Raw genomic sequence first — 55,424 nt, 5'->3', positions numbered from 1 at the left:
GGGAGTACAGGTTCAGCGCGGCCCGGGTCTCGCCCTCAAGCACAAACGGAATGGCGAGAATTGACCGGACCCCTTGCCCCAGCACCTTTTCGGCGTAGCTGTCCCAACGGTCATGCTTCCGGAGGTCCGTGATATGGATGGTGACCTGATCGCGCGAGGCCGTCATGCAGGGACCGTCGCCAAAGTCGTACTGAATCTCGTCCATGGCCTGCGCCTCGGGGCTGCTGCTCGCCACGGTTGCTGCCTTGCGGTGCCGCAGCAGGGTTACGCCGCAGAGGACTTCGTCCCCGCGTTCGGAGAGGCTGCGTGCAGAGATTCGGGCGAGCTCGTGGAGGAACTCGCCCACGTCGGAGCTGGTGAGCACAAGCTCGTTGAGGTGCTCCGTGATTGAGGTTTCAGGTTTTGCGGTCGACTCGCTGGCCACGATCTTTCGGTACCGTTTCGCTCGGGTCAAGACGAACCGGCGGGCGCAGCGCAGGGACCCCATGGCCGGGGCGGATAGCGGCGAGCAAGGTGCCGGATCGAACAACAATCCAACGGCCTTCTGCTAAACCGTACCGAGAAAATATACACCAGTTCGGCACGCACCATGGCCGCCGTTACAGCCGTGGGCCCTAGGCTGGGGGAAGGTGCCGGGCGGCGGAAGCCACTGCGGCGAACCGAGCACAGCCGTCCTGGCCAGGGCGGCAAACCAACAGGAGGAGGCCGCGGTGAGAATTGCCGTAACGGGAGGCAGCGGAAAGCTGGGACGTAATGTGGTCCGCAGGCTTGTGGCGGACGGGCATTCGGTCCTCAACCTGGACCGGACAGGTGACCGGAGCCCACATTTCGCCGCCGTGGATCTGCGCAACTACGGGCAGGTGGTCGACGTCATCCTCGGTCTGGATGACCGGCACCAGGGCTTCGACGCGATCGTCCATCTGGGCGCCATCCCCGCTCCCGGCCTGGTGCCCGACGCCGCCACGTTCGAAAACAACATGCTGTCCACCTACAACGTGTTCCAGGCCGCACGCCGGGCCGGCATCAAGAAAATCGTGTACGCATCCAGTGAGACGGTGCTGGGACTGCCGTTCGACGTCGATCCTCCCTACATCCCGGTGGACGAGGAATATCCGGCCCGCCCCGAGAGCACCTACTCGCTGGTGAAGCATCTGGAGGAGCAGATGGCCATCCAGATGACGCGCTGGGACCCGGAGCTGAGCATCGTGGGACTCCGTTTCTCCAACGTCATGGATCCGGAGGACTACGAGGACTTTCCGTCCTTTGACTCGGACGCCGCCCTTCGCAAGTGGAACCTCTGGGGCTACATCGATGCGCGCGACGGTGCCCAGGCGGTGGCGCGCGCGCTGGAATACAGCACGCCGGGGTTCGAGGCCTTCATCGTCGCCAACGAGGACACCGTCATGAGCCGCTCCAGCGCCAGCCTGGCGGCGGACGTGTTCCCGCGGGTGAAGGTCACGAAGGAATTGGGCGAGCACGAGACTCTGCTCTCCATCGACAAGGCGAAGCGGCTCCTTGGCTACGCGCCCGAGCACAGTTGGCGGAACTACCACTCGAACCGCACGACGCCCACCGAGGACTGAGCGCCACAAACGACTGAGCGCCAGAAACGACTGAGCGCGAACGAACACTTGAGCCCCCCACGGGTGGGGCTTAAATGTCCGTTCGCGCTGTTTCCTGGGGCGGTGCCGGCTAGGCGGTGCCGGGCAGGGCGATAACGAGGCCGGCTCCGAGGCTGCTGGTGATGAGTGTTCTGCGTGTGATGTCCATGGTCCCGAACCTAGCGAGGCAGCTTGGACAGGCGAGGACGCGCGTGTGAATCGCCGGTGAACGGCAACGCCCCGTCCCGCGAAGAGCTGCTATTTGGACGGCTGTGCTACTCGGACGGCCGTGCTACTTGGACGGTTGGGGCACTTCGCAGCTCAGCTTGGGGTTGGCACCCATGTAGTTCAGCGGTCCTGCGGCGATGGTGATCGCCACGGTTCCGGCCTCCGTGCAGGAGTCCGGGGAGCCACCGAAGTAGCCCCGCTGAAACGCGGCGAAAACACCGACGATGAGCCAGATGACCACAAGTGTTCCGATGATCCTCACGGCAGCCTCCGTAGCCCCGTTGCCACTTCAATGTGTGACTAATTATCCACCCGGTCAGCTGGGTTCGGTCGTATCCACCGGTGTTTCTTCGACGTCCGGGGTGTCCTCCGCCGTGGCGATCTGCTCGTCGCTTGGCGCTCCGGTCCGGGTGCTGTCCGTGCCCTCCTCCGGTTCGAACGTGTTCGGCTCGCCGGCTCCCACCGCGACGCCGGCGCCGGAGTCGGGGACGCCGTCCCCCTGGGTCTGCGGCGCAGTTCCGCTGTTCTGTTCTTCCTGGCCGGTTCCTTCAGTGCTCATGTCGTCTCCTGAGACCTTGTGGGGCTGGAAGTCTTACCGTAACAGCGGGGGAAGACATCCGTAAGGGCGCTTAGGATTTCTGCCGCCCGGCGCGGAACAGGGATAACCTTCACTTCTAGACAATATTCCTCAGCACACAGGCGGTCTTTCGGGTGGCAGAAGAATCAGCGGGCAGGCAGGGCCGGTGGCGCGCCTTCCATGACAAGTTTGTGGTCGAGGAGCGGTACATGGAACCGGGCGCGAGGAAAGGGCTTTACGCCACGGCGATCATCCTTGCCCTCGTGGGGGCAACGGTCTTCTTCTTTACGCTCGCCGGTGTCTGGCAAAAGGACGGGCTGGCCAGCGCTGACGGTGAGGCGCAGAGGTGGCTGCTGACGACGCGATCCGAAGCTCTGACCGTGGTGATGATCATCCTTGCCATCATCTTCGGACCCGTGGGGCTGCCCATCATCGTCCTGATCGTCACGGTGGCGTGGGGCATTCTGGCCAAGCACGCCTGGCGGCCCATCCTGCTGGCAGCGGCCATGCTCACCGGCGTGGGGCTCGCCCAGCTCATCGGCAGGTCCGTCGAAAGGGAACGCCCACCAGTGGACCAGATGCTGTTCGGCGCAGACCAAACATTTTCCTTCCCGTCCGGCCACGTCCTGGGTGCATCTGACTTCCTGCTGGTGACCACGTTCCTGGTCTTTTCCCGGCACCGGAACCCGAAGGCCGCCGTCGTCAGCTTTATTGTGGCCATCATCGGCGTTTTCGCGGCCTCCGTCAGCAGGCTCTATCTGGGCTACCACTGGGTGAGCGACGCCGTGGCGTCGGTGTCGCTGTCGCTGGTGGTGCTCGGCGCGGTGATTGCCGTGGACACCTGGCGCACCGCCCGGGTGCCGGGCGAGGAAGTTACCGGCGAGCTCTCCAAAGCCGACGCCCCGGACTGACGGCATGGCCACCGAAGCCGATGTCCGCCGGATCTGCCTTGCACTGCCGGGCGTGACCGAACGCGCCAGCTGGAACCAGCCGGCCTGGTTCGCCAAAACCCTGATGGCCCGCATCTGGGAAACGGGCGTGCTCACGGTCAAGACCGCCGAGCGTGAGGCTCTCGCCGGAACGGATCCGGGGACGTACTTCTGGACGCCGCACCATGAGCGGTCGCCCCAGTTGGTCCTTGTTCGGCTTTCAAGGGTCGACGGCGACCAGCTCGCCGAACTGCTTGAGGACTCCTTCCTGCTCGCCGGGGGACGGCTGTAGTCCTCAGGTACCGACGTCCTCGCTTGATGGCTCTGCCGGCCGGTCGCCGTCGTCGTGCCGGGCGCGGGCGCTGTCCTGCGGGCTGCCGCCGGCCCCGGGGCTGGCGCCGCGGCCGCGGGCCCGCTGCAGCTGGCGGCGCAGCCGGGCGTTGTCCATTTCCAGTTCCAGCACCTTGGCCACACCGGCCAGGTTGAGCCCTTCGTCCAGGAGTTCAGCGATGCGGCGCAGGACCGCCAGATCAGATTCGCTGTACTGGCGGGTGCCGCCGTCGGTCCTTTCGGGGGTCAGCAGGCCGCGGCGCTCATAGAGCCGGATGTTTTGCTGGCCCGTCCCCACGAGCTCCGCCACGACAGAAATGGCGTACAGCCGGCGCCCGGCGCCGTCCCGGTTGGCCATGTGATTCCCCGTCCAGATTTTCTCGTTTTTCCTCTTGCACCAGTTTGTCAGCGGTGCTATAAAAAATCTATATCCACCACCATAGATAAATGGGTGATGGGTAGCCATACAACCTACATGCTGAAGGGAGTGGGAAATGATGCTAATCCGTACTGACCCGTTCCGTGAGCTGGACCGGCTCACCCAGCAGGTCTTCGGAACAGCAGCCCGTCCGGCCGCCATGCCGATGGACGCGTGGCAGGAAGACGGGGAATTCGTGGTGGCGTTTGACTTACCCGGGATTTCTCCCGACGACGTGGATCTGAACGTTGAACGGAACGTCCTTACCGTCCGGGCAGAGCGCCGTGATGCCACCCAGCCCAACGTCGAACTGGTGGTCTCCGAGCGGCCGCGCGGCGTCTTCAGCCGCCAGGTCATTCTCGGCGACACCCTGGACGCGGACAAGATCAAGGCCAGCTACGATCTTGGCGTGCTGACACTGCGCATCCCCGTTGCCGAGCAGGCAAAGCCGCGGAAGATCGAGATCGAAAGCAAGGGCCAGCTGCACCAGATCGAGACGTAGCCGCCGCGCTGGCAGGGGCGGCCTGCGGTTTCCAGTCGGAAACCCTGGGCCGCCCCAGCCGCGATCCTCAGCAATCCTTCCAACGGCAGGCTTGTGTAATGACCAGCCCCTCACCGGATTACTATGCGGTGCTGCAGATTCCGCACGGAGCGTCGCAGCAGGAAATCGCCCGCGCCTACCGCGCCCTGATGCGCCGCCACCACCCGGATGTTGCCAGCGGTGAAGCGGTACCAGCCGAACTGCAACTCGTCATGCAGGCCTTCGCCACGCTCCGGGACCCCAAACGCCGTGCAGCCTACGACCGCAATCTCCTTGCCGTGACTGCCGGCGAACACCAACCCGCCAGCAAACCACAAAACATTCCCGTCCACGTGGTCCGGCACCGGGAACCGCCGCTCCGCGTCACGCCTGTCCGGTGGGAGAGCGGACCGTGGACCTGAAACCGACATGAGCGTCATAGGAGAACCACAGCCATGAGCGACTGGCGCCGCTACGACTCGCACCTGATTCCGGCCTTCCATGAGCGCTTTGAGCAGCGCTGGGGCAAGGGCACAGCGCCGTTCCTGGACCCCGAGGCCCATGAGGAGCCCCTGCCCCGCGCACAGTGGATCAATCCCACGACCGGTGCCGCGCTGGCCGTGGTGCCCATCTGGTCCGACGACGACCACCGGCACCGTACGTTCGGGGTGTTCTACCTGCCGCCTGCCGGGGACATTTGGGTGCTTCGCCCGGGCCTGACCCAGTTCCTGGAGCCCGACGCCGGCAGCTCCGCGAACCTGGTCGCCTTGCGGAACGATGCCTTCCGCAAGGCCGTGTCCCACGCCAACGAATTCCTCTTCGGGCCACCGCCGCTGGTTGATTAGCCCGCTGGTTGATTAGCCCGCCGGACTAGCCCGGCCCGGAGAAGCCCACGCTGCCAAAGCCCGGCCCGGGGACACCCGGCCCGGGTATCCCCGGACCCCCGAAGCCGGGGCCTGGGAAGCCGGGACCGCCGAAGCCTCCCTGCCCGTCCCCGCCGCCGGCGGGGCCGCTGCCCAGCAGGCTCCTGGTGAGGGTCTCGCCGTCGGCCATCAGTTCGTCCACCGCCTCGAGCAGGTGGCTGTCCGAGACGGGAGTGCCGTCCAGTGCGGCACGCACGACGGCGCGGCGGACCAGCTCGCGAGCAAACGAGGCTGTGGTGCCTTCGGTGCGGGCCGCCGCATCGCGGACGGCGTCCGGGCTGAACGGGATGCCGCGCGCATACAGCGTCACCAGTCCGATGCGCTCGTCCAGGGCCGGCAGCGGAACGTCCACGGCCAGGTCAACGCGGCCGGGGCGCTGGGCGAGGGCCCGCTCGAGCATGTCCACGCGGTTTGTGGTGAGGACGAAGGCGACGTCGGCGTCGTGGTCCAAGCCGTCCATGGCATCCAGAACCTCGAACAGCAGCGGCTGCGGCCCGTGCCCGAAGCTCCGGTCCTCAGCGATCAGGTCGCAGTCCTCGAGCACAACGATGGAAGGCTGCAGGGCCCGGGCCATGGCGGCCGCCTCGGAAATCCTGGCCAGTGACCCTCCGGACAGCAGGACCGCGGTGATGCCGTCGCTCTGGCTCAGCAGGTACCGCACCGTGTGGGTCTTGCCCGTACCCGGCCGGCCGTGCAGCAGGATGCCCCTCTTGAGGTGCTGGCCGTACGCGTTCAGCGACTCCCGGTGCGCGGCGATGCCCAGGGCGTGATCGGCCACTTTTTGGAGCAGCCCCTCGGGAAGGATGACGTCGGAGGCGGTGAGCTCCGGCCGGGCGTGGAACGTCACGCCACCGCTGCTGGGCCCGTACTCGCCCATGACCAGCGAAATGACCTGGCCCTTCAGGATGCTGCCGCGCTGCATGCGCCTGCGGAACTCGGCCAGGAAGTCTGCCGCGTTTTTCGCATCAGCGGCCAGGACCTCAAGGCACGCCGTCTGCCGCCCGTACCGCGGCGCCGCGTCCCGCTGCAGGACGGCAACAGGGCTGCCCGCGTGCCGGAACAGCCACAGCCCCAGTGCCACGGCTTGCCGCTGTTCATCCGGTCCCACAGCAAGGTTGATGTAATCGGGCTGGGACAACGGAAACTGTGGAAAGAACTGCGACTGTTGCAGCATGTCGCTCAGGGACTGGTGGTGGCGCTGGTCGCCGCCGCCGATCCCCACCAGCCGGAATTGCCCGTCCTCGGCGGCGAGTTCGGCCATCCGGATGTCCGCGTCCACGAACCGGTGGGCCGGCACCTCCTCCACCACCACCGCGAGTGATTCGGCCGGCACCGCCAGATGCTCGGTGATTGTTGTCAGCAGCTGGGTGCCGGCCTGTACGCGGTGCTGCCCGGACTGGGCGATCTGAACCAGCTGCGCGAAATCGTCGATGAACTTCCCCAATTTTTCATCCATGTCGCAGACCCTACCAGCGGCCTGTCGTCAGCGGCCCGGGGCCTGTGCCATTCTGGGAGGTACCGCAGTTCGGAGGTACCGCAGTCCTCCTGAGCTGCCGAAGCACTGGAGCCATCGAAGGAGAAGGCCATGTTTGCGCCCAAGGGTTCATTTTCCAGCTTCAGCGTCGACTACGTGGCGCGCGCCAGGGAGTTTTACGCGCAGACGCTGGGCCTGGCCGTGTCCGACGGCGCGATGGGCACGCTGGAGCTGTCCATGCCCGAGGGGCACCGGATATTTGTTTACCCCAAGGACACCCATGAGCCGGCCACCTTCACCGTCCTGAACCTTGTGGTCGACGACGTCGAGGCAGCCGTTGATGAGCTCAACGCGGCGGGCGTCCAGACCAAGATCTATGACGATCCCAACCTGCCCACGGACGAAAAAGGAATAGCCCGGGGGATGGGACCGGACATCGCCTGGTTCAAGGATCCGGCCGGCAACGTGATTTCCGTGATCAACCCGGGCAGTGCGGCGCCCTGAGCGGTAGACTCCGGAAATCTGAAGTTTTGGCCTACCGGCCGTCCACAACGTCACAGAGGTCCAGCGATGCATACTTCCGCCAAAGAATTGGCCGCTATGGTTCCGACCGGATTCACCCTTGGGGTGGCTACAGCAGCGTTCCAGATTGAAGGGGCCCTGGACGAGGACGGCCGTGGTCCCGCCGGCTGGGACGTCTTCGCAGCAAAACCGGGAACGATCGTGGACGGCCACAGCCCGGCCGTGGCGTGCGACCACTACCACCGCATGCCGCAGGACGTGGCCCTCATGAAGGAGCTGGGGGTCGATTCCTACCGGTTCTCACTGGCGTGGCCGCGGATCCAGCCGGACGGCCGCGGAGCGGTCAACCGGGCCGGGCTCGACTTCTATGACCGGCTGCTGGACGAGCTGCTGGCCAACGAAATTTCACCGATGGTCACCCTCTACCACTGGGACACGCCGCTGGCCCTCGACGAGGACGGCGGCTGGCTCAACCGGGACACGGCCTACCGGCTGGGCGATTTCGCCGCCATTGCTGCGGCGGCGTACGGGGACCGGGTGGCGCGTTGGGTGACCATCAACGAGCCCGCCACCGTGACCACCAACGGCTATGCCCTGGGGCTGCACTCCCCGGGGAAGGCCGACTTCGCAAATGGCCTGCCCACCGTGCACCACCAGCTGCTGGGCCACGGCCTGGCGCTGCAGGCTCTGCGGGCAGCGAAGGTGCCCGGCGAAATCGGCATGACCAACGTGTACTCGCCCGTTGTGCCCAACTCCGGCAACCCCCTCGATTGGATCAGTGCGGGAGCCATGGATGTGGCACAGAACCGGCTTTACGCGGACCCGGTGCTCACCGGAAAGTATCCGGACCTCATCCGGGCGGCGAAGCTCTTCTCGTCCTTCGAGCATCCTGACGAGGACATGGCCGTCATCTCCCAGCCGCTGGACTTCTACGGCCTGAACTACTACATGCCCACCCGGGTGGCGGCCGGCGGCGGCGACAGCCCCGTTCCGGCGGCCATGGCCGAGGCGATGGGGGATGACCTCAGGGACGCCACGCCCGGTGCCCCGCTGCACATCGAGCCGTGGCCGGACACCGAAACCACTGCCTACGGGTGGCCCGTGAAACCGGAATACATGGCCGTGGCGCTCAAGGAGATGGCCGAACGGTACCCGAAACTTCCGCCGGTGATCATCACCGAGGGCGGGGCGAGCTTTGTTGACGTCAAGGTCCGCGACAAGTCCGCCAACCGGACCTTCATCCCCGACGAGCGGCGGCTCCGCTACCTCTCCGACCACCTCGGCACCGCCCTCCGTGCCACGGCCCCCGGCGGTGAGGCAGAGGCGATCGACCTGCGCGGCTATTACGTCTGGTCATTCATGGACAACTTCGAATGGTCAGGCGGCTACAAACAGCCGTTCGGCCTGGTGCACGTGGATTTCGAGACGCAGGTGCGCACGCCCAAGGCCTCGTTCTACTGGTTCCAGGAACTCCAGGAGGAACGGAAGCTGGCAGCGTCCGCGGATGCCGCCGTCGCGGCTGCGGCAGCAGGGACGGACGGCGCGCTGACAGACGCAGGGATCTCCGACGGCGGAATGTCCGACGGCGGTCCGGTCACCTAGCGCAACACGGTCACCTAGAGCCGTCCGGGCACCTGGCGCAACACGGGCACCTAGAGGAGTTCGAGCTCCCGGAGCTGGCGGGCTATGCCGGCCCCGTCGGGGGAGTAGATCCACGGCACCGTCGAGGCGCTGTGGTCGCCGTCCTCGGAATGGCCGCCGGCGAAGACGGCTTCGCTCACGGACAGCTGCCGGATGGCGATGGCCGCCACCTTGTCCGCGTTGTGCTGCGTGAACTGCGAGTAGATCTGCTCGTCGTGCTGGCCGTTGTCGCCAATCAGGAGCCAGCGCATATGCGGGAACTCGGCCGCCAGCCGCTCAAGGTTGCGGCGCTTGTGCTCCTGGCCGCTGCGGAACCAGCGGTCCTGCGTCAGCCCCCAGTCCGTCAGGAGCAGCGGGCCGGCCGGGTACATGTTCCGGGTCAGGAACCGCGCGAGGGTGGGCGCAGCGTTCCAGGGGCCCGTCGAGAGATAGATGACCGGCGCGTCGGGATGCTCAACGGTGAGCCGGTCCAGCAGCACCGCCATCCCCGGGGTGGCCATCCTGGCCCGCTCGCTCAGCACAAAGGTGTTCCAGAGTGCCAGGAACGGCCGGGGCAAGGCCGTCACCATGACGGTGTCGTCAATATCGGAGACGATGCCAAATTTCGTGTCCGGGGCAATGACAAGAATGCTTGCCTCCGCCGGTTCGGCATCCCGGGAGCGGAGTATGGCGGTGTGCCAGCCCGGTGCGAGGGACACCGGTATGTCGATGTCCACCAGCCCGCCCCGGTCGGCCTTGACCTTCGTGACCGTTCCGCCCACCTCGATCTCCACCTCGGAACGGGGGATGGGAACGCTGGTGAAGGCGCGCCAGCCACGTACATTCTCGGTGCCGTTCCGCGCGGCATGGTCAGCGCGGCTGCCGGGCACGGGCTTGCTGGCCAGCACCACCCTGCCCAGGACACGGACCCACTCGGTGGAGCCGTAGCCCTGGTAGGCGATCGTCTTGGGCTCAAACTTCCAGCGGCGCGCCAGTTTCAGGCGCGCCGTATTGATCGAGTCGGATAGCCAGTGGGCCAGGCGGAAGACGCGCGTCCCTGACAAACTCGTCCCTGACAACGGTGATTCCTGCGACGCCATGTCCATCCCTTCACTCTGCCACAGGGCAGCCGTCCATGGGCTGCCCGCCCGCGCTCTGTTACTCGCCGCCGTCTCCCAACATGCCGCGCAGGGTGGCCGCATTGCGCACGGCGTTGCCGCCGCCGTCGTTGTTGAAATAGGCGAAGACTTCCTTTCCGGAGCTGCGCCACTCCCGGATCCTGTCCGCCCACCAGCCCAGTTCCTCATCCGAGTAGGAACCGCCGTACAGGTGCTGGTGGTCGGGCCCGTGCAGCCTGACGTAGACGAACGGTGCGGTCGCCTGGAGGTTGCAGGGTAGATTGGCGCCGCTCATGACGGTGTACGCAGCCTGGTGCCGTTTCAGCAGTCCGTACACGTCCGGATGCTCCCAGCTGGGATGCCGGAACTCCACGGCCACCCGGATCCACTCGGGCATGGCGCCGAGGAAGTAGTCCAGCCGGGCGTCATCCCTGGCCATGCCGGGAGGCAGCTGCACCAGCAGCACCGCGCGCTTGTCGCCGAGCTCGTGCCAGCACCGCGAGATGCGTTCGATCCAGACTTCCGGGCCGTACAGCTTCTTGCCGTGGGTGAGCCCGCGGGGGGCTTTGACGGACAGCGAAAAACCGGCCGGAAGCCGGGTCCGCCAGCCGGCGAACGTGGTGTCCCGCGGCCAGCGGTAGAAGCTGGCATTGAGCTCCACCGTGCTGAATCTTGCCACGTAGTATTGCAGCCGCTCCCGGGTGGGGAGCCCCGGCGGGTACAGCACATTTTCCCAGTGGTCGTAGCTCCAGCCCGACGTGCCGATGTGGATGTTCACCTGTCGGGCGTCACTCGAAGTGCGTTGTCAGTGGGCCGCCGCCGGCAGAGTCAACGATGGCCGCAGCGACGTCGCGCAGCTTCAGGTTGCGCGTACTGGACGCCGACTTGATCAGGTTGATGGCGTCCTCCTGGCTGCAGCGGTTCTGCGCAATGATGATCCCGACAGCGGTGTCGATGATGGTCCGTGACTCCATCGCCCGCCTGAGGTTGGCGGCGTGGTCGTTGCGTTGGGCGAGCATGACCGCGAGCCGGAGACCCTTGGAGGCCTGCCGGACATAGCTGATCGCGCTCTCCACGGCGGCCGCGTCAAAGACGTTCGGCTTCTCGGAGTACAGGTTGAGTCCGGCCCGTGCATCGGCGCCCGGCAGTTCGAAGGGGACCGCCAGAACCGAACGGATGCCTTTTTTCAGGACGGTGTCGTTGTAATCCGGGAATTCGGTGTCGAGCTCGAAGTCCGGAACGTGGACCAGGACACCCTCGCGGCAGGAGCGAAGGCAGGGGCCGTCGCCAAACTGGTACTGGATTTCGTCCAGTGCCTGGGCGTGCTCACCGCTGCTGGCCACGGTGGCGGCCGAACGGTGCCGCAGGAGGGTAATGCCGGAATAGATCTGGCCGTGCGGTCCCGACATGCTCTCGGCCGAGAACCGTGCCAGCTCTTCGAGGAAATCCTGGACATCCTGGGTGTCCAGCAACATGTCCTGGACGCGCCCCACCACGTCGGCTTCGCTCAGGCGACTATCCACTCAAGGCTCCACTTCCGCCCTGCAAACGGGCTGGGCCGGGTGACCGGGCAAGACTCCGGCGGCCGCTCCGCCTCACTTCAGGCTACACCCGGTACCCCCTCGTGCCGCGGGGCCTGCTGTGGCACTGTAAGGGCATGGTAGGCATCGAGGATTATGCGGTGGTCGGCGACCTGCACACGGCGGCCCTGGTCAGCACTGAAGGGTCGATTGACTGGCTGTGCCTGCCCCGGTTCGATTCGCCGGCATGCTTCAATGCACTCCTGGACACCCCCGAAGCCGGCCGCTGGCTCCTCGCCCCGGCAGGTGGCGGCGGCTGCACACGGCGCCGCTACCGGCGGCACACCCTCATCCTGGAAACCGAGTGGGAAACTGATGACGGCGCCGTCCGGGTCATCGACTTCATGCCTCCCCGCGACGAGGTGGCGGACATCGTGCGGATCGTGGTTGGGCTGCACGGACACGTCCGGATGAGAAGCGAGCTGGCCCTGCGCTTCGACTACGGCCACATCATGCCCTGGGTGCGCCGGGACAGCCACGGCCTCCACGCCATCGCGGGACCCGATTCTGCCTACCTGGTGACCACCGCCCCGCTGCGCGGCGAACGCATGCACACCGTCAGCGACTTCATCGTGAAAGCCGGCGAACGGGTGCCGTTCGTGCTGACCTGGGCGCCCAGCCATGTCCGGCGGCCCCGGTCCGTGGACGCCGAGGAAGTCCTGGACTCCACCGAACGGTTCTGGCGGGAGTGGACGGATAAGTGCAAGGTAACCGGGCCGTACAAGGATGCCGTGCAACGCTCGCTGATCACGCTCAAGGCCCTGACCTATGCGCCCACCGGAGGCATCGTTGCAGCCGTGACCACGTCGCTGCCGGAGCAGCTGGGCGGGCCTCGGAACTGGGACTACCGCTTCTGCTGGCTCCGAGATGCCACCTTGACCCTCCAGGCGCTGCTGGCCGCCGGCTATACCTCCGAGGCGGCGGCGTGGCGCGACTGGCTGCTTCGGGCCGTGGCGGGGGACCCGGCCGACCTGCAGATCATGTACGGGATCCACGGGGAACGCAGGCTGCCCGAAATGGAGCTGCCCTGGCTGGCCGGCTACGAGAACTCGACGCCGGTCAGGGTGGGCAACGCGGCCGCCGGCCAGCTGCAGCTGGACGTGTGGGGTGAGGTCCTGGACTGCCTTGCCCTGACCCGCAACTCGCTGCTGAAGCACACGGACGAAGCCTGGGACGTCCAGGTGGCGCTGATGGAATACCTCGAAGGGGCCTGGGACCAGCCGGACAACGGGCTGTGGGAGATGCGCGGCCCGCGGCGCCATTTCACCCATTCCAAGGTGATGGCATGGGTAGCAGCGGACCGGATGGTCAAGGGGGTGCGGGATTCAAGGCTTCCCGGTCCGGCGGACCGCTGGGAGGCGCTGCGTGACACCATCCAGGCCGAGGTCATGGCTAAGGGCTTCGACGCCGAGCGGAACACCTTCACCCAGAGCTATGGCCGGCCGGAACTCGATGCCAGTCTGCTCCTCATTCCCCGCGTGGGATTCCTCCCGCCCGACGACCCCCGGGTGATCGGCACTATCGAGGCCATCCAGCGCGAACTGACGGAGGACGGGTTCGTGCTCCGGTACCGGCCCCAGGTGAGCGACGACGGACTGCCAGGCGGTGAGGGGGTGTTCCTTGCTTGTTCCTTCTGGCTCGTGGAGGCGCTGCTGGGGGCAGGCCGGCACAGGGAGGCCACGGAACTGTTCGAACGGCTGCTGTCGCTGCGCAACGACGTCGGACTGCTGAGCGAGGAATGGGGCGTCCAGAGTAGGCGGCACCTCGGGAACACCCCGCAGGCGTTCAGCCATTTCGCGCTGGTGACCAGTGCACTGGAACTCAGTCAACACCGGCCCCGCCGGAGCGACAAGCCGCTCCCGTCAAAGGCTGGCACCGGCTGAGGGCTTGGCGCCGACAGCCTTGTTCGAAGCCGAATTTGGGTGGCACCTCTCACCTTCGGTTTGTAAGTAAGTATACTTACTAAACACCTTGGCGAAGGGTGAAGAAGGAGGAAGGCAAATTGGCTGGATATTTCGAGTTGGTGGACGCCCCCGACGGCGGTTACAGGATCCGGCTGCTGGACGGGACGGGGGCGCTGATGGCGGTGTCCGTTACCTTCCCGACGAAGCGCGCGGCGGTTGCCGGAGTTGCCCAGGCCAGGGAGATCGCCGGCACCGGCCTGATACGTGACTGCTCCAAGGACGCAGTCAAGCGGCCCGCGCAAAAGCGCCACGCCAAGCCCGCGCGTCAGGCAGTGAAGTCCACAGTTGGCGCCGGCTATGGCTCCCCGAAGAGCGTCCGGCAGCGGGTGCCTGCGCCGCACCTGGCCGAGGTTGGCGCGGGTGTCGGTGGATAAGCCGGTGGATAGGGAGTCGGGAGGTCCGTCGCCGGCAGGGCGCCGCCGGGAGAAGGCTGTCCTGTTCGATGTTGACGGAACGCTGATCGACTCCGCCTACATCCACACTCTCGCCTGGTGGCAGGCGTTCCGCCAGTCCGGTTTCGACGTGCCTATGGCCCGGATCCACCGCTGTGTGGGGATGGGCGGGGCGCGTCTGGTGGACAATTTGCTGCCGGACTCCCGGAACAGGGAAGTGGATGAGGCCATCCTGTCCGCCCATTCAGGGGTTTTCGGCACGTTCTGGCCATCGCTCCGCGCCTTTGACGGGGCCCGGGACCTGCTGGCCGAGTGCAGCCAGGGCGGCCTGGCGGTGGCCCTGGCCTCGTCCGCGAGGGAGCAGGATCTCAACGCGTTGCGGTCGGCGTTGTCGGCGGATGACTTCATTGATGCCGCCACGAGCTCCAATGATGCGGAAAACAGCAAGCCTGAGCCGGACATCCTGGTGGCGGCGCTGGAGGCTGTTGGGGTTCAGGCCTCCGGCGCGGTTTACGTGGGGGATGCGGTGTGGGACGTCATGGCGGCCAGCAGGCTCGGCATGCCCACCATCGCCCTGACCTGCGGCGGCACCAGCGAGGCGGAATTGCGCGACGTGGGGGCCGCCGAGGTCTACGCGGGTCCGCGGGAGCTGCTGGACAACCTGGGCCGCAGTGCGATCGGAAAGCTGCTCGCAGGCTAGGTGTCCGGCGGCGTCAGGCGCCGGCCGTGTCCACCTTGGATTCGGTGTTCGTGAACCCGCCGCCCTCGGGTTCGTCCGCGTACGCCCCTTTGTTCCACGACACCGAAACCGACACGGAGCCGTCGTCGTTCCTGACCACCTCGGTGAGCACTTCCGAAACCGCCGCCCCCATGGCGAGGATCTTTGCGCGGTAGGTGGTCACCAGTTCCTCGAGGCTGGACTCCGTCCATTCGCCTGGGCGCATGCGCGTGGAAATTTCCACTGGTTCGGGCTGGTACAGCGACATTATGGGCGCCTTTCCTAGGGGGCAAGAACAGTTCCTACGCTAAGAGCGTTCCCCGGCCGAAACAAGAGAACAGCAAGGATGCTTACTTTCCAATCCTGGATCACGAAAAATTGATAAGCATGCTGATCTTCACATCCGGGCCCGGGCGCGTTACGGTCGAAAGGACGCGACGTGCAGCTACAGGAAGGCGCTCCATTGAAGGCACTGACTTGGCAAGGCAAACGCTCGGTGACCGTGAAGGAAGTACCGGACCCCGTCATCCAGGAGCCCATGGATGCGATCGTGAGGATCACGTCCTCTGCGATCTGCGGTTCGGACCTCCACCTGTACGAGGTGCTTGGCCCCTACATGCACAAGGACGACGTACTGGGCCACGAACCCATGGGCATCGTGGAAGAGGTGGGAAGCGCCGTCACCAACCTGGCCAAGGGCGACCGCGTGGTCATTCCCTTCAACATTTCCTGCGGCCACTGCTACATGTGTTCACAGGGCCTCCAGTCGCAGTGCGAAACCAGCCAGGTCCGCGCGAAGAACTCCGGGGCCGCGCTCTACGGCTATTCGGAGCTCTACGGCTCCATTCCCGGCGGGCAGGCGGAGTTCCTGCGGGTGCCGTTCGCGGACTACGGCCCGGTGAAGGTGGGGCAGGAGCTGCCGGACGAGCGGTATCTGTTCCTTTCGGACATTCTTCCCACTGCGTGGCAGGCCGTGAAATACGCCGACGCTCCAGCCGGCGGAACGCTGGCCGTCTTCGGGCTGGGGCCGGTGGGACAGTTCGCCTCCCGGGTAGGCGCGTACCTCGGCCAGCGGGTGATCGGTGTTGATCCCGTCCCGGAGCGCCGCGGGATGGCGGCGCGCCACGGCGTCGAGGTCCTGGACTATGCCAAGGGCATCGCGGACGAACTGCGGGAGATGACCGAAGGCCGGGGCCCGGACGCCGTAGTCGACGCCGTCGGGATGGAAGCGCACGGATCACCGGTGGCGGGATTCGCCCACCAGGCACTCGGCCTCCTTCCGGACAAGGTGGCACAGAAGGCCATGGAAACCGCCGGCGTGGACAGGCTGGCCGTGCTCCACACGGCCATCGACTCGGTCCGGCGCGGGGGCACGGTTTCCCTGAGCGGTGTCTACGGCGGCATGGCCAGCCCCATGCCCCTGCTCACCATGTTCGACAAGCAGATCCAGTTGCGCATGGGCCAATGCAACGTCCGCCGGTGGACGGACGAGCTGCTTCCGCTGGTGGAGGACGACGCCGATCCGCTGGGTGTGATGGATCTTGTCACCCATACTGCCGGGCTGGCCGAGGCGCCCGAGCTTTATGACAAGTTCCAGAAGAAAGCGGACGGCTGCATCAAGGTGGTCCTTAAACCCTGACGGGTAGGTGGACGGTGAAGTGTAGAGACGCCGGGCTTTAGCAGCGAGGTCCGGGACGGTGGCTGGCGGGCGACTAACCCGTCAGCCGCTTTCCGTTAAGGGCTCCGCCGGGCTGCCGCCTGGATGCAGAGGAAGGCGCCGTTAAGGTTGGTGTCCAGTGTTTTCGCCCAGGTCTCATAGTTCAGTTCGAGGAACTTGGTGCCGCCGCCCGTGCCTGGGCCAGGGCCACCGCAGTGGCGCGGCCGATGCCGGAATCGCTGCCGGTGACAATGGCGGCGCGGGGCGAGAAATCGGGCGAGAATCACATGGTGCGTCCTTTCAGTGTCAGGCCGCGGCATCCACAACGCAGAAGCGGTTTCCGTCCGGGTCTTCGAGCACGATGAAGTCCGGGTCATCCGGATAGGAGTCCCAGTCCACCCTGGCTGCGCCGAGCCCGACGAGGCGTTCCACCTCGGCGGCCTGGTCATCGGCGTAGAGATCAAGGTGGAGGCGCGGGTGGGGCTGGACAGCGGTCTCGCTGAGCATGAGGGCGAGGCGGGCGCCGTCGCCTTTTTGCGGGACGAGCACCACCCACGTTTCGTCGCCGTCTTCCCGCGGGACGTAGCCGAGGGCGTCACACCAGAAAGCGGTGGCGCGGGCGACGTCGTTGACACCGAGGACAGTCGTTCCGATCGTCAGCATGCCCCCATGCTTCCGCGCGGCCAGTTGCGACGCAAGGGCTGGGAAAACCGGAGACGCCGGAAACGTGCGAAATCGCCGGAAGCCTAGCGGCGAACTGGCAGGCTTCCGGCGATCTCGGCGATTCGGGGAGGAGGGGGCTCTACGTCAGGCGGATCTGGCGGTTCATGTCCTTGTACAGCAGGTAACGGAACTCGCCCGGGCCGCCGGCGTAGCAGGCCTGCGGGCAGAAGGCGCGCAGCCACATGAAGTCGCCGGCCTCCACCTCAACCCAGTCGTTGTTGAGCAGGTACATGGCCTTGCCCTCCAGGACGTACAGGCCGTGCTCCATGACATGCGTCTCCGGGAACGGGATGACCCCGCCCGGCTGGAACGTCACGATGTTGACCTGCATGTCGTGGGCCAGGTCGCCGGAATCCGTGAAGCGGGTGGTCTTCCAGGCGCCGTTGGTATCCGGCATCGCGGTGGGTTCCACCTCGGCATCACTGGTGACGAAGGACTTTGCCTCGTAACCCTCGAGCCGCTCGTACGCCTTGCGGATCCATTGGAAGGAGACAATGTCATCCGAGACGTTCTCCAGGCCCCAGGTGGCACCGGCGGCCAGGTAAGCGTAGCCGCCTTCCTCCAGCTGGTGAAGTTCGCCGTCGAGGGTCAGGTTGACCTTGCCCTTGGTGACAAAGACGACGCCTTCGACGCCGGGTTCAAACTCGGCCTTGGGGGCGCCGCCGCCCGGGCCGATCTCCACGATCAGCTGCGAAAATGTGGTGGCAAACCCGGCGATCGGGCGGGCCAGGATCCAGGAGCGGGTGTTGGAGAAACCCGGCAGGGTGCTGGTCACGATGTCGGTCATGACGCCCTTGGGGATGACCGTGTAGGCTTCGGTGACGATGGCCCGCTCCGTGGTGAGGTGGGTCTGCGGCGGCAGGCCGCCCTGGGGGTAGTAGTACTTGCCCATCTGTGGATCCTTACTTCGAAGTGGTGTGGGCCAGCCGCGGGTGGGCCAGGCCGGTGAGTTGGGGGAGTCCGACGCCGGCCAGCGCCTGGACGTCGTCGGCGCCCACGGCGCCGCACTGGACGCCGCGCAGCACGAACGCCGCGAGCGCGCGGGCGGTGGCGGGCTCGTCCATGACCCCGCCTTCGGTGCGTTCAACATAGTTGCGGAGCCGGGCCGCGGCGGCCGGCAGACCCTGGCGGTAGAACGCGTACGTCGCCGCGAAACGGCTGGGCAGCTGGGCCGGATGCAGGTCCCAGCCCTGGTAGTAGCCGCGCTCCAGGGAACGCCGCACCAGGCGGCCGTGCAGCTGCCAGGCGTTTTCCACGTTGTCGCCCACCGGGATGATGTTGGTGGATCCGTCGGACAGCCGGATGCCGGTGCCTGCCACCGCCAGCTGCATGACCTCCTTGGCGAAGTCCGCCACCGGGTGCTCCATCGACTGGTACTCCGCGGAGATCTGCAGGGAGGCCGAGTAGTCGTATGTGCCGTAGTGCAGGCCGCTGATCCGGCCCGGGACGGCGTGCGGCAGCTGTGCCACCGGGGACGTCCCCTCCGGGCCGAGAATGAGCTGCGGCGTCTCCACCTGCACCTCGAACCGGAGCCGGCCGGCCGGGAGCGAGTGGATCTCCTCAAGGCGGGAGACCGCGTAGTCCATCGCCTGCACCTGCGCCACGGTGGTGACCTTGGGCAGGGTCAGAACCAGGCCCTCGGGGAGCTCGCCCGCCGCGGCCAGGCCGGAGACAAACAGGTCCAGGGTGCGCAGCCCGCGGGCCCGGGTGGCGGCCTCGAAGCACTTGAACCGGATCCCGATGAACGGCGGCGCGGAACCGGCCGAAACTGCGGTTGCCACGGCGGATGCCGCGGCAACCGCGGCGGCGTCCTCGGCGTCGTCGCCCCGGTCCCCGAACCCGTCCTCGAAGTCGAGCCGGAGGTCCTCGACCGGTTCAGTCTCCAGCTTCGCCTGGACGCGTGACGCCACAGCCTCGGCGAGGTCGGCGTCCTGGCCCAGCAGCGAGCCGATCCGGGCCAGCCCGCCGTGGGCGGCCGCCGTCGCCAGCGCCTGGGTTCCCCAGTCGGCGGCGAGCGACGGCGTGAACCGGTCCGCGGGGACGTAGACGGTGTGGACGGGCTGGCGGGAGCCGTCGTCACCCGGGTAGTTCCGCTCCAGCAGCCGGTCAGTGTCCGCCAGCTGCCCGTCGATCCGGGCCAGGTCCGCCGGGGTGAGCGATGTTTCGGGTACCGCCATGCCTCAGCCCACCAGTTCGTAGGCGGGGGTGGTCAGGAAGTCCGTGTAGTCCTCGGAGAGGCAGATGTCGCCGATCAGGGCGCTGGCGGGCTGGTAGTAGCGGGCGAACGCTTCCTCGCCCACCTCGCCGCGCAGCTTTTCAGTTTCCTCGGCCAGGATCCGGGTGACCAGTTCGCGGGTGACCTTGTTGCCGGTGTCCGCGAGGACCACCTCGTTGCGGATCTGCTGCCAGACCTGCGAACGGGAGATTTCCGCGGTGGCGGCATCCTCCATCAGGTTGTGGATGGCCACCGCGCCGTTGCCGGAGATCCAGACGGCGGTGTAGGCCACCGCAACGTAGAGGTTCAGGCGCAGGCCGGCTTCCGTGACCTGGCCTTCCGCGGAGGCGATGTCCAGCAGCTGGCCGGCCGTGACCGAGACCTCCGGGCGCTGCTTGTCCAGCTGGTTGGGCCGGTCGCCGAGCACCGAATCGAAGACCTCCTGGCACACGGGCACGAGGTCCGGGTGGGCCACCCACGAGCCGTCGAAGCCGTCGTTAGCCTCGCGGGTCTTGTCCGCGCGGACCTTCTCGAAGGCCTGGGCGGTGACCTCGGGTTCGCGCCGGTTGGGGATGACCGCGGCCATGCCGCCCATCGCGAACGCGCCACGGTGGTGGCAGGTCTTCACCAGCAGTTCCGTGTAGGCGCGCATGAACGGTGCCGTCATGGCCACGGTGGCTCGGTCCGGCAGCACGAAGCTGGCACCGGCGTCGCGGAAGTACTTGATGATGCTGAACAGGTAGTCCCAGCGGCCGGCGTTCAGGCCCGAGGCGTGGTCCCGCAGCTCGTAGAGGATCTCGTCCATCTCGAACGCGGCCGGGATGGTCTCGATCAGGACGGTGGCGCGGATGGTGCCCTGGCCAAGGCCGAGGAAGTCCTGGGCGAAGACGAACACGTCGTTCCACAGCCGTGCCTCGAGGTGGCTCTCCATCTTCGGCAGGTAGTAGTACGGGCCGTGGCCGTTGAGCACCAGCTGCTTGGCGATGTGGAAGAAGTGCAGGCCAAAGTCCACCAGCGCGCCGACGGCGGGTTCGCCGTTGAGCAGCAGGTGCCGCTCCTCCATGTGCCAGCCGCGGGGGCGGGCCACGACGACGGCCAGCGGGGCGTCGGTGCGGAGCCGGTATTCCTTGCCCTCGGGAGAGGTGTAGCTCAGCGTTCCGGTGGCGGCGTCGCGGAGGTTGAGGATGGCGTCGATGACGTTGCCCCACGTGGGTGTGCTGGCGTCCTCAAGGTCTGCGAGCCACACCTTGGCGCCGGAGTTCAGGGCGTTGATGGCCATCTTGGCCGGCGAAGCCGGCCCGGTCATCTCAACCCGGCGGTCCAGCAGTGCCGCCGGTGCGGGAGCAACCTTCCAGTCGCCGTCGCGCACGTTTTTCGTCTCCGGCAGGAAATCCAGACTGCCGGTCTGGGCCACCTGCTCACGCTTGGCCTTGCGGGCCGCGAGCAGCTCGCCGCGCCGGCCGGCGAAGCGCTTGTGGAGCTCCTCCACGAACGCCAGGGCCTTCGGGGTGAGAATTTCCTCCGCACGCTCGATCGGCCGGGGGTCTGTGACTGTGATAGCCATTGTGGGTCCTTTCCAGGGCTGATTCAGGCGTTGGCGAGGGCTGCGTCCGCAGGCGCAGCCTCAGTTGCGGGTGCTGCTTCATTTCCGGTCGCTGCCGGTGCGGTCCGAACACCGGCGGCTGCATGTGCTGCGTTCGCTACCGCGGTGGCAACGTCGGCGGCCACGTGGGGATCGAACACGCTGGGGATAATGTAGCTCGCATTCAGTTCATCGTCAGCAACCCGGTTGGCGATCGCCTCGGCGGCGGCCACCAGCATTTCCGGCGTGATGTCCGATGCCCCGGCGTCCAGCAGTCCGCGGAAGAATCCCGGGAAGGCCAGGACGTTGTTGATCTGGTTCGGGAAGTCGCTGCGGCCGGTGGCGACGACAGCCGCGTGCTTCGACGCCACTGTCGGGTCGATTTCCGGCGTCGGGTTGGCCATGGCGAAGACGATGGCGTCCTTGGCCATCGAGGCGACCTGTTCCTCGCCGATGACGTGCGGCGCGCTGACGCCGATGAAGACGTCGGCACCCTTGAGGGCCTCGTGCAGCGTGCCGGAGAAGCCCTCGTCGTTGGTGTTGGCGGCAATCCAGGTGCGGTGTTCGTCGTCGTACTTCTCACCCGAGTGGATGGCGCCGGAGCGGCCGGCGGCGATAATGTGCTGCGCGCCCTGGGCCTTGAGGAGCTGGATGATCGCGGAGCCTGCGGCGCCGACGCCGGAGACCACGATGCGGACGTCCGCGAGCTTCTTGCCCACGACGCGGAGGGCGTTGACCAGGGCGGCCAGAGTGACGATCGCGGTGCCGTGCTGGTCATCGTGGAAGACCGGGATGTCCAGTTCCTCGCGGAGCCGGTTCTCGATCTCGAAGCAGCGCGGTGCGGCGATGTCCTCGAGGTTCACGCCGCCGTAGACCGGGGCGAGGGCCTTGACGATTTTGATGATTTCCTCGGTGTCCTGGGTGTCCAGGCACACCGGCCACGCATCAACGTTGGCGAACTGCTTGAACAGCGCAGCCTTGCCTTCCATGACGGGAAGCGCCGCTGCGGGGCCGATGTTGCCGAGACCCAGGACGGCAGAACCGTCGGTGACCACGGCGATCGTGTTCCGCTTGACCGTCAGGTTGCGTGCGGCGTCGGGGTTTTCGGCGATGGCCAGGCAGACGCGGGCGACGCCGGGGGTGTAGGCGCGGGAGAGGTCGTCGCGGTTGCGGAGCGCCACCTTCGGGACGACTTCCAGCTTTCCGCCGAGGTGCATCAGGAAGGTGCGGTCCGAGACGTTGCGGACGGTGACGCCGTCGAGCGCGTTGAGCGCATCCTTGACCCGGTCCGCGTGGTCCTGGTCGGTGGTGTTGCAGGTGACGTCGACAACCAGGGTCTCGTGGTGGGACTCGGTGACGTCCAGCGCGGTGATCGCTGCTCCGGCTGCACCGACGGCGGCCGCGAGCTCGCTGGTGGCGGAGAAGCTCGAGGGGGCCTCCACGCGCAGGGTGATTGAGTTTCCGGGGCTGGGGTTCGCCATTGAATGTCCTCCTGGTCGGGCCCATCGCTGGGATGGGCTCTTCAGCTGAATGTTTTCGTATTATGGATATTATTATCTACTTTATGGAAACACAAGCCCTTGATGCTTCCATCGACGCGGCCCCGGCCCGTGCTGTATCTTTGGCTGTCTAAGCAACTTTTTTCACGATGCGGATAAGAGTTGTCGTATTCGAGGCAACAGGAGAGTGCTACATGGCTGAGAAGGCCACCGGAGGCGTGCAGTCCGTTGAGCGCGTCTTTGAACTTTTGGAACTGATCACCGACGCCGGCGGTGACGTGACGCTCAGCGAGCTCTCCTCTTCCACGGACCTGCCCCTGCCGACGATCCACCGGCTGCTGCGCACGCTCGTGGCACTCGGGTACATCCGGCAGCTGCCCAACCGCCGCTACGCCCTCGGGCCGCGGCTCATCCGGCTCGGCGAAGGCGCCAACAAGCAGCTCGGTGCCCTGGCGCGGCCGCAGCTGAAGTCCCTCGTGGACCGGCTGGGGGAGACGTCCAACATGGCCGTGCTGGACTCGGACATGGTGATTTACGTGGCGCAGGTGCCGTCGCTGCACTCGATGCGCATGTTCACCGAGGTGGGCCGCCGCGCCCACACCCACGACACCGGGGTGGGCAAGGCTATTCTGGCGCAGCTGGACGATGACGTGGTGCGCGGCATCGTGACCCGTACCGGCATGCCCACGCCCACGGCCAAGAGCATCGGCGACTTCGATTCGCTGATTGCGGATCTGAACCGGATCCGCGAACGCGGCTACTCGATCGACGAGGAGGAACAGGAGCTCGGCGTGCGCTGCTTTGCCATGGCCGTGCCCAACGCCCCCACGCCCACCGCCATCTCCGTCTCCGGGCCGGTTTCCCGCGTGGACCAGGCCTTCGCTGACCGCGCCGTGCCGCTCCTGCGCGAAGCAGCCCAGGCCATCTCGGACGAACTCAACCAAAACTGACCTCCCGCCGTCGTACTTTCACAGCGCGAGCTGGCAGCTAATGCCCCCAAATCTCGGATTTGGGGGCATTAGCTGCCTATTCGCGCTTAAGTGGGGCGCTAGTGCTCGGAGCTGGATGACGCCTGGATGGGGACTTCCTTGCCGTCGCAGTCGATCAGCTTTCCGCCTTCGAAGCGGTCGCCGTCGGCCAGGCACTGCAGGTCCTCCTCCTTGACGATGCGCTCGGTGCCCGCCACGAACACGGACTGGTTCTCCGAATTGCCCGCCTTCAGGTGGTTGAACAGCAGGTTCAGCAGGATGGCCATGACCGCCGCCGAGCTGATGCCGGAGTGGAAGATGGTGCTGAACCAGGACGGGAACTGGTCGTAGAAGGCCGGCGCTGCGATGGGGATCATGCCGAAGCCGATGGACGCGGCCACGATGATCAGGTTCATGTTGTTCCGGTACTCCACCTTGGAGAGCGTCCGGATGCCGCTGGCGGCAACCGTTCCAAAGAGTACGACGCCGGCACCGCCCAGGACGGGCGTCGGCACCGCCGCAACCACCCGGCCAAGGACCGGAAGCAGGCCGAGGATGACCAGGATGAGGCCGCCGGCGCTGACGACGAACCGGCTCTTGACGCCGGTGATCGCCACGAGGCCCACGTTCTGTGCGAAGGCGCTCTGGGTGAAGGAGTTGAACAGCGGGGAGATGGCGCTGGAGAGCATGTCAGCCCGCAGGCCGTCGCCGATCCGCTTCGAATCGACCTTGGTGCCCACGATCTCGCCGACGGCGATGATGTCCGCGGAGGTCTCGGTGAGCGTCACCAGGATGACGATCAGCATGGAGATGATAGCTGCGATCTCGAACGTGGGCGGCCCGAAGGCGAACGGGGTGGGGAACGCGACGATCTCGCCCTGGCCCACCTTGGAGAAGTCGGCCATGCCGAAGGCAAAGGCGATGGCCGTGCCCAGAACCATGGCAAGCAGGATGGACAGTCGGGAGATGGCGGCGTTGCCCACCTTGCTCAGCAGCAGGACGATCGCCATGGTGGCGGCGGCCAGGCCGATGTTGGCCATGCTGCCGTAGTTGGGGGCCGCCTTGTTGCCGCCCATGGCCCAGTTGGCGGCCACCGGCATGAGCGTGAGGCCGATGGTGGTGATGACCGTGCCCGTGACAACAGGCGGGAAGAACTTGATGATCCTGGAGAACAGGGGCGTGATGAGCAGCCCGATCAGCGAGGCCGCGATCACCGAACCGAAGACCGCCTGGATTCCGCCGCCGCCGTGGACAATCGCAACCATTGTGGAGACGCCGGCGAAGGAGACGCCCTGGACGAGCGGGAGCTGGGAGCCGAAGAAACGGATGCCGACGGTCTGGAGGATGGTGGCCAGGCCGCCGACGAAGAGGCAGGCGGCGATCAGCAGGCCGATGTCCTGAGAGGACATTCCTGCCGCGGCGCCTATGATCAGGGGCGGCGCGATGATGCCGCCGTACATGGTGAGGACGTGCTGGAACCCGTAGGCGAAAGTGCTGCCGATCGAGAGGCGCTGATCTTCCGGGCGGGTTGCCGCTGGGCGGCTTTTCTTGGTGATGTTCATGGCAGACTTTCTTGGTTCATGGCAGACGCCTTCGTCTGGCTAACAATGTCTGGCTAACAATTTGAAACTTGTGGCGTGGCCGGGTCCGCTGGCGGGAACCGTGGCCCGGTTTATGCGGCCGGGGGGAGTTTGTGTCCACTTATTGGGGGTTTAGGGGTGCTTAAGCCGCATGGACGAAAACTCGGAACCGGTGGTGGTGTGCCGGCGGGCCCGCGGACTTTCGGTCCGCGGGCCGGCCGGGGTCTAGCAGAAGCCGGCGATGCCTGACCAGGCGGCGTCGGCTGCTTCGGCGTCGTCGCGCAGGACGGTGGCTTCGATGAGTCCGTAAGGGCGGTCGGCCGCGAAGAAGACCTCGTTGGGGTTGTCGAGCCCGAACGGCGAGAGGTCCACGAGGAAGTGGTGCTTGTTGGGCATCGAGAACTTGATTTCCTCGATCTCGCTGTGGGCTTCCAGGACCTTCGCGCCCATGTCGAACAGGGTCTGCTGGAGGGCGTGGGAGTACTTCTCGGTGAAGCCCTCAAGCAGGAGGCTCTTGACGTCCTCGTAGCTCTTGTTGAAGTCCAGCGAACTGAAATCCGTGCCGGACTTGAAGCGCCAGCGGGCCGAGACGTCGGTGGCCAGGATGCGGTCGGTGGTCTCCGGCAGGGTGGTGTACTTGTCCTTCGGGTATCCGACGAAGCCGGACTGTGTGGACTTCAGGACGGTCAGGTCCTTGAGTCCGGAGATCAGGTGGGTGGCTGCGCCATCGCGGACCAGAACGGCGGTGCGGACTTCCTGGCCCTTGCGGACGAAGGAGTGGTCGTGCGCGCTGCCGTGTGCCTGGATGCGTTCCCAGGCGTAGGACTCGGCTTCCCAGCGGCCGCCTGTGACCCAGTCGAAGCTGGAGGTGAAATGCTCGCCAAGGCGCAGCAGGAAAGCCTCGGGGGAGCCGACGCCTTCCCGGGCGAAGGCGTAGATGGTGTTCTTCTGGGTGTCGGTGGCGACCACGTGGGCGTTGTCGCCTTCGAGGTGGGCGGCTTCGAAGTCGCCGCGGAGCTGCGAGGTGACGTTCAGGTCCTCGATCTCGTGGCGGTCGGTGTCGCGGGTGATCTTGACGACGCGGACTTCGGCCTTGCCGTACTGGTTGTGGCCGAGGACGATCTTGTTGCTCATGGTCTGTTCCCAACTTCCGGTATGTGGAACGAAAGTCCCACATAGAAATTAAGTGCGTGTTTCCCACGCATTTCCTGTGGCGTCGACCCAAACAAAAAATGAGCCGACATCAGTTGATGCCAGCTCATTACGACCCTGCCTGCTGCTCCCAGGTTACGTGACGTGCGCCACGAATTGACTTCAAGAGTAGCGCAGCATCCCGGTGGTGTACATCACCAATTTAGAAAACCGATTGTGACCGGGGCGGTGCGAAACGGGTTGGCTGGCGGGTCTTGACGTGCCGCGAGGCGTGTCCGTAAGATTTCACATATCAAAAACTTATTTCCGCTCTACGAAATACCTTGAGCGGAGCAAGGCAAGAAACGAGGAGGAACAGATGGACTCGCAGGATCAGAACAACGTCGCGGAATTCCCGGCCCCCGGCCAGGAGCTGTACCTGCCGTTCGGTGCCACGGACCCCGACTTTTACATCCCGGCCGACTGCGACCGGCGCTCAGGCAGCCTGTCGCGGTGGCTGCGGGCGCTTCCGGTCTTCGGCAGGCGGCCGTAGCAGCTGCCAGAGACGCAGTTTTCGCCGCGCGACGCGCAAATGGTCCGGCGACACCCGCATTCGGGTGTCGCCGGACCTTTTCTGCGTCGCCGGACCCTTTCTGTGTCCTCAGGCCGTGGGCGGAGAATCCGGGCGCCCCGGCCACTCCTTGCCGGCCCACGGGTCATAGTCGGCGATGAGCTCCTCCTGTGGGGGGCGCTCCGCCTCGGGGACGTGTTGCAGGTTCACCCGTACCCGGTACCAGAGCGAACTCGACCCGCGCATTCCGTCGACCAGCACATCGGCCGGGTGCAGGGCGGGGACCACGTCCGCATGCCGGGACTTCCACTCGTCGAGCGCAGCGAGTGCTTCCGGCTTGGTTTTGGTGCGGGCCACTTCAATGAGCGGCATCACCGACTGGCGGCGGCCGGAGCCGTTGCCCCCGCGCGGCGCCTTCTCGGCGGGGCCGAGTTCCGCAGCCAGGGCGAGAAGCCCGTCAAGTGCTCCCACGGCGTCGTCGATGCCGGTGTGGGGGTCGCCCACCTCGGCGAAGCGCTCCAGCACTGTGGGCACCGTAAACTGCTCCGGCCGGGCGGAGCGGACCTCGTCCCAGGTGAGCGGCGTCGAGACCCGGGCGTCAGGCAAGGGCCGGACTGAGTAAGCCGACGCCACGGTGCGGTCCTTCGCATTCTGGTTGAAGTCGACGAACACACTCTCCCCGCGTTCCTCCTTCCACCACCGCGCGGTGGCAAGGCCCGGAGCGCGGTTTTCGACCTCCCGGGCGAGGGTCTCGGCAGCGAGCCGCACGTCGCGGTACGACCACTGCGGCGCGATCCGGACCAGGATGTGGAGTCCCCGCGACCCGCTCGTCTTTGGCCACCCCACGAGCCCGGCGTCGTCGAGCACCTCCCGCGCGACATACGCGACGTCAACGATCTGCGACCAGTCGACTCCCGGCATCGGGTCCAGGTCCACCCGGAGCTCGTCCGGGTGCTCGAGGTCCTCGGCACGGACCGGATGCGGGTTGAGGTCGAGGCAGCCAAGATTCACCACCCACGCCAGGCCCGCGGCATCCCGGATGACGGCTTCCTCCGCGGACGTCCCCGACGCGTAATGCAGCGTCGTCGTGTCGATGAAGTCGGGGTGGTTGTCGGGCACGCGCTTTTGGAAGAAGGCCTCCGCGTCGATGCCCTTCGGGAAGCGCTTGAGCACCATCGGCCGGCCGCCTGCACCCCGGAGTGCGCCATCCGCGACGGCCAGGTAGTACCGCACCAGGTCGAGCTTCGTCAGTCCGGGCTCCGGGAACACCACCTTGTCCGGGCTTGAGATGCGGACCTCGGAGCCGGCAATGTCCAGGATCTCGGCCGGCGTCTTCGACGGAGTCATGCCGCCACGCTAGCAGCTGGCTAACCTCATCGGAATGACGCTCCGTCAGCCGTTCACGAGCCGCCGCGCCGCCGCCGAATGCTCCGCAACCAGCCCGGCCACGTCGAGTCCCGGAATCTGGCCGTCCACCACGCGCCACTCGCCGCCCACCATCACGCGGTCCGCGCGGTCGGCGGCGCACAGCAGGAGGGCGGCGAGGGGATCGTGGCTGCCCGAGAACCGCAGCTCGTCGAGCCGGAACAGGGCCAGGTCCGCCTGCATGCCGGGTGCCAGCTGGCCCAGGTCCGGCCGCCCCAGTACCGCCGCCGATCCGCGGGTGGCCCAGCCCAGCGCCCGCTCCACCGGAACGTGCGCACCGTAGCGGAGCCGCTGCAGGTACAGCGCCTGCCTAGCCTCGAGAATCATGTTGGAGGCATCGTTCGACGCCGATCCGTCCACGCCCAGCCCCACGGGCACGCCCGCTTCCTCCAGTTCGAGGACCCGGGCGGTGCCGGACGCGAGGCGCATGTTCGACGTCGGGCAGTGGGCGACGGCGGTTCCCGCCGCTCCCAGCCGGGCGATTTCAGCGTCGCTGAAATGGATGCCGTGGCCCAGCCAGGTCCTGTCCGTCAGCCAGCCCACGCTGTCCAAATAGTCCACGGTGCGCAGCCCGAACGTCTCGAGGCAGAATTGCTCCTCGTCGAGGGTCTCCGCGAGGTGCGTGTGCAGCCGGACGTCGTGCCGGTCCGCCAGCGCCGCGCTCTCGGCCATGATCTCCTTGGTGACGGAAAACGGGGAGCAGGGCGCCAGCGCAATCTGGATCACCGCACCGTCGCCTCGCTGGTGGTACTCGCGGATCAGCCGTTCGCTGTCTGCCAGCACCGCCTCAGGGGTCTGCACCGTCGACTGCGGCGGCAGCCCGCCGTCGTCCTCCCCCAGCGTCATGGAGCCGCGGGTCAGGGTGGCCCGCATGCCGAGGCGCCGGACGGCGCCGATTTCGACGTCGATCGCGTCCTCCATCCCCGCGGGGAAGAGGTAGTGGTGGTCGGCAGCGGTGGTGCAGCCGGAGAGCAGCAGTTCGGCGAGGGCCACGGTGGCTGCGAGTTCAAGGTCCCGTGGGGTCAGCCTGGCCCAAACAGGGTAGAGGTTCTGCAGCCAGGGAAACAGGGGAGCGTTGGCCACCGGACCCCAGGCGCGGGTGAGCGTCTGGTAGAAGTGGTGGTGGGTGTTGATCAGCCCGGGGAGCACAACGTGGCTGCCGGCGTCGAAGGTCTGCCCGCAGGGTGCGGAGGGCGCCTGTCCGGCGCCGAGCACCTCCACAATCTTGCCGCCGCTGACCACCAGGCCGGCTGAGGCGTCGAGGCCGTTGGCGGTGAAGGCAGCCAGCGGGTTCCGGATCCAGAGCCGGGATTCGGCGGCCGGCGCCGGTGACTGAAGGTTCGGCGACGGAACCTTCGTCGACTGAGAGTCAAAGAGCTGGGTCATGGGGGTCCTTGTCTGAGCGTGCTGATACTTTCCAGCTCAGTGGTCCTGTCTGCTGATCCAGGGGACCCGCTGCCCGACGGCGGCAGGTCGGCACCAGCGTAGGGCGGGTGCGGGAGGGCGGTCAATGGCCGCGCTTTGTGACAGGCATGCTTGGCGGCGGAGGAAGTACCAGCCCGTGAGGCGGCGGAACACGCATTTCACATTGCGAAATTAAATTTCCAGAAAACTATGGCGCGGACCACACTCCGGTGCTAATCTCGAGTTGCCAAAGGCGGGCACCCGGACTCCGGGAAGCTATCTACCAGGCGCAACTTAACCTTCAAAAGCACATGCTGAAGCCTGGTAACCGTCGCACTTGGTCCTTTCCGTTCCGTCGCGGGGTACCGGCTTCCACAGCAAAGGGAGTCGCATCATGAGTACCACCGTCACGGCCGAGGCATTCCTGGCCAGGTCCATCCGGTTGGCAACCGCCAACGTCCTGAACAGCGGCGGCCCGTTCGGCGCCGTGATCGTCACCGCCGACGGTCAGGCGTTCGACGGCGTCAACCGGGTCACCGCCGACAACGATCCCACCGCCCACGCCGAGGTCACCGCCATCCGCCGCGCCTGCAGCGGGCTGGGCACCTTCGACCTCCGCGGGGCAACCCTCTACAGCAGTTGCGAGCCGTGCCCCATGTGCCTCGCCTCGGCGCTCTGGGCCCGCATCGACCGGGTTGTCTTCGGCGCCGACCGGCACGACGCCGCCTCCGTTGGCTTCGACGACGCCGTTTTCTACGAGTACTTCGACAACGAGGACCGCCACGCACTGATGCCGGTCTCCAAGCTGGAGCTCGGCCACCCCGAAGCCCCCGCCATCCTGGAACCGTTCAACACCTGGAACACGCTCGACTCCAGGATTGACTACTAGGGCCCGGTGGCTGAAATGACAATCCTGGACAATACCGCTGAACAGCAGGCTGCGCTTCTTGACGCAGGGCAGACGGCGGCACCCGAAAAGAACCCGGCAACCGGCAAAACGCAGCGGGGCAACGGCCCCAAGCCCCCGGCGTCGAACTCGTTCCTTGACCGCTTCTTCCACATCACCCGGCGCGGTTCCACCGTTGCCCGGGAGGTGCGGGGCGGGCTGGTCACCTTCTTCACGATGGCTTACATCGTCATCCTTAATCCGCTGATCCTGGGCGGCTTCAGCGCGGACAACGCCCCGACGGACGTCGCCGGCGGCTGGCTTTCCGCGGCGCAGGTGGGCGCAGTCACCGGCCTGACAGCCGGCGTCATGACCATCGCGTTCGGCCTGATCGCCAACCTGCCGTTCGGCCTGGCCGCGGGACTGGGCATCAACTCCTTCCTCGCGGTGGCGGTGATCCAGGAGGTCACCTGGGCCGAGGCCATGGGCCTGGTGGTCATCAACGGCATCCTGATCGTCCTGTTTGGTGTCACCGGCGCGCGGACCGCGATTTTCCGGGCCGTGCCCAAGGAACTCAAGGCCGCCATCACTGTGGGCATCGGCTTGTTCATCGCCTTCATCGGCTTCGTGGACTCGGGCTTCGTCAAGGCCACCGCCGGCGGACCGCCCGTCCAGCTCGGCGACAACGGCTCCATCACCTCCATCCCCACCATGGTGTTCATCGTGGGCCTGCTGGTCATGGGCATCCTGGTGGCACGGAAGGTCCAGGGCGGCCTGCTCATCGGCATCGTGGCCACCACGGTTCTGGCCGCCGTCGTGGAGGCATTCCTGCACATCGGTCCCGCCAGCGAAACCAACCCTGGCGGCTGGCACCTGAACACGCCGGTGCTCTCGGGTCATCTGGTCTCCGCGCCGGACCTTGGGCTGGTGGGCCAGTTCGACCTGTTCGGCGCCTTTGGCCGGATCGGCGGCCTGGCCGCGACGATGCTGGTGTTCACGCTCGTCTTCACCAACTTCTTCGACGCCATGGGCACCATGACCGGGCTGGCGAAGAGCGCGGGAGTGGCGCACAAGGACGGCACGTTCCCCCGGCTCAAGTCCGCCTTCATCGTCGAAGGCGTGGGCGCGGTGGTGGGCGGCGGGACGTCGGGTTCCTCCAACACCGTGTACATCGACTCCGCTGCGGGGATTGGTGAGGGGGCGCGCACCGGGTTGGCCTCGGTGGTCACCGGAGCACTGTTCCTCGGGTCCATGTTCCTCACCCCGCTCACCAGCGTGGTGCCGCTCGAGGTGGCTGCCGCCGCCCTGGTGGTGGTCGGCGCGATGATGATGGCCCAGATCCGCGAGATCAAGTTCACCAAGTTCGCCGTGGCACTGCCGGCCTTCCTGACCATCGTCACCATGCCGCTGAGCTACTCGATCGCCAACGGGATCGGCGTGGGCTTCGTGAGCTGGGCGGTCATCGGCGCGGCCTCCGGCAAGGCGAAGAAGATCCACCCGCTGATGTGGGTGGTGACCGTGGGCTTTGTGGTCTACTTCGCGCGGGGTCCGGTCAGCGCGCTGCTCGGGGCGTAAAAATGCCCTGCGACGCGCAAACGGCCGGAGGACACGGGAATCCGCGCATCCCCGGACCGTTTGCGCGTCGCTGGGCCGGACCGGCGTCGTACGCTTTCCACTACCAAGGATAGGAACGAGAATATGGGCACCATCGCACGGGAAGAGGGAGTGCTGCCATGCTGGATCTGATGCCTTCTCTGGCCGGCTGGCGCCCGGCGGCCTCCGGGCAACGGTGCGCCGTGGCCACCATCATCACCGCCAGCGGCTCCGTGCCGCGGCCGCCCGGGACGTCCATGCTGGTATCTGAATCCGGCGAGATACTCGGCAGCCTCTCCGGCGGCTGTGTGGAAGGGGCCGTGGTTGCCTCGGCGCTGGAAGTGATGGCCGACGGCGGCACCCGCCTTGAGGCGTTCGGCTTCAGCAGGGAGGATGCATTTGCCGTCGGGCTCACCTGCGGCGGTGAGCTGGAGGTCCATATCCAGACCCTGGACGGCAGCGCCGCCGGGCTCGGGGACCTCCACAGGTTTGCCGCCGGGGACCCCGAACGGCCGCTGGCCCTGATCCGGCGCATCGACGGCGTGTCCGGCAGGACCGTGTCCGGCAGGAGCGTGCCCGACGGGACCGTGTCCGGCAGGACCCTGTCCGGCAGTCCATTGGGGGCTGCCGGAACCCAGGACGCCGGAACTCAAGCTGCCGGCACTCAGGGATCCGGAACAACGGGGGCGGCGGGCACACAGCCGCCGTCCGTCGTCGTGGTTCCGGATCCCGGCACCTTTGAGGTTGCGGGATCGGCTGAGTTTGCAGCCCTGCTGGGGCTGGACGGCTTGCATCTGGACGGCTTGCATCTGGACGCCGGGGCCAGGCGGGAAGCACTCCTGGCGGCAGCGGCCCAGCTCGAACCGCTGCTGCGCGGCGGCCGGACGGGGCTGGTCCGGCTGGCACCACCGCAGGGCTGCGGCGTTTCCGGCAGGGGCGCCCACGGTATTGATGGCGGCGTGGTGTCGCCCGAGCCCGTGACGCTGCTGGTGGAGAGCCGCCTGCCGCAGGCCCGGCTGCTGGTGTTTGGCGCCAATGACTTCGGCGCGGCGCTGGTGCCGGCCGCGAAGCTGCTCGGCTACCGTGTCACACTGTGCGACGCCCGGCCGGCGTTCGCGGCGCAGGAGCGTTTCGCCGCTGCGGACGAGGTGGCCACCGACTGGCCGCACCGGTATCTCGCCGCGGAAGCCGCCGCAGGCCGGATCGACCGCCGCACGGTCATCTGCGTCCTCACCCACGACCCCAAGTTCGACATTCCCCTGCTGCAGGAAGCCTTGGAGCTTGATGTTGCCTTCGTCGGCGCCCTGGGCTCGCGACGCAGCCACCGGCAGCGCATCGACGGGCTGCTCGAGGCCGGGGTGGCACCGGAGCGGCTGGCACGGCTGCATTCGCCCATCGGTCTGGATCTCGGTGCCGTCACACCGGCGGAAGTGGCCGTCTCCATCACCGCGGAGCTGATCGCGGCGCGCAGCGGTTCCGTCGCCTGCACACCATTGCGGAACGGCACCGGACCCATCCATTCCCTTTCCGCAGCCGGGAGCCCCAGCGCAGAACCGGCATTCAATAAAGAACAGGCATCCCAGGAGATCGCATGGACATGAACACCATCGAGGCGGTGGTCCGCACCACCGACCCCGCCGACTGGCGCGACGGCGACGCCTGGCTGGCCGGAGGCACAGTCCTCTTTTCCTACGGCAGCACAGCCTTTGGGCCCGAGCCGCTGCGGCGACTGCTGGACCTCGGCTCCGCCGGCTGGCAGCCCGTCACGGTGACTGCGGACGGCATCGAGCTCGCCGCCACGTGCACCGTCGCCGAACTGTACGCGCTCCCCGGGACGCTCTTCCGCGCGGGCCCGGCCGGCCACGCGGTAGAAACAGAACAGCATGCGCAGGCCTGGCCTGGCCTGGATCTGATCCGGCCCTGCTGCGACTCCTTCGTGGCGTCCTTCAAGGTCTGGAACATGTCCACCGTGGGCGGCAACCTGTGCACATCCCTGCCGGCCGGCCCCATGATCTCGCTGTCCGCAGGACTGGACGGCACGGCCACGGTCCTCGGCCCGGGAGACTCCCGACGGGAGCTGCCGGTGGCCGACTTCATCACCGGGGACGGGCAAAACGCCCTGGCACCCGGCGAGCTGCTCCGCAGCGTCAGCCTGCCGGCGTCGGCACTGTCCTCCCGGGTGGCGTTCCGCCGGCTCTCGCTGAGCAACCTCGGCAGGTCGGGGGTGCTGCTGATCGGAAGGCTCGACGGCGGCGGCCGGTTCACGCTCACCGTCACCGCCGCCACCAAACGGCCCGTGCAGCTCCGGTTCGGTTCCCTGCCGGACGCGCCGGAGCTGGGCGACGGACTCGAGGCCGCCATCCCGGCAGGCCTGTACCACGACGATATCCACGGGCTGCCCGCGTGGCGCCGCGACGTGACGCACCGCCTGGCAGAGGAAATCCGGGTAGAACTCGGCCTCCCGGCCGGAGCCCCGGCAGCCGTGTCCGGCGACTTCTGGCCGCCCCAGCAGACACAGCAGCAGACACAGCAGCAGACCCGGCAGATGAAGAGAGGGGCCTGAGCATGGCCATGGAAATCAACGGCGCGCCGGTGGAGGCGCAGCCGCGTCCCGGCCAGTGCCTGCGCACGTTCCTTCGGGAGCAGGGCAACTTCGGCGTGAAGAAGGGCTGCGACGGCGGCGACTGCGGTGCCTGCACCGTCCACGTGGACGGCACCCCGGTGCACAGCTGCATCTACCCGGCCGTGCGCGCGGAGGGCCACGCCGTCACCACGATCGAAGGCCTCGCAGCCACGAACCGGACTTCCGCCAGTGAAGGAGCTGACCTGCACCCCATGCAGCAGCAGTTCCTGGACCGCCAGGGCTTCCAGTGCGGCTTCTGCACCGCGGGCATGATCATGACGGCCGCCACGTTCGACGACGCGCAGAAGGAAAACCTGCCGCGCAACCTCAAGGGCAACCTGTGCCGGTGCACCGGATACCGGGCCATCGCGGACGCCGTCTGCGGCCACGAAGGACACCCGGCCCCGGAAGGCCCAGGCTCGGGGATCGCGGGCGAGGGGCAGCCCGCCCCGGAGCCCGGCCGGCTCGGGGACGACGTCCCGGCCCCCGCCAGCCGCGCGGTGGTTACGGGGCAGGCGCGCTACACGCTGGACGTCCCGGCCGAGGCGCTGCCCGGCCTGCTGCACATGAAGCTCGTGCGTTCACCGCACGCGCACGCGCGCGTCGTGTCCATCGACACCGCGGCGGCCATGGAGGTGCCGGGAGTGGTGGCCGTGCTCACCGCCGAGGACGCCCCGGACCAGCTGTACTCGAGCGCCCAGCACGAGCTCTACACCGACGACCCTGACGACACCCGGCTGCTGGACACCGTGGTGAGGTTCCGCGGGCAGCGGGTGGCCGCCGTCGTCGCGGAATCGGTGGGCGCCGCGGAAGCCGGCGTCCGCGCTGTCCGCGTGACGTATGAGGAACTGCCCGCGGTGTTCACCCCGCAGGACGCCATCCGGCCCGGCGCGCCCGCCCTGCATGGGGACAAGGACGCCGGCACGGCGCGGATCGCCCAGCCGGGGCGGAACATCGTGGCCGAGCTGCACTCCGAGCTTGGCACCGTCAGCGACGGCTTCGCGGCCGCCGACTTCATCCACGAGCAGACCTACCGCACCCAGCGGGTCCAGCACGTCGCGCTGGAAACCCATGCCGCCATCGCCTCGGTGGACGACGACGGCAGGCTGCAGGTGCGCACGTCCAGCCAGGTTCCGTTCCTGGTCCGCCGCACGCTCTGCCGCGTGTTCGGGCTGCCGGAGGACCAGGTCCACGTGGTGGCGGGCCGGGTGGGCGGCGGTTTCGGCGGCAAGCAGGAGGTGCTGACGGAGGACATCGCCGCGCTCGCGGCCCTGAAACTGCGGCGCCCCGTGCAGCTGGAATTCACCCGGACCGAGCAGTTCACCGCCAGCACCACGCGGCACCCGTTCACCATCAAGGTCAAGGCAGGCGCCAGCAGTGACGGCAGGCTCACGGCGCTGCAGCTGGACGTCCTTACGAACACGGGCGCCTATGGCAACCACGCCCCTGGGGTCATGTTCCACGGCTGCGGCGAATCCCTGGCCGTCTACAAATGCGCCAACAAGAAGGTCGACGCGCACGCCGTCTATACGAACACCGTGCCGTCCGGTGCCTTCCGCGGTTACGGGCTCAGCCAGATGATCTTCGCCATCGAATCGGCCATCGACGAACTGGCTGCAGGCATCGGCATGGACCCGCTGGAGTTCCGCCGCCGCAACATGGTCCGCGAGGGCGACGACATGCTCTCCACCCATTCCGAACCCGAAGAGGACGTCCACTACGGCAGCTACGGGCTGGACCAGTGCACGCGCCTGGTGCAGGACGCGCTGGAACGCGGCCGCGAACGCTACCGGTCCGCCGGCCTTGACGACCTCGGCCCGGACTGGGTCACGGGGGAGGGTACGGCCCTGTCCATGATCGACACCGTTCCGCCGCGGGGCCACTTCGCCCACTCGAAGCTCCGGCTCCTGGCCGACGGAACGTACGCCGCCGACGTCGGAACCGCCGAATTCGGCAACGGCACCACCACGGTGCACGCACAGCTGGCGGCCACGGCACTGTCCACGACTGCCGCGCGGGTCGCCGTCCGGCAGTCCGACACGGACCTGATCGAGCACGACACCGGTGCCTTCGGCTCGGCCGGCACGGTCGTGGCCGGCAAGGCCACACTGGCCGCCGCCGAGGAACTGGCCGTCCGGATCCGGGCGTTCGCCGCCGGCATCCGGCAGATCCAGGCCTCCGGATGCGTGCTCGACGGCGACGCCGTCGTCTGCGAGGGAACCCGGGTGCCGCTTACTGAACTGTTCGACGCCGCCCGGCAGGCCGGCGTCGAACTCGAGGCAGAGGGGCGCTGGGGCGGCACACCGCGCTCGGTGGCCTTCAACGTCCACGGTTTCCGCGTGGCCGTGAACACCGGGACCGGCGAGCTGCGGATCCTGCAGAGCGTGCAGGCGGCGGACGCCGGCGTCGTGGTGAACCCGCGGCAGTGCCGGGGCCAGATCGAGGGCGGGATTGCCCAAGCCCTGGGCGCCGCCCTCTACGAGGAGGTCCGGGTGGACGACGCCGGCCGGGTCACCACGGACATCCTCCGGCAGTACCACATCCCGTCCTTCGCCGACGTGCCGCGCAGCGAGGTGTACTTCGCCGATACGAACGACGCGATGGGACCGCTCGGGGCCAAGTCGATGAGCGAAAGCCCCTTCAACCCTGTGGCACCGGCGCTGGCCAACGCCATCCGGAATGCCACCGGCGTCCGGTTCGCCGAGCTGCCGATCGCCCGGGACAAGATCTACCTGGGGCTCAAGGCGGCGGGACTCGTTCCCAACGGCGTTCCCGACGGCATTCCCGCAGGTCCGGGCAACGCGCAGTCACTTTGCGCCCCATGAACCGCAGGGGAGGGCGCGAAGTGACCCCGCGTGGGGTCGGCAACATATAGTCGGGGGATGGAACAGCGCATCTTAGGCAAGACCGGACGGAACGTTTCAGTCGTTGGACTGGGGACCTGGCAGCTCGGCGCGGACTGGGGCAACGTTGACCCGGCGCAGGCGCAGGCCATCCTCGCGGCCTCGGCGGAGGCCGGCGTGACCTTCTTCGACACCGCGGACGTCTACGGGGACGGCCGCAGCGAGCAGGCCATCGGGGCGTTCCTCGCCGACAACCCGGGCACGGGCATCACGGTAGCCACGAAGATGGGCCGCCGGCTGGAGCAGCGTCCGGAAAACTACAACCTCGCCAACTTCCGCGAATGGGTGGACCGGTCGCGCCGCAACCTGCGCACCGAGGCTCTGGACCTGGTCCAGCTGCACTGCCCGCCCACCGCCGTGTACAGCCGGGCCGAGGTGTACGACGCCCTAGACACCCTCGTTGCCGACGGTGCCATTCGGAACTACGGCGTCAGCGTGGAGCGGACCGACGAAGCCCTCGAAGCCCTGCGGCACGAGGGCACGGCGTCCGTGCAGATCATCCTGAACGCCTTCCGACTCAAGCCGCTGGAGGAGGTGCTCCCCGCTGCGAAGGCCGCGGGCGTGGGCATCATTGCCCGGGTTCCGCTCGCCTCCGGCCTGCTGTCCGGGAAGTACACCAAGGAAACCGTCTTCGCCGAGGACGACCACCGCAACTACAACCGCGCCGGTAACGCCTTCGACGTCGGAGAGACCTTCTCCGGGGTGGACTACGAGCTGGGGCTCAAGGCCGTGGCCGAGTTCGAACAGCTGGTGCCGGAGGGTACCGGCACCGCGCAGGCCGCGATCGCGTGGGTCGCCGCGCAGGACGGCGTCACGTCCGTCATTCCCGGTGCCCGTTCAGTGGAGCAGGCCAGGGCCAACGCCGCCGCGGCCGCTACGGTACTCAGCCCGGAGTTCGACGAAGGCGTGCGCTGGATCTATGACCACTACTTCAGCGAGGCCGTCCACCCCCGCTGGTAAAGCATGACCTCCTCGCCGATCGAAGACTTCGCTGACCGGCTCGCTGCCGTCGAAACCGGCCCGGCCTGCACCAACTTCTTCGACCACTCGGATCCCGCCAACGCCCTGCGCCGGCAAAACCTGCTGGCCTATCTCAGCGACATGCTGGACCGGGCCCCGAAGGTGCTGCTGGTGGGGGAGGCGCCGGGCTTCCGGGGCATGCGGATCACGGGGGTCCCGTTCACCAACCGCACCATGTTCCAGGGGCCGGCCAATCCCTTCGGACTGTTCGGTTCCGGGAAAGGGTACGTGCTGCCGCCGGAGGCGGCCGGCGTCGCCGCCGAGCCGACCGCCACAGTCATGTGGGAAGTCCTTGCCGAGCTCGGCTTCCTCCCTTTGCTCTGGAGCGCATGCCCCTGGCATACCCATCTGCCGGGACGGCCGCTGTCCAACCGCACGCCCACACCCGCGGAAGCGGCGCTGGGCACCCCGTTCTGGCAGGCGCTGACCGGGATCTTTCCCATCGAAACCGTGGTGGCCGTGGGGAACGTGGCACACACCAGCCTTCGCCGCAGCGGCCTGGACGTGCCAAAAATCAGGCATCCCGCCCACGGCGGGAGGGCCCGCTTCAAGCAGGGACTGCACGAACTTCTTGCGGCGGGAATGGCGCAGTGACTGCCGGCCGCGCCGCCCCCACCCGCCGCTGAACTGGCCGGGGCCGCTGACCTAGCCGAGCAGGTGCAGCTGGTCCGGGGTGTCGAGGTCTTCGCCGCCGGTCTGGCCTGATCCGGGTGGCGGCGTGCAGTCCACCAGGTCGATCAGTTCCGGGTGGGCCTGGAGGAAGAACCGGGCGCCGGCGTCTCCGGCCGCCGATGCCGCAGCACCCGCGCGCAGGGTGGCGTCGAGCAACAGCGGGTGGCCGCGCCGGAGCTTGCCCGAATCATCGGCGTAGGCGGCGGCCGTCACCCGGCCCGGCCGGTGTGCCCGCAACAGCCGGGCGACAATTTCCGCTGTCAGCCCGGGCTGGTCCACGAGCGCCACCAGCACATGGTCTTCCGGGCGTGCGCGGTCCAGCCCCGCCTGGAACGAACTTCCCATTCCGCCGGCCCACTCCGGGTTCTCCACCACGGTGTGCCGGGCCAGGTCGGTCCGGGCGCGGACGTCCGCAGCGCCCGCGCCGAGCACCACCACAACGTCCCGGCAGCCGCCGTCGAGCAGCACGTCCGCCAGGACCTCCACGAGGGTGCGGCCGCGGAATGGAAGCAGCGCCTTCGGGCCGCGTCCCAGGCGGGTACCGGCACCCGCCGCCAGCAGCACGCCCGAGGTCCGGGGAAGCGGGGAGGCGGTCATGGAACCACCCTAGGCCATGCCGGATTTGGCGCCCGGACCGGACGTCCGGTCCGGATGCGGCGGAATCCTACCCGGTGGTAGGGGTGGTTCGTCCAGTGAATGGCGGCTAACGTCGGATATGTCGTGTTGGCAATTGGGGGTCGTAATGGCGGCTGCAACGGTGCAGCTGGCGGAAGGAGCGTATATGGCAGGTTCATTCGTAATCGAGACGGCGGGCGCGGGACAGTACCGGTTCAGGCTGACGGCGGACGACGGAACCGTGGTTGCGGTTTCGCCCAGCTTTCCCAACATCAAGGCAGTTGCCGCGGGGATCACGGCAGTCCGGGAGAGCGCAGCAACAGGCTTCGTCGTCGACCGCAGGCATCCCTGACGTATCCAAACACGACGGCGGCCCCCACCATGAGGTGAGGGCCGCCGTCGTTTTTTAATGTGTCGCCAGTCCGGTTTCGACAGGCTCAACCAGCGGGATAGGGCTCAGGAGTCGCCGCCGGCTCCTCCCGTTGTTCCCGCCGTGACGTCCAGGAGTTTGTAGCGGTCCATGGCGTACGACGGCGCGCCCTCCTGCACTGCGCCCCTCGCCGCCAGCAGCTGGAGGGTTTTGACGACGATGGAGTGGGTGTCGTTTTTGAAGTAGCGGCGGGCGGCGGCGCGGGTGTCGGAGAAGCCGAAGCCGTCGGCGCCGAGGGTGGCGAAGTCGTTCGGGATGAACTGCCGGATCTGGTCCGGAACGGCCTTCATGTAGTCCGAGACGGCGATGACGGGGCCCTGGGCTCCGGCGAGCTGCCTGGTGACGAAGGGTTCGCGGGCGTCCTGGCCGGGGTTGAGGAAGGCTTCCTCTTCGGCGGCGAGGCCGTCGCGGCGCAGTTCGTTCCAGGAGGTGACGGACCAGACGTCGGCGGAGACGCCCCAGTCTTCGGCGAGGATCCGCTGGGCTTCGAGGGCCCAGGGGACGGAGACGCCGGAGGCGAGGATCTGGCTCTTGGGGCCTTCGGTGGTGGAGGCTGCGAGCTTGTAGATGCCCTTCAGGACGCCTTCGACGTCGAGGTTCTCCGGTTCGGCGGGCTGGGTGATGGGCTCGTTGTAGACCGTGAGGTAGTACATCAGGTTCCGGTCTGCGTTGTTTCCTTCGGAGGCTGGCCCGTACATGCGTTCGAGGCCGTCGCGGACGATGTGGCCCATTTCGTAGCCGTAGGCGGGGTCGTAGGTGACCACGGCGGGGTTGGTGGAGGCCAGCAGCGGGGAGTGTCCGTCGGCGTGCTGGAGGCCTTCGCCGGTGAGGGTGGTCCGTCCTGCGGTGGCGCCGATGATGAAGCCGCGGGTCATCTGGTCGGCGGCGGCCCAGAAGGCGTCGCCGGTGCGCTGGAAGCCGAACATGGAGTAGAACACGTAGACCGGGACCAGGGGCACGCCGTGGGTGGCGTAGGCGGTGCCGGCGGCGGTGAAGGCTGCCACGGCGCCGGCTTCGTTGATGCCGGGGTGGATCAGCTGTCCCTGCGCGGATTCCTTGTAGGCCAGGACCAGGTCCCGGTCCACGGACAGGTAGTTCTGGCCGCCAGGGTTGTAGATCTTCGCGGTCGGGAAGAAGGCGTCCATGCCGAAGGTCCGCGACTCGTCCGGCACGATGGGGACAATCCGGTGCCCGAACTTTTTGTCGCGGAGCAGGTCCTTCAGGAGGCGGACGAACGCCATGGTGGTCGCGGCCTGCTGCTTGCCCGAACCGCGCTTGGCGACGTCGAACGTCATGGCGTCCGGCATCTCCACCGCCCCCTGGCCGGAACGGCGTTCAGGTACGGACCCGCCCAATGCCTTCCGCCGCTCCAGGAGGTAGGCGATCTCGGGTGCGTCCGGACCGGGGTGGTAATACGGAGGCCGGTAAGGATCCTCTTCGAGCCGGGCGTCGGAAATGGGAATCCTCAAGTAATCCCTGAATTCCTTCAGGTCGTCGAGGGTGAGTTTTTTCATCTGGTGGGTGGCGTTGCGGCCTTCGAAGTGCGGGCCCAGGCCGTAGCCCTTGACCGTTTTGGCCAGGATCACGGTGGGTTTGCCCTTGAATTCGGTCGCGGCCTTGTACGCGGCGTAGACCTTGCGGTAGTCGTGCCCGCCGCGTTTGAGGTTCCAGATCGCGTCATCGGTCAGGTCAGCGACCAGGTCCTTGGTCTGGGGGGTTTTCCCGAAGAAGTGTTCCCGGACGAACCCGCCGGATTCGGCCTTGTAGGTCTGGTAGTCCCCGTCCGGGGTTTCGTTCATGATCTGCACCAGCGACCCGTCCGTGTCGCGGGTGAGCAGGTCATCCCATTCCCGGCCCCAGACGACCTTGATCACGTTCCAGCCCGCGCCGCGGAAGAACGCCTCGAGTTCCTGCATGATCTTGCCGTTGCCGCGCACCGGCCCGTCCAGGCGCTGGAGGTTGCAGTTGATCACGAAGTTCAGGTTGTCCAGGTTCTCGTTCGCGGCGAGCTGGAGCAGGCCGCGGGACTCGGGCTCGTCCATTTCCCCGTCACCCAGGAACGCCCAGACCTGCTGGTCCGAGGTGTCCTTCAGGCCGCGGTTGTGCAGGTACCGGTTGGACTGGGCCTGGTAGATCGCGTTCATCGGGCCGATGCCCATCGACACGGTCGGGAACTCCCAGAAGTGCGGCATCAGCCGCGGGTGCGGGTAGGAGGAGAGCGCGTGGCCTTCCTTGGACTTTTCCTGCCGGAACCCGTCCAGGTCCTCCTCCGAGAGCCGGCCTTCCATGAACGCCCGGGCGTACATGCCCGGGGACGCGTGGCCCTGGAAGAACACCTGGTCCCCGCCGCCGGGGTGGTCCTTGCCGCGGAAGAAGTGGTTGAACCCGACCTCGTACAGGGTCGCGGCACCGGCGTAGGTCGAGATGTGCCCGCCCACACCGATCTCGGGCCGCTGCGCCCGGTGCACCATCACCGCCGCGTTCCAGCGCATGTACGCCCGGTACCGGCGCTCGAACTCCTCGTTCCCCGGGAATTCCGCTTCCTGGTCCACCGGGATCGTGTTCACATAATCCGTGGTGGTCACCATCGGAACCCCGACGCTCTGCGCGCCGGCACGCTGCAGGAGACTGCGCATGATGTATTGGGCACGCTCCGTGCCCTGTTCCCTGATCAGCGCGTCCAGGGACTCAACCCACTCGGCGGTCTCTTCCGGATCACGATCAGGCAGCTGGTTAGTCAACCCGCTGAGGATATGGGAGGTATCTTCTCCTGCAGCCACGGCAGCCTCGTTTCATCTTTGAATGCTGGGCTCATGTTTTCGTATTGTGAGAAAACATTCTTGCTGTTCGAGATTATCCGCCAGGCTGGACCCGGTCAAACGTGCAGCGGTCCCTGTGGTGCGACCTGGCCCGTCAATGCCTAGCCCGCGGTTTGTGACCACGACCCCTCCATCGGGAGCCTTGACCGGAGGGTGATGCAGGTCATACCCTTATTTCACTATTCAACAAACTTATTTCGCGATGTGGAATAACAGCAGTGATCGTCCGGCCAAGGGTCATCCGATCGAGGGCTCACCACCGCGGAAATCCCAGAACTGGAGATCCAGATGCACACGACTCCACCAGTCGGCGTCGAACCGGCTCCCGTCCCGACAGCGTCGTCGGACCAGCCCGTTCACCAGACCACGGCCACCGATGCCCTGTGCGAAGCGGCCAGCGCCGCAGCCGCCCGCGACATCAGCCCCAGCCTCTACAACACTGACCTCGCACCCACCAAGCGGCAAGGCCGCCGCTGGACGGGGTACAGCATCTTCACCCTGTGGGCGAACGACGTGCACAGCCTCGGGAACTACGCGTTCGCCGTCGGACTCTTTTCCCTGGGCCTCGGGGGCTGGCAGATTCTCACCGCCCTGGCCATCGGGGCGGTTCTCCTCTTCGTCCTGCTCAGCTTCTCCGGTTTCATGGGGCAAAAAACGGGCGTTCCGTTTCCTGTCATGAGCCGCATCAGTTTCGGCATCCGCGGCGCCCAGCTCGCCAGCCTTCTGCGTGGCGCGGTGGCGGTGGCGTGGTTCGGCATCCAGACGTTCCTTGCCTCGGTGGTGCTCCGCGTGATGCTGGTGGCCATGGTTCCGTCCCTCCATGACCTGGACACCAACTCCATCCTCGGCCTGAGCACGCTGGGCTGGATCTCCTTCGTGGGGCTGTGGATCGTGCAGCTTGTCATTGTCAGCTTTGGCATGGAGATGATCCGCAAGTACGAGGCCTTCGCCGGTCCGGTCATCCTGGTGACAATGGTCCTGCTGGCTGTCTGGGTCTTCATCGAGGCGCGCGGTTCCATCCAGTGGACGGGCATCCGGGGCCTCGAGGGCGGCGAAATGTGGCGGACCATTTTCGCCGGCGGCGCCCTCTGGGTCTCCATCTACGGAACATTCGTCCTGAACTTCTGCGACTTCACCCGCTCCGCCGTGTCCAAGAAGTCCATCGTGCGCGGCAACTTCTGGGGCATCCCGATCAACATGCTCCTGTTCGGCGCCATTGTGGTGGTCCTGGCCGGCGGACAGTACAAGATCAACGGCACCATCATCGAAACGCCGTCCGACATCGTCCAAAGCATTCCCAATACCCTGTTCCTGGTGCTGGCCTGCCTCGCGATCCTCATTCTGACCATCGCAGTCAACCTCATGGCCAACTTCGTCGCCCCCGTATATGCCCTCACCAACCTCTTCCCCAAGCGCCTCAACTTCCGCCGGGCGGCCTGGGTAAGCGGCACCATCGGCCTGGTCATCCTGCCGTGGAACCTCTACAACAACCCGCTTGTGATCGTCTACTTCCTGGGCGGGCTGGGTGCCCTGCTCGGGCCGCTGTTCGGCGTGGTCATGGCCGACTACTGGCTGCTCCGCCGCGGAAAGGTCAACGTCCCCGAGCTCTACAGCGAGGACCCGGCCGGGGCCTACTTCTATAAGCGGGGCGTCAATCCGCGGGCCATCATCGCGCTGGTGCCAGCGGCCGTCCTGGCCATCCTCGTCGCATTCGTCCCGGCCTTTGAAGCGGCGGCGCCGTTTGCCTGGTTCTTCGGCGCCGGCGTTGGTGCACTGAGCTACTACGTGATCGCCGACCGCCACCAGCACTTTGAGGACGTCGACGGCGAGGCGATCGCCGTCGCCAGCACCCACTAAGAAGCACCAAGTCCCCGCTTCCATCCAGGAGGAACCATGCGCATACTCGTTGCGAACGTCAACACCACCCAGTCCATGACCGATTCCATCGCTGCCCAGGCACGCAGCATCGCGGCGGCGGGCACCGAGATCGTCGGGATCACGCCGCGTTTCGGGGCCGACTCCTGCGAAGGCAACTTTGAGAGTTACCTGGCCGCGATCGCCGTGATGGACGCCGTGGTGAATTATCCGGAACCGTTCGACGCTGTCATCCAGGCCGGCTACGGCGAGCACGGCCGGGAGGGGCTGCAGGAGCTGCTGGACGTTCCCGTCGTCGACATCACCGAGGCGGCGGCCAGCACGGCCATGTTCCTCGGCCACAAATACTCGGTTGTCACGACCCTGGACCGCGCGGTGCCGCTCATCGAGGACCGGCTCAAGCTGGCCGGCCTCGATGCGCGCTGTGCTTCGGTGCGGGCCAGCGGGATGGCCGTGCTGGAGCTGGAGGAGGAACCGGAGCGGGCGGTCGAGGCCATCATCAGCCAGGCTCTGCTCGGCGTCCGGGAGGACAAGGCCGAGGTGATCGTGCTGGGCTGCGGCGGCATGGCGGGCCTGGACGAACAGATCCGGCAGCGGGCCGGAGTGCCCGTCGTCGACGGCGTTGCCTCCGCCGTGACCATCGCGGAGTCCCTGGTCCGGATGCAGCTCTCCACGTCCAAGGTGCGGACGTACGCCACGCCGCGGCCCAAGACCGTCATAGGCTGGCCGCTGGTGGCCAATGACGTTCCCGCCACCGCGTAAGGTTCCAACAGCCGCCCAGGTTCCAACAACTCCAGGAGAAGCAGCATGACCGTTCCACCCACAACGGGACGGGTCGCCGTCGTCACCGGTGCCGGTTCGGGCATCGGACGCGCGGTTGCCCGGCAAATGCTGGCGGACGGTTACCGGGTGGCCCTGGCGGGCCGCCGTGAGCAGCAGCTCCTGGAAACAGCGGACGGGCATCCGGACGCGCTTGCGGTGCCGTGCGATGTCACCGTGCCCGACGACGTCGAACGCCTTTTCGCTTCAGTCCTCCGGCGCTGGGGCCGGGTGGACGTCCTGTTCAACAACGCCGGTGTCTTCGGCCCGGCGGCATCGGTGGATGAGATCACCCTGGCGGACTGGGACGCCACTGTGGCCGTGAACCTGACCGGTTCGGTGCTGTGCGCCGGGGCGGCCGTCCGGGCGATGAAGGCGCAGTCGCCGCAGGGCGGGCGGATCATCAACAATGGCTCCATCTCGGCGCACTCACCCCGGCCGCGGACCGTGGCCTACGCCGTCACCAAGCACGCCATGACGGGCCTGACCAAGAGCATCGAGCTGGACGGCCGGGGGTTCGGGATCACCTGCGGGCAGATCGACATCGGCAACACGGCCACGGAAATCATGGACACCATCGGGGTTGGCTCGGGGGCGTTGCAGGCCGACGGAAGCCGCAGGGTGGAACCGATGTTCCCGGTGGAGGACGCGGCCCGTGCAGTGCTGATGATGGCCGGGATGCCGCCGTCGGCCAGCGTGGGCTCAGTGGTCATCACGGCCGCGGGAATGCCCTTCATAGGCCGAGGCTGACCTCTTCCCTCCGCCTTCCTCCTTGCCCGAGCAGAGGCGTCCGCGTGCCCAAATCGTGCGTGCCCGACCTTGCCGCACCCGTCCGTTCGCACGCCGCACTTGATCCGACATCTTCGCCAGCCTGGTCACCGCTGCCGAAGTCCACGGCGTCCCGCTGTCGACGTGGGCGGAGTTCAGGCCCGGCTGCGCAAGCAGGGCTGGCCGCGGTAGGAGTTTTGGCTCAGATACCGGCCGCTGGCCGGCCCTCAAAGTCGCGACAAGTGCACAAAAACCCAATTGTGACCGGCCAATTAGTTCCGCATCGTGAAAACTGAATTTCCTCTTGCGGAATTGTGTGACCGGGGTTACGTTGGAAGCAGACCCCGATCCGGGGCAGTTCCCAATTGATAGGTACAGATCAATGAAGATCCCAGATTCCGCGGCGCTGAAGGCGAGTTCGGTGCCGTCGAAGAAGAAGCCCCTGTATAGGTCGCTCTTCTTCCAAATTCTGATCGCCGTCGTGGCAGGTGTTCTCATAGGGCATTTCTGGCCGGACCTTGGCTCCCAGCTGAGGCCGCTCGGTGACGGCTTCATCCAGCTCATCAAAATGATCATCGCGCCGCTGATCTTCCTCGTGATCGTCACGGGAATTTCGGCCGTCGGCGACGTCAAGGCGGTCGGAAGGGTAGGAGTCAAGGCTCTTCTCTACTTCACAGCGGCCACACTCTTCGCCCTGGTCTTCGGCCTGATTGTCGGCAACGTCGTCCAGCCCGGAGCAGGCCTGAATATCGATCCGAGCACTCTGTCCCAGGAGGCTCTCGACGCCAAGACCGGCCACGCCGTGCCGAAAGACGCAGCGGCCTTCATCCTGGACGTCATCCCCACCAGCGTCATCGGCGCCTTCGCCAGCAACAGCCTGCTGCAGGTCCTCTTCTTCTCCGTCTTCTTCGGCGCCGCAATTGTGGTCATCGGCCGGGAGCGCTGCATGCCGGTCATCAGCCTCATGGAGACGGTCCTCGAACTCATCTTCAAGATCATGTCCTGGATCATGAAGGTGGCCCCGATCGGTGCCTTCGGTGCGATGGCCTTCATCATCGGCCAGTACGGGCTGGACACCCTGGGCACCTACGCGATGCTGATTGCCGCCTGCTACGGCGCCGCGGTGGTGTTCATCGGGCTCCTGTTCGTTGTGGCCTGGAGCTTCGCCAGGGTTCCGCTGTGGCAGTTCCTCAAGTACACCCGCGAGGAATTCCTGCTGGCCCTGGGCACTGCGTCCACGGAAGCGGTGATGCCGCGCATCATGACCAAGCTGACGAATGCCGGATGCTCCCGGGCCACCACCGGCCTGGTGGTGCCCACGGGCTACTCGTTCAACCTGGACGGTGCGGCGATCTACCTGTCCATCTCCCTGCTGTTCCTCGCCCAGGCCTTCGGCCACCACCTGGACCTCGGCCAACAGCTCGCGGCCCTCGGCGTCCTGCTGCTGACCTCAAAGGGCATGGCCGGCGTTCCCGGCTCGTCCTTCCTGGCACTGTCCGCGACGGCGGCGGCGCTCGGAATCTTTCCGGTGGCCGGCGTCGCGCTGCTCCTCGGGGCCGACCGGCTCATGGACTCCATGCGCGTGGTGGTCAACCTGCTGGGCAACTGCGTGGCGACCTTCGTGGTCTCGAAATGGGAGGGTCAGTTCGACCGCAGCGTCATGGTCCGGGCGTTCCGCGGCGAGATCACCAACCACGATTCGGCCGTGATGCTCGGTGTCGAGGAAGACTTCCAAGAGCAGGAACTGGAACGGATCAGCGGAGGCGGGCAGGCTTCGCCCAAGTTCCGCGGCGGCCCGAGCCCCGATCAGATGCCGGAGTTCCAGATGAGCAGGCCGTCGGCCGCCATCAACCACGAATAACGTACGGAGTTTCTGCACAGATATTGGCCGCTACGGACCCTTGAGGTCGCGGTATCTGCGCAAAAACTCCAGAGGACAGAGGGCAGGATCCCGTCCGAGACTGAGCAGTTCAGGCTTGGGCGGGGTCCTGCCTTTCCTGTGGGAACGGGAAGCGGAGCTCAGAGCGGTAGTAGGGCTGAGAGGTCGGCGCGCAGGCCCGAAGCCGCCACGCGTCCGGCGCTGACGGCGTCCGCCCAGCTCAGCCGGCCGGTCACCATCGCCAGCCAGGTGGCGGCGTCGCACTCAATGACGTTCGGGGGAGTGCCGCGGGTGTGCCGCGGGCCCTCCACACACTGCGTGACGCCGAACGGCGGCACCCGCACCTCCACCGAATTCCCCGGCGCCCGGGCGGTGACCTCCTCCAGGGAGTACCGGACCGCCGTCGCGGTCACAGAGCGGGGAACCGCTGGTGCCGCGGGCGCGGCTGGAACAGCGTCCGACGGCGGGACGGCACCTGCCGCCCATTGGCTCAGTGCCGCTTGGCCGTCGGCCGGGTCGATTCTGCGGCGCGCAACTGCCACCGGTGCCTCCTTGAAAAGCTAAAAGTACGTTAGTCCAGCAGTGCCGAGACGGCATGGCCCAAGCGGATCTTGCCCACCGGGCGGCCGCCGCCGAGGACCGGCTCCACCACCTTCTCGAGCACGCTGGACACCCCCGGGATGTCGACGGCCCCGCAGGCTGCCAGCAGGGTCAGCCCGACCAGCGAGGTGGCCCGCAGGTTGCCGTCGAGCACCTTGAGCGCCACGGAAACCCCCTGGGACGTGGCCATGACCAGGATGCCCTCAGCACCGATCTTGGCGATGACGTCCAACTCCTCCATGACGATCGTGTTGGCCTCGCCTCTGCCCTGGACCGCCCACGGGTAGTCCAGCATGGAGGTTGCGATCGTGGCGGCGCGGGCGTTGGAGGTCTTGTCGGAAGGGGCCTTGGCGAGCAGCGAGTAAGCGCGGGCCAACCCGGTCAGCGAGATGGCCGCAACCGGTGCGCCGCAGCCGTCGATGCCCAGGTGCGCGATCCGCTCGCCGGAGTACTCCTCGATCACGGTGCGGATGCGCTGCTGCAGCGGGTGGTTGGGTTCCAGGTAGCTGTGCGTGTCCCAGCCGTTCTCGGTGCAGGCCCACAGGAACGCCGCGTGCTTTCCCGAGCAGTTGAACGCCAGCCGGGACTTACCCCGCTCAGACCGGGTCAGCCAGGTCCGGGCTGTCTCGTCCTGCGGCCACGCGGCGGGGCACTGCAGCTGGTCCTCCTTGACGCCCGCGGCCTTGAGCATGCCCTCGACGACGTCCATGTGGTCGAGGGACCCGGTGTGGCTGGCGCAGGCGAGCGCCACCTGGGCGCCGCGCAGGGGAACGCCGGACTGCATCGCCGCCAGCGCCTGCAGGGGCTTGAGCGTGGAGCGCGCCAGGATGGGGGTGGAGATGTCGCCAAGCTGGGTGACCACGTGGCCGTCCGCGGCGAGCACCACGGCCGCCCCGATGTGGCGGGACTCCACGAATCCGCTTCGTTCAACCACGGCGAGTTCGACGGCGGAATCCACAGTGAACGTGGCGTGCGAATTTAGGGCCATGGCCCAAGTCTATGGTGCGGCAGTGGCATTCCCCGGGAGCCGTCCGGGGCGGCTGGCCGGATAAGACGCGCGGCGGATGCGCCGCTGGACCGGCTATTCAACCGTGACCATGACCGACTGCCAGCCGGAAGCACCGTCAGGCACGGGGTCGGCGCGCTTTTCCGTCTGCACCTCGCCGGTCCCGTCCGTGGCGCGCACCTTGAGGTAGTGCGATCCCGGCGTGGCGTCCCAGTCGAAGGACCATTGCCGCCATGTGTCCACGGACGCCTCGGCCGAGAGCACGGCCTCAGCCCAGTCGCCGTCGTCGATCTGCACCTCGACCTTGGTGATGCCGCGGGTCTGCGCCCACGCCGTACCGCCGACGGCCACCCGCCCGGCAGGCACCACCGCGAAGGATTTGGGCACCTCCACCCGGGCCATCGTCTTGATGGGGCCGCGCTCCGACCAGCCGCGCTGGGTCCAGTAGGCCTTGCTGTCGGCGAAGCGGGTCACCTCCAGATCCACCACCCACTTCGTGGCGGACACGAAGCCGTACAGCCCAGGCACCACCATGCGCACGGGGTAGCCGTGTTCCAGCGGCAGCGGTTCGCCGTTCATGCCGATGGCGAGCATGGCGTCGCGGCCGTCCTGCAAGACCTCCAGCGGCGTGGAAGCGCTGAATCCGTCGATGGAGGTGGAGAGGACCATGTCCGCGCCCGCGGTGGGCCTGGCCCGCTTGAGCACCTCGCGGAGGGGGAGTCCCAGCCACCTGGCGTTGCCGGCGAGGTTGCCGCCCACCGGATTGGAGACGCAGGTGAGGGTCACGTGGGACTCGACCAGGTCGGCGTCGAGCAGATCCTGGAAGGTGAGCCGGACCTCTTCCTCCACGAGCCCGTGCACGCGCAGTTCCCACTCCTCCGCCTTGATCTCCGGAACGCTGAGCGCGGTATCGATCCGGTAGAAGTCCTTGCCGGGCGTCAGCCACGGCGTCACGCCCGGGGTGGCCGACTGCACCCCGGCGGGAACGGCGGCTGCGGGCAGGACGGGCGCCGGCAGCCGGAGCGACTCCCGCGCCTGCGCCACATTGCTGCGCGCGGCGCTGAGCAGCCGGCCCCCGGTGGCGGCGATGCCCGCAGCAGCCGCCGTGATGCCTGTCGCCGCGACGAAGGCGCGCCGGGAGGCAGCCGGGCGCTCCGGCGCCTTGGCCGACACATCAGCCGGTGAAGCGGGAAAGGCCCGGAGCCGCCACAGCCGCGAGACCAGCAGCCGCAGCACAACCATCCCCGCCACGGTTCCTACCAGCGAGGGCACAGCGTCCAGCGGCCTGACGCCCGCCCGGGTCACCACGCCGGCCACGATCACCGCGCCCATGAACAGCACCCCGGTGGCGCCCAGCGCCCATCTCCGGTGCGCCACCACGCCCAGCACGCACGCCAGCACGAAAATCGTCAGGCCCATCCCCGCGAAGAGGGCCGCCTTGTCATTGGTGCCGAACGTCGCAATCGCGAAGTCCTTCAGCCACGGCGGCGTGAAGTCGATGAACGTCGAACCGAGGGCAATCAGGGGAGTGGCGCGTGCCGTAAAGAACGCCCCCAAAAGTTCCGCTACGGAAAGAACGACGGCGGCGGCGGCCACTCCGGCGAGGGCCGCCAGCGCGGCTGGTCCCCTGAACAACCTCATGAGCTTCTTCATGACCTTGGTTCGTAGCGGATGGCCGCCCGGATTGTCCGCCGCCGCAACTGCGGGCCAGGTACAACGGAGGGTCGGGTGCAACTGCAACTGAGGGCCGGGCCTCAGCTTAGGAGCCAGCACGGTGCACAAAGTACCCTTGGAGACTGTGAAGGTACTCGTCATTGGCCCCGGTGGCCGCGAACACGCCATTGTCCGCTCCCTCCTTGCCGACCCCAACGTGTCCGAAGTCCATGCGGCTCCGGGCAACGCCGGCATCAGCAAGCTCGTCCCCACGCACGCCATCAACGGGAACGATCCGGACGCAGTGGCGGCGCTCGCCACCCGGCTCGACGTCGACCTCGTGGTCGTTGGTCCCGAAGCCCCCCTTGCCGCCGGTGTTTCCGACGCCGTGCGCGACGCCGGCATCCCGGTCTTCGGCCCCAGCAAGGCGGCCGCCCAGCTGGAGGCCTCCAAGGCTTTCGCGAAGCAGGTCATGGCCGAGGCCGGCGTTCCCACCGCCATGGCGCTCGTCGCCGCCAACGCTGACGAGGCAGCCGCGGCGCTGGACACCTTCGGGGCCCCCTACGTCGTCAAGGATGACGGACTGGCCGCCGGCAAGGGCGTGGTGGTCACCAACGACCGGAACGATGCCCTGGCCCACGCCCAGAGCTGCTTCGACGCCGGCGGAACCGTCGTCATCGAGGAGTTCCTGGACGGCCCCGAGGTCTCCGTGTTCGTCCTGTGCGACGGCCGCAACACCGTGGCCCTGTCCCCGGCGCAGGACTTCAAGCGCATCTACGACAACGACGAAGGCCCCAACACCGGCGGCATGGGCGCGTACACCCCGCTCGACTGGGCCCCGGACGGCCTGGTCCAGGAGGTCATCGACCGCATCGCCCAGCCCACCGTGGACGAGATGGCCCGCCGCGGCACCCCGTTCGTCGGCGTGCTGTTCGTCGGCCTGGCGCTGACGAAGCGCGGCACGCGCGTCATCGAATTCAACGTCCGCTTCGGCGACCCCGAAACCCAGGCTGTGCTCGCACGGCTCAAGACGCCGCTCGGTTCCCTGCTCCTGTCTGCCGCCAAGGGCGAACTGGACCAGGCAGAAGAGCTGCGCTGGTCCAAGGACACGGCAGTCGCCGTCGTCGTCGCCTCTGAAAACTACCCGGACACCCCGCGGACGGGCGACCGCATCCGCGGGCTCAAGAAGGTGGACGAGCTGGACGGCGTCCACGTGATCCACGCCGGAACCAAGCTCGACGACGAGGGCAAGGTGGTCTCCGCCGGCGGCCGCGTGCTGGCCGTGGTGGCGCTGGGGTCCGACCTCGTGGAGGCCAGGGAAAGGGCGTACGACGGCGTGGAGCTGGTTCAGCTGGAAGGCGCCCAGTTCCGCACGGACATCGCAGGCAAGGCAGCACGCGGTGAGATCAAGGTGTCGGCCGCCGTCGCTGCCCAGGCCGGCTCCGCATCGGAAGAGGAGGCGTGACAGTGGCTGAACAGGAAGGCCCCCGCGGCCTGGACACCCCGCACACCGAGCTGCACGGCTGGAAGCACGTCTACTCGGGCAAGGTCCGCGACCTCTACGTCCCGGCCAGCGACGCCATCAATGACCAGTTCGGGCAGGAATGCGTGCTGGTGGTGGCGAGCGACCGCATCAGCGCCTACGACCACGTGCTCAGCAGCGAGATCCCGGACAAGGGACGGATCCTTACCCAGCTGAGCCTCTGGTGGTTCGACCAGCTGGACGTTGAGCACCACGTCCTGGCATCCACCGTGGAGGACGGCGTGCCGGCCGCGGTCGAGGGCCGCGCCATGATCTGCAAGAAGCTGGAAATGTTCCCGGTGGAGTGCATCGCCCGCGGCTACCTCACCGGCTCCGGCCTCGTGGAGTACCGGCAGTCCGGCACCGTCTGCGAGATCCCGCTGCCGGAAGGCCTGGTGGACGGCTCCCGCCTGGAGCAGGCCATCTTCACGCCGTCGGCCAAGGCCGAGGTGGGCGAGCACGACGAAAACATCACCTACGACGCCGTCGTGTCCATCGTGGGCGACGACATCGCCGCGCGCCTGAGCGAGCTGACCCTGAGCATCTACACCAAGGCCGAGGAGATCGCCCGTGAACGCGGCATCATCCTGGCGGACACCAAGGTGGAGTTCGGCTACGACGTCGTGAACGGTGCCATCACGCTGGGCGACGAGGTCCTCACCCCGGATTCGTCCCGGTTCTGGGATGCCGCCACCTACGAGCCGGGCAAGGCGCAGCCCTCCTACGACAAGCAGTTTGTCCGGGACTGGCTGACATCCGCCGAATCGGGCTGGGACAAGGCTTCGGACACGCCGCCGCCGGCCCTGCCCGCGGACATCGTGGAGCGCACCCGGGCCCGCTACGTCGAGGCCTACGAGAAGCTGACCGGCCGCACTTTCAGCTAGGTTTTCAACAGACGTCAGGCGCCCCCGGGAAGAGTCCCGTGGGTGCCTGACGTTTTAATCCGGCTTGATCCGGCAGCTGTTAGCTGGCCTCTGCGGCGGCGGCGCGGCGCTGGGCGAGCCGGATCTCCAACACGGCGTCGAGGGCCTGCTGGACGCGGTCCTGGGCACCGGCGGCGCTGAACTCCTTCTGCGCCTCCTCCAGGTGCACCAGTGCCTCGTCAGCTTCGCCCGCGGCCTTCAGCGACTTGCCCAGCAGCAGCGAGACTTCGCCGGCGGTGTGCCGGGCCAGGTCGGCGCGTTCGGCGTGGATATCACGGAGCTTCTGCACTGCGGCCACGATGTCGCCGGTGAGATAGAGCCAGCGGGCGCGGATGAACGCCACCTCCAGCTGGTCCGTCTTGTTGCCGCCGACGATGGACAGCGCGAGCTCGGCGCGTTCAATGGCGGACAGGGTTTCCGGCTCCACGATTCCGGAGGACAGGCGGACGGCGGCCGACGCCTTGTTGAAGCGGGCCCACAGCTCGATGTCGTTTGCGGGGGAGAGCAGCTTGGCCGCCCGCTCGTGGTGCTTGATCCCTTCCGGGTAGTCGTGCCGCATGAAGGCGACGTTCCCGATCACCCAGGCCACCTCGCCGGCGAGCTGGGACATCGAATGTTCGTCCATCTGCTCATTCATGTCCTGGCAGTATTTCCAGGCCTCGTCCAGCCGGCCGCTCTCGGCCAGCGCACCGATGAGCGCACGGAGCGCGCCGATGATCAGCGTTGAGCCCTTGGGCAGCTGTGCGCACAGCTCCACCGCCTTCTCGGCGTGTTCGACGGCGGTGCTCAACTGGCCCTGTCCGTGGCACAGGGCGGCGAGCATCTGGCGCGCCCGGACACCGAGGCCGGCCGATTCGGTGGCCATGGGGTGCTCGGACAGGTGCTCCATGATCTTCTGGCATTCCTTGAGCTGGCCCTGTTTCATGAGGCATTCGGCCTGCATGTAGGTCATGTTCCACCAGGCGCTGGTGTTCTTGCCGTCGAGGGCGATGCGGGCGGCGTTGGCGGCATGCTCGGCGGCGAGGGCGTAGTCGCGCAGGTCCCAGGCCTGCCGGGCGTAGAGTCCGGCCAGCACGTATTCGGCGTCGCTGACAGAGATGGGCTGGCTCCATGCTTCCAGCGCCTTGGGTGCGAGCTCGAGCCGGCGGG

The 55,424-nt window shown here is 67.2% G+C and carries 51 protein-coding genes and 2 pseudogenes (2 of these 53 cut by a window edge); 28 read left to right on the top strand and 25 right to left on the bottom strand.

Features of this window, described 5'->3' with window-relative positions; translation table 11 throughout:
- A protein-coding gene (locus ABRP34_RS10360; RefSeq protein WP_353713155.1) for a GAF and ANTAR domain-containing protein crosses the window boundary here: on the bottom strand, positions 1–424 show its 5' portion. It extends 320 nt beyond the left edge of the window; only the first 424 of its 744 coding nucleotides appear in the window; it begins with the start codon at positions 422–424; its stop codon lies beyond the left edge, outside the window.
- 286 nt (positions 425–710) lie between these two features.
- Here ABRP34_RS10360 and ABRP34_RS10355 point away from each other — a divergent pair, with 286 nt between their 5' ends.
- Positions 711–1,583 carry an NAD(P)-dependent oxidoreductase gene (locus ABRP34_RS10355; protein ID WP_353713154.1) on the top strand — a complete coding sequence of 291 codons (873 nt, stop codon included), beginning with the start codon at positions 711–713 and terminating at the stop codon, positions 1,581–1,583.
- 310 nt (positions 1,584–1,893) lie between these two features.
- Here ABRP34_RS10355 and ABRP34_RS10350 read toward each other — a convergent pair whose 3' ends face one another.
- On the bottom strand, positions 1,894–2,091 hold the full coding sequence (locus ABRP34_RS10350) for a hypothetical protein (protein WP_353713153.1): 198 nt from the start codon (positions 2,089–2,091) through the stop codon (positions 1,894–1,896).
- Between the two features lie 54 nt (positions 2,092–2,145).
- Complete coding sequence (locus ABRP34_RS10345) at positions 2,146–2,388, bottom strand: hypothetical protein (RefSeq protein WP_353713152.1); 243 nt, start codon at positions 2,386–2,388, stop codon at positions 2,146–2,148.
- A gap of 152 nt (positions 2,389–2,540) precedes the next feature.
- Between ABRP34_RS10345 and ABRP34_RS10340 the strand changes: the two genes are divergently transcribed.
- Both ABRP34_RS10340 and ABRP34_RS10335 read left to right on the top strand, forming a co-directional pair.
- Positions 2,541–3,317: a phosphatase PAP2 family protein gene (locus ABRP34_RS10340; protein ID WP_353713151.1), complete on the top strand. Its 777-nt coding sequence runs from the start codon at positions 2,541–2,543 to the stop codon at positions 3,315–3,317.
- A gap of 4 nt (positions 3,318–3,321) precedes the next feature.
- A complete protein-coding gene (locus ABRP34_RS10335; protein ID WP_353713150.1) occupies positions 3,322–3,627 on the top strand; it encodes an MmcQ/YjbR family DNA-binding protein in 306 nt (101 codons plus the stop codon).
- 108 nt (positions 3,628–3,735) lie between these two features.
- Here the strand turns inward: ABRP34_RS10335 and ABRP34_RS10330 are convergent.
- A pseudogene (locus ABRP34_RS10330) lies at positions 3,736–4,023 on the bottom strand (MerR family transcriptional regulator); the annotation flags it as partial.
- A gap of 139 nt (positions 4,024–4,162) precedes the next feature.
- On the opposite strand from ABRP34_RS10330, the gene ABRP34_RS10325 reads away from it, so the two are divergent.
- From ABRP34_RS10325 to ABRP34_RS10315, 3 genes are all read left to right on the top strand, one after another.
- Positions 4,163–4,585, top strand: coding sequence for an Hsp20/alpha crystallin family protein (locus ABRP34_RS10325; RefSeq protein WP_353713345.1), 423 nt, complete (start codon positions 4,163–4,165; stop codon positions 4,583–4,585).
- Positions 4,586–4,683: 98 nt separating this feature from the next.
- Positions 4,684–5,025 (top strand): J domain-containing protein, encoded by a 342-nt coding sequence (locus tag ABRP34_RS10320; RefSeq protein WP_353713149.1) that lies wholly within the window; start codon positions 4,684–4,686, stop codon positions 5,023–5,025.
- Positions 5,026–5,058: 33 nt separating this feature from the next.
- Positions 5,059–5,448 carry a hypothetical protein gene (locus tag ABRP34_RS10315; protein ID WP_353713148.1) on the top strand — a complete coding sequence of 130 codons (390 nt, stop codon included), beginning with the start codon at positions 5,059–5,061 and terminating at the stop codon, positions 5,446–5,448.
- A gap of 25 nt (positions 5,449–5,473) precedes the next feature.
- On the opposite strand, the gene ABRP34_RS10310 is transcribed toward ABRP34_RS10315, so the two are convergent.
- Positions 5,474–6,982 (bottom strand): ATP-binding protein, encoded by a 1,509-nt coding sequence (locus ABRP34_RS10310; RefSeq protein ID WP_353713147.1) that lies wholly within the window; start codon positions 6,980–6,982, stop codon positions 5,474–5,476.
- A gap of 129 nt (positions 6,983–7,111) precedes the next feature.
- On the opposite strand from ABRP34_RS10310, the gene ABRP34_RS10305 reads away from it, so the two are divergent.
- Positions 7,112–7,504 carry a VOC family protein gene (locus tag ABRP34_RS10305; protein ID WP_353713146.1) on the top strand — a complete coding sequence of 131 codons (393 nt, stop codon included), beginning with the start codon at positions 7,112–7,114 and terminating at the stop codon, positions 7,502–7,504.
- A 66-nt stretch (positions 7,505–7,570) separates the two neighbouring features.
- Positions 7,571–9,124: a family 1 glycosylhydrolase gene (locus ABRP34_RS10300; protein ID WP_353713145.1), complete on the top strand. Its 1,554-nt coding sequence runs from the start codon at positions 7,571–7,573 to the stop codon at positions 9,122–9,124.
- A 50-nt stretch (positions 9,125–9,174) separates the two neighbouring features.
- On the opposite strand, the gene ABRP34_RS10295 is transcribed toward ABRP34_RS10300, so the two are convergent.
- From ABRP34_RS10295 to ABRP34_RS10285, 3 genes are read right to left on the bottom strand one after another with little or no spacing between them, the layout of a single operon-like run.
- Positions 9,175–10,248: a phosphatase domain-containing protein gene (locus tag ABRP34_RS10295; protein WP_353713144.1), complete on the bottom strand. Its 1,074-nt coding sequence runs from the start codon at positions 10,246–10,248 to the stop codon at positions 9,175–9,177.
- 52 nt (positions 10,249–10,300) lie between these two features.
- Entirely contained in the window at positions 10,301–11,038 is a 738-nt protein-coding gene (locus tag ABRP34_RS10290) for a DUF72 domain-containing protein (protein WP_353713143.1), read from the bottom strand.
- A 10-nt stretch (positions 11,039–11,048) separates the two neighbouring features.
- Complete coding sequence (locus ABRP34_RS10285; protein WP_353713142.1) at positions 11,049–11,783, bottom strand: GAF and ANTAR domain-containing protein; 735 nt, start codon at positions 11,781–11,783, stop codon at positions 11,049–11,051.
- A 134-nt stretch (positions 11,784–11,917) separates the two neighbouring features.
- Here ABRP34_RS10285 and ABRP34_RS10280 point away from each other — a divergent pair, with 134 nt between their 5' ends.
- The 3 genes from ABRP34_RS10280 (at position 11,918) to ABRP34_RS10270 (ending at position 14,896) form a co-directional block, all read left to right on the top strand.
- A complete protein-coding gene (locus tag ABRP34_RS10280) occupies positions 11,918–13,723 on the top strand; it encodes a glycoside hydrolase family 15 protein (RefSeq protein ID WP_043420206.1) in 1,806 nt (601 codons plus the stop codon).
- Positions 13,724–13,842: 119 nt separating this feature from the next.
- Positions 13,843–14,178, top strand: coding sequence for a hypothetical protein (locus ABRP34_RS10275; RefSeq protein WP_353713141.1), 336 nt, complete (start codon positions 13,843–13,845; stop codon positions 14,176–14,178).
- 4 nt (positions 14,179–14,182) lie between these two features.
- A complete protein-coding gene (locus ABRP34_RS10270; RefSeq protein ID WP_353713140.1) occupies positions 14,183–14,896 on the top strand; it encodes an HAD family hydrolase in 714 nt (237 codons plus the stop codon).
- Between the two features lie 13 nt (positions 14,897–14,909).
- Here the strand turns inward: ABRP34_RS10270 and ABRP34_RS10265 are convergent, their stop codons facing one another.
- Positions 14,910–15,182, bottom strand: a complete 273-nt coding sequence (locus ABRP34_RS10265; RefSeq protein ID WP_353713139.1) for a hypothetical protein — start codon at positions 15,180–15,182, stop codon at positions 14,910–14,912.
- A 195-nt stretch (positions 15,183–15,377) separates the two neighbouring features.
- Here ABRP34_RS10265 and ABRP34_RS10260 point away from each other — a divergent pair, with 195 nt between their 5' ends.
- Complete coding sequence (locus ABRP34_RS10260) at positions 15,378–16,553, top strand: zinc-dependent alcohol dehydrogenase (RefSeq protein ID WP_353713138.1); 1,176 nt, start codon at positions 15,378–15,380, stop codon at positions 16,551–16,553.
- A gap of 104 nt (positions 16,554–16,657) precedes the next feature.
- Here the strand turns inward: ABRP34_RS10260 and ABRP34_RS10255 are convergent.
- The 6 genes and pseudogenes from ABRP34_RS10255 to ABRP34_RS10230 all read right to left on the bottom strand — a co-directional run.
- Positions 16,658–16,824, bottom strand: a pseudogene (locus ABRP34_RS10255) (SDR family oxidoreductase); the annotation flags it as partial.
- Between the two features lie 53 nt (positions 16,825–16,877).
- The gene (locus ABRP34_RS10250; protein ID WP_003806342.1) at positions 16,878–17,234 is read right to left on the bottom strand and encodes a VOC family protein; all 357 of its coding nucleotides are present in this window, start codon (positions 17,232–17,234) and stop codon (positions 16,878–16,880) included.
- 139 nt (positions 17,235–17,373) lie between these two features.
- Entirely contained in the window at positions 17,374–18,186 is an 813-nt protein-coding gene (locus ABRP34_RS10245; protein WP_353713137.1) for a bifunctional allantoicase/(S)-ureidoglycine aminohydrolase, read from the bottom strand.
- Between the two features lie 10 nt (positions 18,187–18,196).
- A complete protein-coding gene (locus ABRP34_RS10240; protein WP_353713136.1) occupies positions 18,197–19,471 on the bottom strand; it encodes an aldolase in 1,275 nt (424 codons plus the stop codon).
- A gap of 3 nt (positions 19,472–19,474) precedes the next feature.
- Positions 19,475–21,073 carry a malate synthase A gene (aceB, locus tag ABRP34_RS10235; RefSeq protein ID WP_353713135.1) on the bottom strand — a complete coding sequence of 533 codons (1,599 nt, stop codon included), beginning with the start codon at positions 21,071–21,073 and terminating at the stop codon, positions 19,475–19,477.
- A 23-nt stretch (positions 21,074–21,096) separates the two neighbouring features.
- The gene (locus tag ABRP34_RS10230; RefSeq protein ID WP_353713134.1) at positions 21,097–22,572 is read right to left on the bottom strand and encodes an NAD-dependent malic enzyme; all 1,476 of its coding nucleotides are present in this window, start codon (positions 22,570–22,572) and stop codon (positions 21,097–21,099) included.
- 212 nt (positions 22,573–22,784) lie between these two features.
- On the opposite strand from ABRP34_RS10230, the gene ABRP34_RS10225 reads away from it, so the two are divergent.
- A complete protein-coding gene (locus ABRP34_RS10225; protein ID WP_003806337.1) occupies positions 22,785–23,540 on the top strand; it encodes an IclR family transcriptional regulator in 756 nt (251 codons plus the stop codon).
- Between the two features lie 98 nt (positions 23,541–23,638).
- Here ABRP34_RS10225 and ABRP34_RS10220 read toward each other — a convergent pair whose 3' ends face one another.
- A complete protein-coding gene (locus tag ABRP34_RS10220) occupies positions 23,639–25,120 on the bottom strand; it encodes a nucleobase:cation symporter-2 family protein (RefSeq protein WP_353713133.1) in 1,482 nt (493 codons plus the stop codon).
- A 243-nt stretch (positions 25,121–25,363) separates the two neighbouring features.
- Positions 25,364–26,272, bottom strand: coding sequence for a factor-independent urate hydroxylase (pucL, locus tag ABRP34_RS10215; RefSeq protein ID WP_353713132.1), 909 nt, complete (start codon positions 26,270–26,272; stop codon positions 25,364–25,366).
- 376 nt (positions 26,273–26,648) lie between these two features.
- On the opposite strand from pucL, the gene ABRP34_RS10210 reads away from it, so the two are divergent.
- Positions 26,649–26,822 carry a hypothetical protein gene (locus ABRP34_RS10210; protein ID WP_172411654.1) on the top strand — a complete coding sequence of 58 codons (174 nt, stop codon included), beginning with the start codon at positions 26,649–26,651 and terminating at the stop codon, positions 26,820–26,822.
- A gap of 108 nt (positions 26,823–26,930) precedes the next feature.
- Here the strand turns inward: ABRP34_RS10210 and ligD are convergent, their stop codons facing one another.
- The gene (gene ligD / locus ABRP34_RS10205) at positions 26,931–28,187 is read right to left on the bottom strand and encodes a non-homologous end-joining DNA ligase (RefSeq protein WP_353713131.1); all 1,257 of its coding nucleotides are present in this window, start codon (positions 28,185–28,187) and stop codon (positions 26,931–26,933) included.
- 45 nt (positions 28,188–28,232) lie between these two features.
- Positions 28,233–29,651 (bottom strand): 8-oxoguanine deaminase, encoded by a 1,419-nt coding sequence (locus ABRP34_RS10200; RefSeq protein ID WP_353713130.1) that lies wholly within the window; start codon positions 29,649–29,651, stop codon positions 28,233–28,235.
- A 412-nt stretch (positions 29,652–30,063) separates the two neighbouring features.
- On the opposite strand from ABRP34_RS10200, the gene ABRP34_RS10195 reads away from it, so the two are divergent.
- The 7 genes from ABRP34_RS10195 (at position 30,064) to ABRP34_RS10165 (ending at position 39,288) form a co-directional block, all read left to right on the top strand.
- Positions 30,064–30,558, top strand: coding sequence for a nucleoside deaminase (locus tag ABRP34_RS10195; protein WP_353713129.1), 495 nt, complete (start codon positions 30,064–30,066; stop codon positions 30,556–30,558).
- Between the two features lie 15 nt (positions 30,559–30,573).
- A complete protein-coding gene (locus tag ABRP34_RS10190) occupies positions 30,574–32,130 on the top strand; it encodes an NCS2 family permease (RefSeq protein ID WP_353713344.1) in 1,557 nt (518 codons plus the stop codon).
- A gap of 158 nt (positions 32,131–32,288) precedes the next feature.
- Complete coding sequence (locus tag ABRP34_RS10185; protein WP_353713128.1) at positions 32,289–33,749, top strand: XdhC family protein; 1,461 nt, start codon at positions 32,289–32,291, stop codon at positions 33,747–33,749.
- Positions 33,740–34,711: an FAD binding domain-containing protein gene (locus ABRP34_RS10180; protein ID WP_353713127.1), complete on the top strand. Its 972-nt coding sequence runs from the start codon at positions 33,740–33,742 to the stop codon at positions 34,709–34,711. The genes ABRP34_RS10185 and ABRP34_RS10180 overlap by 10 nt, the downstream gene beginning before the upstream one ends.
- A 2-nt stretch (positions 34,712–34,713) precedes the next feature.
- Positions 34,714–37,596 (top strand): molybdopterin cofactor-binding domain-containing protein, encoded by a 2,883-nt coding sequence (locus tag ABRP34_RS10175; protein ID WP_353713126.1) that lies wholly within the window; start codon positions 34,714–34,716, stop codon positions 37,594–37,596.
- A gap of 57 nt (positions 37,597–37,653) precedes the next feature.
- Positions 37,654–38,634, top strand: coding sequence for an aldo/keto reductase (locus ABRP34_RS10170; RefSeq protein WP_353713125.1), 981 nt, complete (start codon positions 37,654–37,656; stop codon positions 38,632–38,634).
- Between the two features lie 3 nt (positions 38,635–38,637).
- Positions 38,638–39,288 carry a uracil-DNA glycosylase gene (locus ABRP34_RS10165; protein WP_353713124.1) on the top strand — a complete coding sequence of 217 codons (651 nt, stop codon included), beginning with the start codon at positions 38,638–38,640 and terminating at the stop codon, positions 39,286–39,288.
- Positions 39,289–39,339: 51 nt separating this feature from the next.
- Here the strand turns inward: ABRP34_RS10165 and nboR are convergent, their stop codons facing one another.
- Positions 39,340–39,963 (bottom strand): nicotine blue oxidoreductase, encoded by a 624-nt coding sequence (gene nboR / locus ABRP34_RS10160; protein ID WP_003806321.1) that lies wholly within the window; start codon positions 39,961–39,963, stop codon positions 39,340–39,342.
- Positions 39,964–40,147: 184 nt separating this feature from the next.
- Between nboR and ABRP34_RS10155 the strand changes: the two genes are divergently transcribed.
- Positions 40,148–40,333: a YegP family protein gene (locus tag ABRP34_RS10155; RefSeq protein WP_003806320.1), complete on the top strand. Its 186-nt coding sequence runs from the start codon at positions 40,148–40,150 to the stop codon at positions 40,331–40,333.
- Positions 40,334–40,437: 104 nt separating this feature from the next.
- Here the strand turns inward: ABRP34_RS10155 and aceE are convergent, their stop codons facing one another.
- The gene (aceE, locus tag ABRP34_RS10150) at positions 40,438–43,191 is read right to left on the bottom strand and encodes a pyruvate dehydrogenase (acetyl-transferring), homodimeric type (RefSeq protein WP_353713123.1); all 2,754 of its coding nucleotides are present in this window, start codon (positions 43,189–43,191) and stop codon (positions 40,438–40,440) included.
- 327 nt (positions 43,192–43,518) lie between these two features.
- Between aceE and ABRP34_RS10145 the strand changes: the two genes are divergently transcribed.
- The 4 genes from ABRP34_RS10145 (at position 43,519) to ABRP34_RS10130 (ending at position 48,553) form a co-directional block, all read left to right on the top strand.
- Positions 43,519–45,087, top strand: a complete 1,569-nt coding sequence (locus tag ABRP34_RS10145) for an NCS1 family nucleobase:cation symporter-1 (RefSeq protein ID WP_353713122.1) — start codon at positions 43,519–43,521, stop codon at positions 45,085–45,087.
- A 36-nt stretch (positions 45,088–45,123) separates the two neighbouring features.
- Positions 45,124–45,867, top strand: coding sequence for an aspartate/glutamate racemase family protein (locus ABRP34_RS10140; protein ID WP_353713121.1), 744 nt, complete (start codon positions 45,124–45,126; stop codon positions 45,865–45,867).
- Positions 45,868–45,912: 45 nt separating this feature from the next.
- Positions 45,913–46,674: an SDR family oxidoreductase gene (locus ABRP34_RS10135; protein ID WP_353713120.1), complete on the top strand. Its 762-nt coding sequence runs from the start codon at positions 45,913–45,915 to the stop codon at positions 46,672–46,674.
- A 400-nt stretch (positions 46,675–47,074) separates the two neighbouring features.
- A complete protein-coding gene (locus ABRP34_RS10130) occupies positions 47,075–48,553 on the top strand; it encodes a cation:dicarboxylase symporter family transporter (RefSeq protein ID WP_353713119.1) in 1,479 nt (492 codons plus the stop codon).
- A 158-nt stretch (positions 48,554–48,711) separates the two neighbouring features.
- On the opposite strand, the gene ABRP34_RS10125 is transcribed toward ABRP34_RS10130, so the two are convergent.
- From ABRP34_RS10125 to ABRP34_RS10115, 3 genes are all read right to left on the bottom strand, one after another.
- Positions 48,712–49,113 carry a sterol carrier family protein gene (locus ABRP34_RS10125; protein ID WP_353713118.1) on the bottom strand — a complete coding sequence of 134 codons (402 nt, stop codon included), beginning with the start codon at positions 49,111–49,113 and terminating at the stop codon, positions 48,712–48,714.
- Positions 49,114–49,142: 29 nt separating this feature from the next.
- Positions 49,143–50,159, bottom strand: a complete 1,017-nt coding sequence (locus tag ABRP34_RS10120) for an asparaginase (protein ID WP_003797902.1) — start codon at positions 50,157–50,159, stop codon at positions 49,143–49,145.
- A gap of 93 nt (positions 50,160–50,252) precedes the next feature.
- Positions 50,253–51,830, bottom strand: coding sequence for a molybdopterin-dependent oxidoreductase (locus ABRP34_RS10115; RefSeq protein WP_353713117.1), 1,578 nt, complete (start codon positions 51,828–51,830; stop codon positions 50,253–50,255).
- Between the two features lie 145 nt (positions 51,831–51,975).
- Between ABRP34_RS10115 and purD the strand changes: the two genes are divergently transcribed.
- Together purD and ABRP34_RS10105 are read left to right on the top strand one after the other, a co-directional pair.
- Entirely contained in the window at positions 51,976–53,295 is a 1,320-nt protein-coding gene (gene purD, locus ABRP34_RS10110; protein ID WP_043417575.1) for a phosphoribosylamine--glycine ligase, read from the top strand.
- Positions 53,296–53,297: 2 nt separating this feature from the next.
- Positions 53,298–54,236 carry a phosphoribosylaminoimidazolesuccinocarboxamide synthase gene (locus tag ABRP34_RS10105; RefSeq protein ID WP_353713116.1) on the top strand — a complete coding sequence of 313 codons (939 nt, stop codon included), beginning with the start codon at positions 53,298–53,300 and terminating at the stop codon, positions 54,234–54,236.
- Positions 54,237–54,315: 79 nt separating this feature from the next.
- Here ABRP34_RS10105 and ABRP34_RS10100 read toward each other — a convergent pair whose 3' ends face one another.
- Positions 54,316–55,424, bottom strand: the 3' portion of a protein-coding gene (locus ABRP34_RS10100; RefSeq protein WP_003797893.1) for a helix-turn-helix transcriptional regulator. 154 nt of this gene lie beyond the right edge of the window; the window shows 1,109 of its 1,263 coding nt (coding positions 155–1,263); its start codon lies beyond the right edge, outside the window — the gene reads right to left on this strand; it ends in the stop codon at positions 54,316–54,318.

The organism is Arthrobacter sp. K5 (assembly GCF_040448525.1).
GTDB lineage: Bacteria > Actinomycetota > Actinomycetes > Actinomycetales > Micrococcaceae > Arthrobacter > Arthrobacter globiformis.
Note: the sequence above shows the minus strand (reverse complement) of the source record. Positions and strands in the feature narration are given on the sequence as shown.

Excerpts from the sequence above, each read along its gene's own strand:
- ABRP34_RS10345 (WP_353713152.1), bottom strand. The coding sequence starts at position 2,388 with ATGAGCACTGAAGGAACCGGCCAGGAAGAACAGAACAGCGGAACTGCG.
- ABRP34_RS10335 (WP_353713150.1), top strand. The coding sequence starts at position 3,322 with ATGGCCACCGAAGCCGATGTCCGCCGGATCTGCCTTGCACTGCCGGGC.
- ABRP34_RS10325 (WP_353713345.1), top strand. The coding sequence starts at position 4,163 with ATGCTAATCCGTACTGACCCGTTCCGTGAGCTGGACCGGCTCACCCAG.
- ABRP34_RS10320 (WP_353713149.1), top strand. The coding sequence starts at position 4,684 with ATGACCAGCCCCTCACCGGATTACTATGCGGTGCTGCAGATTCCGCAC.
- ABRP34_RS10315 (WP_353713148.1), top strand. The coding sequence starts at position 5,059 with ATGAGCGACTGGCGCCGCTACGACTCGCACCTGATTCCGGCCTTCCAT.
- ABRP34_RS10310 (WP_353713147.1), bottom strand. The coding sequence starts at position 6,982 with ATGGATGAAAAATTGGGGAAGTTCATCGACGATTTCGCGCAGCTGGTT.
- ABRP34_RS10305 (WP_353713146.1), top strand. The coding sequence starts at position 7,112 with ATGTTTGCGCCCAAGGGTTCATTTTCCAGCTTCAGCGTCGACTACGTG.
- ABRP34_RS10300 (WP_353713145.1), top strand. The coding sequence starts at position 7,571 with ATGCATACTTCCGCCAAAGAATTGGCCGCTATGGTTCCGACCGGATTC.
- ABRP34_RS10295 (WP_353713144.1), bottom strand. The coding sequence starts at position 10,248 with ATGGACATGGCGTCGCAGGAATCACCGTTGTCAGGGACGAGTTTGTCA.
- ABRP34_RS10280 (WP_043420206.1), top strand. The coding sequence starts at position 11,918 with ATGGTAGGCATCGAGGATTATGCGGTGGTCGGCGACCTGCACACGGCG.
- ABRP34_RS10265 (WP_353713139.1), bottom strand. The coding sequence starts at position 15,182 with ATGTCGCTGTACCAGCCCGAACCAGTGGAAATTTCCACGCGCATGCGC.
- ABRP34_RS10250 (WP_003806342.1), bottom strand. The coding sequence starts at position 17,234 with ATGCTGACGATCGGAACGACTGTCCTCGGTGTCAACGACGTCGCCCGC.
- ABRP34_RS10245 (WP_353713137.1), bottom strand. The coding sequence starts at position 18,186 with ATGGGCAAGTACTACTACCCCCAGGGCGGCCTGCCGCCGCAGACCCAC.
- ABRP34_RS10240 (WP_353713136.1), bottom strand. The coding sequence starts at position 19,471 with ATGGCGGTACCCGAAACATCGCTCACCCCGGCGGACCTGGCCCGGATC.
- aceB (WP_353713135.1), bottom strand. The coding sequence starts at position 21,073 with ATGGCTATCACAGTCACAGACCCCCGGCCGATCGAGCGTGCGGAGGAA.
- ABRP34_RS10230 (WP_353713134.1), bottom strand. The coding sequence starts at position 22,572 with ATGGCGAACCCCAGCCCCGGAAACTCAATCACCCTGCGCGTGGAGGCC.
- ABRP34_RS10225 (WP_003806337.1), top strand. The coding sequence starts at position 22,785 with ATGGCTGAGAAGGCCACCGGAGGCGTGCAGTCCGTTGAGCGCGTCTTT.
- ABRP34_RS10220 (WP_353713133.1), bottom strand. The coding sequence starts at position 25,120 with ATGAACATCACCAAGAAAAGCCGCCCAGCGGCAACCCGCCCGGAAGAT.
- pucL (WP_353713132.1), bottom strand. The coding sequence starts at position 26,272 with ATGAGCAACAAGATCGTCCTCGGCCACAACCAGTACGGCAAGGCCGAA.
- ABRP34_RS10210 (WP_172411654.1), top strand. The coding sequence starts at position 26,649 with ATGGACTCGCAGGATCAGAACAACGTCGCGGAATTCCCGGCCCCCGGC.
- ligD (WP_353713131.1), bottom strand. The coding sequence starts at position 28,187 with ATGACTCCGTCGAAGACGCCGGCCGAGATCCTGGACATTGCCGGCTCC.
- ABRP34_RS10200 (WP_353713130.1), bottom strand. The coding sequence starts at position 29,651 with ATGACCCAGCTCTTTGACTCTCAGTCGACGAAGGTTCCGTCGCCGAAC.
- ABRP34_RS10195 (WP_353713129.1), top strand. The coding sequence starts at position 30,064 with ATGAGTACCACCGTCACGGCCGAGGCATTCCTGGCCAGGTCCATCCGG.
- ABRP34_RS10190 (WP_353713344.1), top strand. The coding sequence starts at position 30,574 with ATGACAATCCTGGACAATACCGCTGAACAGCAGGCTGCGCTTCTTGAC.
- ABRP34_RS10185 (WP_353713128.1), top strand. The coding sequence starts at position 32,289 with ATGCTGGATCTGATGCCTTCTCTGGCCGGCTGGCGCCCGGCGGCCTCC.
- ABRP34_RS10180 (WP_353713127.1), top strand. The coding sequence starts at position 33,740 with ATGGACATGAACACCATCGAGGCGGTGGTCCGCACCACCGACCCCGCC.
- ABRP34_RS10175 (WP_353713126.1), top strand. The coding sequence starts at position 34,714 with ATGGCCATGGAAATCAACGGCGCGCCGGTGGAGGCGCAGCCGCGTCCC.
- ABRP34_RS10170 (WP_353713125.1), top strand. The coding sequence starts at position 37,654 with ATGGAACAGCGCATCTTAGGCAAGACCGGACGGAACGTTTCAGTCGTT.
- ABRP34_RS10165 (WP_353713124.1), top strand. The coding sequence starts at position 38,638 with ATGACCTCCTCGCCGATCGAAGACTTCGCTGACCGGCTCGCTGCCGTC.
- nboR (WP_003806321.1), bottom strand. The coding sequence starts at position 39,963 with ATGACCGCCTCCCCGCTTCCCCGGACCTCGGGCGTGCTGCTGGCGGCG.
- ABRP34_RS10155 (WP_003806320.1), top strand. The coding sequence starts at position 40,148 with ATGGCAGGTTCATTCGTAATCGAGACGGCGGGCGCGGGACAGTACCGG.
- ABRP34_RS10145 (WP_353713122.1), top strand. The coding sequence starts at position 43,519 with ATGCACACGACTCCACCAGTCGGCGTCGAACCGGCTCCCGTCCCGACA.
- ABRP34_RS10140 (WP_353713121.1), top strand. The coding sequence starts at position 45,124 with ATGCGCATACTCGTTGCGAACGTCAACACCACCCAGTCCATGACCGAT.
- ABRP34_RS10135 (WP_353713120.1), top strand. The coding sequence starts at position 45,913 with ATGACCGTTCCACCCACAACGGGACGGGTCGCCGTCGTCACCGGTGCC.
- ABRP34_RS10130 (WP_353713119.1), top strand. The coding sequence starts at position 47,075 with ATGAAGATCCCAGATTCCGCGGCGCTGAAGGCGAGTTCGGTGCCGTCG.
- ABRP34_RS10120 (WP_003797902.1), bottom strand. The coding sequence starts at position 50,159 with ATGGCCCTAAATTCGCACGCCACGTTCACTGTGGATTCCGCCGTCGAA.
- ABRP34_RS10115 (WP_353713117.1), bottom strand. The coding sequence starts at position 51,830 with ATGAAGAAGCTCATGAGGTTGTTCAGGGGACCAGCCGCGCTGGCGGCC.